The following is a 57,671-nucleotide window of genomic DNA, read 5'->3' as shown; positions in this document are numbered from 1 at the left end:
GGTCATAGCCTTCCTGCACACCAACAACTTCAAAATAGTCCAACTCATCTTTGACAGGGATCGTCTTGCCCTCCGGAGTAACAAGCTCTACCGTGCTGTAATCACCGTGCTCAAAGTCCGACCGGAAAGTCTGGCGGAGAACATTGCCGCTCGGCGAAATGTTATAATAAATGACCGAGCCCGCTTCGATCTCTCCTCTTGTGTCCGTTATAATCTCGTTGCGGTAAAGAACGTTCCCATTTTTATCCACGATAATATGGTTTTCATCCGCCGGTTCAAAATCGCTGTGCCACATCGCGCAGGTTCCATCTTCGCCAATCGTCGCGTTCAGCTCTTTTTCAGCCGTAAAGCTCCAATAAATATTGCCCTCGCTGTCCATGATATAGTAGATACATTGCTGCATGCTGGGAAGCGTTTGATAATAATTGCTGTCCTCTTCCTCCATGCTATAGTCTGTGATCCCTTTTCCGGAAAGGAACCCGTCTATCACATTCCGTTCGTCTTTTTGCAGGGCTTCCCGTTTTGCGTCGAGTACAGACAGTCGGGCACAGACCGGTTCCGTTCTCCGCAGCATTTCGAAGACGGCCTCTACCTCCTCCGGGTCATCCGGATCGGCATTCATCTGCAGGTCAAAGTCCTCCGACGCGGTCGGGAGAAGCGCCTCATTCAAGGCATCGTAACGTTCTTCCACTGCATTTTCGGCCAATGAATAGGGCATTGCCGCCTCGTTCACCATTTCCGCCAGACTGCCATAGGTACGCATGAGGACGTAATTCCCATTGACCGAGCATGGCATAAGCGCATATTTTGTCACCTGCGGTGAATCGTCGGCCGTCCAGTTCAGCATGATATCCGTGAGCGCAAGCACCGTGATCTCGCCCACCTCACGAAGCGACTGCCCGAGTTCGGAATTGCTGAGCAGATATTGCACTCCTTTGCCCGCGATATATCCGTATTTTTGCTCCGTAAGCGCCGTTAGTTCATGTTTGATACCCGGATCAAATTCATTGACAGCCTGATACAGGGATTCCGTCGTGCCGACAAGACTTTCCAATATTTCCGCATAAGGATCGTAGCTTTCCTCCGACCGTCCCGTGCGGAGCAGGATATAATCGCTGATATAGGAGTCTATCCCTTTTGCCTCGTCTTCATAAGCCTCATTATACAGCGCTGTGATCTCCGCCTTTTGCTGTCCGGAAAGATAATCGGGCAAGCCTTCGCCTGTATATCCTGAATCGGTGTTGACAGCAGTTTCTTCAGAGGTCTTCCCGTTTCCCTCCTCATAAGGCCGCGTTCCTTCTTCAGTCGGCTCTCCCACCGCAGCGCAGGCGTTCAAACTGAATAATGCTGCTATGACCGCCATAAAAATACATAGGATCCTCTTTTTCATTTCAATTCTTCCTCCATGATTATGATTGTTTTCCCAAACTACTTTTACAGTTGGTTTAACTTTTCATAAATAAGACAAGCGAAAAGCCAAAAAAGTTTTATCCATCCGAAAAAATTTTAAATATAAATAAAAACAGCAGATATCTATCCGCTGTTTTGTCGTACTGCTTGCATACTTCATCCTGAAAACGGGAATGTTCATCCTGACTCAACCAAATATAGTGAACGCCGAACGGTCAGAAAGCTCCATCCATTCGACCGATGGATTGGCTGCTATGAAAGCTTGATTGTCTGCATCGCCCATCGTAAAGCTTTGCTCCGCACTGCCCTTTACGAGCGTCCCATCCTGTATGGTGATCCGATATATACGCATCTCTCCCGTTCCCCGCGAAAGCTCCTGGGTAAATAACCCATTTCCGTCCCCCGCAATGCAAAGCCCTAATGCGGTGATTTCTCCACTGACTGGCTTCAGCGCGTAGCTTTCGCCCTCCTTTTCGCAGGTATATACATGGAACTTGTTATAAAGGAACGGCCCTTCCGCCACTTCCGTACTCACGAGCAATTCCTGGATTCCATCTCCATTCATATCGCATATGAAGTAATAGCTGCTTCCGCTCTCCGGGCCGTCCAGTACATCCGTATAAAATTCTTTCACAGCAGCACTATCCGCAGTTGGATCCATTGCGCCGTTATTGCCGGCATTCCCATCTACCGCGCCACTTTCAGGCTGTTCTCCTGCCGCAGGTGTACCGCCCTCGCCCTCCTGGCCCGTCCCTGCAAAAATTTCTTCAATCCTGACGATCCGGTATGTACCGTCTTCCCCTTGCTCCAGTACAGCCTTTTTGTAAGATGTGCTGATTCCATTCTCATAGCTGTTATGTTCGTAGGTATAGTAAATATGAATCTTCCCGTCCGTATATTCCGTTTTCGTGACGCCGGCCTCCGCCGTATAGCTGAGTGTTGCCGGGAAAAATATGACCGCGTCCCCACTGATACGGATCATTTCTGCATGCTCCATACCTTCTTCAAATCGGTAATCGGTAAACACAGAAAACAGGCGGTTGATATCCTCTGCGGAATACTGTGACTCCCATTGTTCATTTGCGCCGTAATTCTTTATAATTCCGCTCTCCAGGTCGGAACCCTGACACAGCGTGTTCAGGATAAACGTGTAATCGGTCAGCCCGAATCCCTGCTCCGGTATTTCCTCCGGCCCATAGGCAAGGACAAATTCGAGTTCTTCCCGGGTGAGCTGCCCTGCGAGCAGTTCCGGATAATCCGCTTCTGCGAGCTCCTTCACGGCAGGCGTTGCGGTTGCTTCCGGTGTTTGCGCTGGCGCCGCTTCTTCCTGCTGTACAGTGATTTCCGGTTCAACCGGTTTTTGCAATGCGTTTGAGATCCCGTAAACCGCGCCGCCCGCAATACATATGCAGGCAATGACCGCAACGGTTTTTCCGGCCACTGTATGCAGGAACCCGCTTTTGGCCACGGTTTTTGCAGCCGTTTTCACTCCATTTTCAGCAGCATACCGTACGCCGGAAGAGGGCGCACCTTTTTGCAGCGCCGAATCCTGGAACACCGCTTCCGCAATATTCTTGCCTGCTTCCGTAAATGCACTGCTTTCAGACAGTCCAGCTTCCTGTGCCCGCAAAAGGTAGAGCAGCAGTGGCAGCGGCGCCATTCCATATAGCTTGTAACCTTTCTTTTTCAATTCTTCCGCTTTTACTTTTAAGTTTTTCCTGCCGTAATTCAGGCGGGATTTTACTGTATTTTCCGAACACCCCAGTGTAGAAGCAATCTCCCGGATAGATGCTCCCTCAATATAAAAGAGCAAAATACACATCCGTTGCTCTTCGGAGAGTGAATCGATCAGTTCGCGTACAAGCTCTCTAAGCTCCTGTTTCGTATAAGCAGGCTCCGGTTGGTTTTCGATCTCCTCATCTTCGATTCGATATTCAAATCCTTCCATATCCTCATCCACAGCAACATCCGAAAACAATACCGGCTCGTTCTTTATCAGCTTGTTTTTGGCCGTATTGGCGACGATCCTGCCAAGCCACCCCGCAAACGCATCCGGCTCTTTGAGCTGATCCAGCTTGGAAAACGCCCTGATGTACGCGTCCTGAAGCACGTCTTTTGCCACTTCTTCATTTTTCATATATTGAAGCGCCAGATAATATTTACTCCGGTAGGTCGCTTCATATAAAAAACGAAATCCTTCTTCTCTTCCCGCTTTTGCGAGCGCAACTGCTTTCTCATAGTTCATCTTCTTATCTCTTTAACCTCTTTCTGACAAAATGATATATTTTTTGCTTCTCTTCCTTATCTTCCCGGAAATCCTTCATGTCCCGCCTGATCAAACAGACAATCCATCGAATAAAACTGTTTTTTTTCAGTCTGCTCACCTCTCTTCTATAACTGAGACAAACTTCATGCAAAAAAAGTTTTATTCGTGAGAAATTTCTTCTGTCTTTTTCTTTCACTTATATGAACGGCCTAATATTTGAATCCCAATAATGCTTTCCGTTTCCAAATTTTGCCGCTGCCACAAAAGCATTTTTCATCCAGCTCTCGCGGCGGACTGTTTCGCCACAGGCCGTTTCGCGACTGCAGTTCGCTCTCTTCTTTCATGCCCAGGCCTGCACTCCCTCCCAGCCTAGTAATCCGGAAGGCATCATAATAGCGGCGACATTTTTTTATTATATCAGTCTGTATATTCTTTTCAACAGATAAATCCTGCGGCAAGTGTATCCCAGCCCTCGCTGCCTATCCCTTGATCTTTGCTCGTGGTATCTTTGCCTGGCCTTGCGCTTTGATCGTAAGATGTCATTGTAGAGGCAGAAGCTTGCAACCCTTCTCCTACCGCAGGATTTACTGCCGCATTTTTTGAATAATCATGCAATACAGTATCTTCCGCCCCATGATAAATTAATCGCTTCACCAATGAATGTGAAGTCAAAAGTTTTTATATTACTGAAGTCCGTTCGTCTCTCTTATCCTTGTTTTATAAGCAGATATCTGTCTCTTTCGACTTCTTGAAGACGATCCGGGAGCATATATTGCACGATCTTTTGCACTTCACTTGATCCTGACATCTATGTCAGATAGGCAAGGATTGTTCTGCAAAAAGATATTGTTTCTGATCGACACTGAAAATACAAAAGAGTCGATACCGAAAGAACTCGCACTTCAATGGCAGGGCCGGAGAACTACTCATATTTGTAGTTGGGATTTGATACGAACGAAGAGCTGCAGCAAATAGCAATATTAATATTTAAAAAGTATGTTGTATCTGATGATACAGTACGCTCCTATCCGTTGCTCTCTAATCGATCAGACAAAATAGTAATTGGTATCCCATGCGGGAATACACGGAAAATGCCTAAGATAAACCCGGTAATCCGGCTGCATCCCAATTACCAGCAGCGGGAGACGAAACAAATCTTCGGTCCGGTGGTAGGCGGATACAAGCAGCTTTGGTCTTTGTTCCTTTATAATGTGCTTCGTGCCTTTCAGCGCTGATTCCTCTTCCCCCTCTACGTCGTATTTGATATAGGTGACACGCTTGCCGGCAAGTAGGTTATCCAGACAGCTTGCCGGAACCATCCTCTCCTGTTCGGAGGCCGCAGAATTACGTCCGCCACGCTGGGCAAACGGTATCATTCCGTCTTTTTCACAGGCTGCCACGTTCCAGCAGGTAACATGTTCCATGCTTTCCACGGCACTTTTGAGTTTCACAAAATTACGTTCATCCGGTTCAATCGCAAAAATTTCCCCATATCCATCCGTTGTTTCAACAAAATCGCGTATGGTGTCTCCCGTATAGGCCCCGACGTCAACATAGCATTCGTTATTTCCAAGTTTCAGGATATTTTCACATACTTCCGCAGGCCTGCTTTCGCAATGGTACAGGTATTCCGGCTTTCCGCTCAGCTTATATTCAACCATATCCCGGAAGGTTTCACGGGAAAGATCGTCCGCCAGCAAACCATACGCCTGGCGAAGCTCCGTCTCGTACAGCCTCAAATAATCCGTATCAAATATACCTTCTCCATAGACGGGGACATCCGGTATGTAGAGTTCCTGTTCCCGTGCAATTTGTTTAACCCGGCCCAATACCTCCGGAAGCTGCGTTCCAAAAGCTACGAGCACGATCATTTCCCCAAAATGTTCCTTCGCCTGCGTGTAATTTGTTACCCGGAAGCCGCGGAACATCTGCCCCCGGCAAAACTCATCGCTTGCAAAAACACCTGCCGCTGCAATACCGTGCCGCGCAAGTTCGTCTAAAATTTTATCTGCTCCGTTTCCCATTCCATAGAGTACGACCGGTTTGCGCGCCTGCCGCAGCCGCTGCCACAGGGAAACATTTTCATTGAACTCCATAACTACCTTCTGTTAAATTAATATGTCTATTTTACCATATTCCCCGGTTTTGTGGTATAATGGAAAAACTTGGGCAAAAAGGAGCTAATAATGATAACGGTCACAAATTTAAGCTTAAATTTTAGCGGAACAAACCTGTTTTCAGGCGTGAACCTCAAGTTTACTCCCGGAAACTGTTATGGGATCATTGGGGCGAACGGCGCAGGCAAGTCTACTTTCCTGCGCATCCTGTCCGGCGACCTTGACTCCACGACGGGCGATGTGCATATCCAGGAAGGCGCGCGTATGTCCGTTCTAAAGCAGGATCATTTCGCATATAATGATTTTACGGTAGTCGATACCATCGTCATGGGGAATCCGCGCCTTGCAGAAATCACAAAAGAAAAAGATGAACTTTATGCCAAGCCTGATTTTTCCGAGGAAGACGGTATCCGTGCGGGCGAGCTCGAGGCAGAATTCGCAGAGCTTGACGGATGGGAAGCGGAATCGAACGCTTCCAAGCTGGTTCAGGGCCTCGGCCTTTCCGAAGATATTCTCTACCAAACAATATCTTCCCTGCCTGATAATGAGAAAATCAAGGTGCTGCTCGCGCAGGCTTTATTCGGGAAACCGGATATCATCCTGCTTGACGAACCGACTAACCATCTGGATGTGGCGAGCGTGCACTGGCTCGAAGATTTCCTGCTCGATTACGAAGGGACGCTCATCATCGTATCGCATGACCGCCATTTTCTCAATACGGTATGTACGCATATGGTGGATATTGACTATGGAAAAATCAAGCTGTATGTGGGCAACTACGAGTTCTGGTATGAATCCAGCCAGCTCATCCAGAAAATGTTGCGTGAGCAAAATAAAAAAAGCGAAGAAAAGGCTAAGGAACTGCAAAGCTTTATCCAGCGTTTCTCCGCCAATAAGTCAAAATCACGGCAGGCGACCTCGCGCAAAAAACTGCTTGAAAAGCTGGAGTTTGAGGAAATGCCCGCTTCTTCCCGCCGCTATCCGTTCGTAGGCTTTACGCCTGACCGTGAGATCGGCAAGGAAGTCCTGGCTGTGGAAAACCTTTCTAAAACGGTTGACGGAGAAAAGGTCTTAAATAATATTTCTTTTCGTATGAACCGTGGGGATAAGATCGCATTCCTTGGTGACACGGAGATTGCCGCAACTACGCTTTTCCAGATTCTGATGGGTGAACTGGAACCCGACGAAGGTTCCTTCAAATGGGGCGGTACTACGTCACAGTCCTATTTTCCCAAAGATAATTCTGCATTTTTCGATGGGTGCGACCTTACGATCCTCGACTGGCTGCGCCAGTATTCCAAAGACACTACCGAGACTTACCTGCGCGGGTTCTGCGGCCGCATGCTCTTTTCGGGCGAAGACGTTTTCAAGAAGGTAGACGTGCTTTCGGGCGGCGAACGTGTACGCTGCATGCTTTCGCGCATGATGATGTTCGGCTCGAATATCCTTGTACTGGACCAGCCGACCAACCATCTCGATCTCGAGTCCATTACTGCGGTTAATAACGGGCTTATGGATTTTAAAGGCGCGGTGCTGTTTGCCTCACACGACCATGAGTTCATCAATACCATTGCCAACCGCATCATCCGCTTTACTTCGGACGGCCTGATCGATCGGCTCGGAACCTACGATGAATTCATTGAGGAATATGGCGGCGGGGATATCTACTGAAAAACGGAGCTTTACAGGCTCCGTTTTTTGTTGCCGCATATTGCTAATTTGTCTGTTCAAATTGGCTGTTATAAAGGGTCGCATAAAAACCATCCTTTTCCATCAGCTTTTTATGGGTCCCCTGTTCTACGATGTGCCCTTCGTTCATCACAAGGATGCAGTCCGCCTCGCGTATGGTTGACAGGCGATGCGCCACCACAAAGCTGGTGCGTCCTTTCATCAACTTATTGAACGCGCTCTGAATCATCATCTCTGTGCGCGTATCAATACTACTGGTCGCCTCGTCCAGAATCAGCATCGGCGGGCGGGTCAGCATAACGCGCGCAATGCACAAGAGCTGCTTTTGCCCCTGTGAAATACCTCCGTCTTCGGAAATAACCGTATCATAGCCATCTGGCAGCCTGCGGATAAAGCTATGCGCATGCGCCGACTTCGCAGCAGCGACGATCTCTTCCTCCGTGGCGTCCGGCTTTCCATAGGCTATATTGTCACGAATACTGCCCGCAAACAGCCATGTTTCCTGTAGTACCATGCCATAAAGCGCACGCATCGAGTTACGCGTCATCAGACGGATATCCGTTCCGTCGATACGGATTACGCCTTTATCGGCATCGTAAAAACGCATCAGCAAGTTGATAATCGTAGTTTTTCCGCTTCCTGTCGGCCCGACAATGGCAATGCGCTGTCCCGACTGCGCGTATACGCTGAGGCCTTCGATCAACTTCTGGTCGGGTACATAGGAGAACGACACATTTTCAATCTCCACATTCCCCTTGCTCCCCTGCATCACCGCAGCATCCGGTGCATCCGGCGTTTCAGACGGCTCATCAAGCACTTCAAATACCCGCCGTGCGGACGCAAGCGCTGTTTGCAGTTCTGTTACTACGCCGGAAATTTCATTGAACGGCTTGGTATATTGGTTCGCATAAATCAAGAAACTTGAAAGCTGCCCCACCGTAATCCCCCCGCTGATTGCGGAAAGCGCGCCGACAATGCCCACCGTTGCGTAGACAATTGCGTTTACAAACCGGGTACAGGGATTTGTCAGCGAGGAAGCAAACTGCGACTTCACGCCGCTTGTGTATAACCTGCCGTTGATCTCTTCGAATTTCTGCCGCGCTTCTTGCTCGTAACCAAATGCCTTTACCACCTTTTGGTTTCCTACCATTTCCTCAACATAGCCGCTAAGTTCGCCGCGTACAGCTGCCTGTTCGCGGAATAAATGAAAAGATTTTTTCGCAATAAAAGCCGCTACACCAAGGGACAACGGCGTAATCAAAACGACTACCAACGTGATATTTACATTAATCGAGAGCATAAAGAGCAGCGTTCCCGCTATGGTGACTATGCCTGTAAAAAGCTGTGCAAAGCCCTGCAGCAGGCCGTCTGATATCTGGTCAATATCATTCACAACGCGGCTGATAAGATCGCCGTGCGCATGGGAATCGACATATTTTAAAGGAACTGTTTTTAGCTTTTCAAACAGGTTCACGCGCAAGTCACGAACGGCATAATAAGTCACATGGTTGGTACACCGTGTCATAAGCCACTGGAACAACGCAGACAGGCCGATAGCAGTCCCGATTTTTGCAAGAATTGACAAGACCCCCGGAAAATCTACATTCCCCGGTCCCACAATCAAATCTACTGCGCTACCGATCAGTATTGGCGCCCACAGTGACATAGCGACGCTTATAACCGCAGAAACGAGTGCAAATACCAGATAGCCGCGATACGGTTTCAGAAAACCGATGAGGCGTTTTATTACACTTTTATTCATACCGCGCCTCGCTTTCCGAAAGCTGGGAAAGGCATATCTCACGATAGACCTCGTTCGTTTCAAAGAGCGCTTCATGCGTACCGACCCCTACGACCCGGCCGTCATCAAACACAATAATTTTGTCTGAATGTTTAAGCGTTGTTGCCCTCTGCGAAACCATGATGACTGTAATTTCCCTGCTGTATTCCCTGAGCGCCTTTCGCAGCGCAGCGTCGGTCGCAAAATCAAGCGCGGAGGCACTGTCATCCAGTATCAGTATCTCTGGGCGGCCTACCAGCGCACGCGCTATGGTAAGGCGCTGCCGCTGTCCGCCGGAAAGATTTTTCCCTCCCTGCAAAATAGGCATATCCAGTTTTTCCGGGGATTTTTCTATAAATTCATAGGCCTGCGCGGTTTGGAGCGCTGCCCATATCTCATCATCCGTCGCCGAAGCATCCCGCCAGCGCATATTCTCCCGCACGGTTCCCGAAAAAAGCACTGCCTGCTGCGGCACCATGCCAATCTGTCCCCGAAGCTCTGTAAAAGGATATTCACGTATATCTTCACCGTCTATGAAGATACGGCCCCTATTGACATCATAAAAACGCGGGATCAGGTTTACAAAAGTCGATTTTCCCGAACCAGTGCCTCCAATTACGCCGATCGTCTGTCCACGCATGATTTTAACGGAAATATTTTCGAGGTCCATTTCTCCTCCTTCATAGGAAAACGACACATTCTCAAACTCTATTTTGGGAATATCATCTGTTTTTTCCCTGGCTTTCGAAATATTTCCCCCATCCGAGACACTTGCCTGCATTTCAAGAACTTCGTTCACACGCGCAGCGGATGCGGATGCTTTTGTAAAAATAACGACCAGATTGGCAACTACGATCAGCGCAAGCAATATCTGCGTCATATATTGCACGAGCGCAACGATTTGTCCCTGTTCAAGGGCTCCCGTATTGACCGCGCCGCCGCCAAACCAAATAATCGCAATAATCGCTATATTGACGATCAGGTAAGTAAATGGATTTAGTAGCGCGGAAATTTTTCCCACACGCACAGACGCCTTTTTTAATTCATCCGTTCCTTCTTTAAAGCGTTCCTGTTCCTTTTCCTGCTTTGAAAACGCGCGAATCACCCGTACCCCTGCGAGGTTTTCCCGTGTGACCAGCGAGATGCGGTCGAGCAGCTTTTGAATTGCCCTGTAAAATGGTACGGACCGCGACATAATCAGGTACAGCACTGCGGCGATCCCAACGGCAGCGATAATAAAAATAAGTGACATTTGGAAATCGATCAGCATCGCCATTACAGTAGCGCCAATTACAAGGAAAGGCGCGCGGATTACGAGGCGGATCAGCATGGCTACCGCCACCTGGAGCTGGTTCACATCGTTGGTAATACGTGTAATCAGCGACGGCGTACCAACCTTATCAATTTCCGCATGTGAAAGAGCTGCAATGTGGGAAAACATCTGGTTGCGAAGGTCTGTACCAAATCCCTGCGAAGCTTTGGCGGCAAAATATTGGCAAACGAGCGCACAGCCCAGGCCAATCGCGGCAATCAATATCATCAATCCGCCCATCCGCAGGATATAATCCGAATCAGAGTTCTTAATTCCCACGTCTATAATATTTGCCATGATAAGCGGTGCGATCAGCTCGAGGACTGCTTCCGTAAGCTTGAAAATCGGCCCCAGTATCACTTCTTTTTTATAGTTCCTTAAATATTTGGTAAGTTTCCGCATAGATATTTCCCTACTTTATTTCGAACACTATTATATTAGCACAAAACATATGTATTGTAACATTTTTCTTGTTCCTCCTTTTTACCATATTATAAATATCTGCCACAGCCTCCGCAGTTTTCATCGTAAAAAACAAAGATTGATATTTATTTAACAAATAGTACAATGAAATTGTGATAAGAAAGAATTTAATGGTTATGAATAATATGACAATAAATTTATAAAATATGGAAAGGAAGTAATGAATTATGGCAAGATTTACACTCCCACGCGACCTTTATTTTGGTCCCGATGCAATGAACGAGCTTTCCTGCCTCAAGGGATATAAAAAAGCGATCATTGTGACGGGCGGAAGCTCAATGCAGAAATTTGGTTTCCTTGATAAACTGCAAAACATCCTGCACGAAGCAGGCCTTGAAACAAAGCTCTTCGAAGGTGTTGAACCCGATCCGTCGGTGGAAACCGTTTATCGCGGCGCGCAGGCGATGCGTGAATTTGAACCGGATGTAATCGTTGCTATCGGCGGCGGTTCTCCGATCGATGCGGCAAAGGCTATGTGGGTGTTCTATGAATATCCGGAAAAGACTTTCGACGATATCAAAGATCCGTTCACAATGCCCAAGCTTCGCCAGAAAGCGATCTTCGTAGCAATTCCGTCTACCTCAGGTACGGCGACGGAAGTAACGGCATTTTCCGTTATCACGGACTATAAGACGCTGATCAAATACCCTCTGGCAGATTTTGAAATTACGCCGGATATTGCCATCCTCGACAACAGCATTCCGCTTACTATGCCAAAATCCCTGACGGCCGATACCGGCATGGATGCGCTTACACATGCGATTGAGGCATATGTTGCCACGTTGCATAGCCCCATTTCAGACGCCTTGGCGCTGAAAGCAATTCAGATGATCTATGAAAACATTATTTCCTCTATAGAAGGAAATGAGGATGCCCGTGGCGAGATGCATATTGCGCAATGCATGGCAGGTATGGCGTTTTCTAACGCACTGCTTGGCATCTGCCATTCCCTCGCGCATAAGACGGGTGCACAATTCGAGATCCCACATGGCCGCTGCAATGCAATCCTGCTCCCCTTCGTAATCGAATACAACGCAAAGATGGTTCCGGAACGGTTTGCAGATATCGCAAGAGCACTCGGCTTGCCGGGAGCAACGGACCGCCAGCTTATCAATTCCCTCGTGGATGCGATCAAGGCCCTGAATGCAAAATTGGGAATCAAGCAGTCGTATCAGGAAAACGGCGTAAGCGAAGAAGCCTTCCAGAAGGTTGCAGACTTTATCGCCGAGAACGCGGCGGCCGACCCATGCACAGGCAGCAACCCGCGCGAAACGGATGTTGCCGCAATGCGCAAGGTGCTTGACTGCGCTTATTATGGAAAAGATGTAGAGTTCTAAAGAAGATAAAGGGAATCGTTTCTTAACTTTTTGAAAAAACCTGCCTGATCGATCGGGCAGGTTTTTTATTTTTAGTCTGCGCAGCAACACTTCACATCAGGATCGGGTGCTTCTTCAAAGCTGTCAAACGCCTGCTTTTCGCGGTTTCCCAAACAAATTCCTTGGCGGCCATCTTTTCCAGTACTGGCTCAATCAAAGCGGAAAGACGCTCGGGTACAACAAGTGCACGAATATTCACATTCAATCGTGCTTCCTTATATTTTTCGTTTATACCGCCCGTGTAGATGATCGTTCCTTTGGTTGTGGTAAGGGCCTCTTTGCAATACTCTTTGCCGGAGGAGCATAGGATCTTCAGATGAGCAATTTCGATTCCCTCCTCCATGAAACTTTTTTGCAACGCTTCCATCAACGCTTCACAAAACGAATTAAAATCTGCCGGACCGTTGCAGAAGGCAAGCTCGGTTACCTGGTTGTACCAGCCCATACGCTGCTCGCCTGCCACGGCGTAATCCCAGTCAATATCGGGCTCTCTGACAGAGGATGTCTGTCCATTCAGAAATTTCCGCCTTTCTGTTTATTTCTGATATCAGTATAGTGGATATGGTCCAGTCTCATTTTATAACTTTCTATTAATCATTACACTATCCGCAACACATCAAAAAAGCGCTCCTGCAAAAGAAGCGCTCTTGAACCGTTCTCTTTACCTGGGTGGAATTTGCGGCGGATCCTGCCCTCCGCTATATGGCGGCTGTGTATAATTATTATTTTGTGTAAAATTTGCATACGGATCGCCGTAGGTTCGCTGCATTTGCTGTGAATCCTTTCCATCGCTTACACCTTTTGCATTCAGGTAAACTTCAAACATATACGGTGTTGTAAAGGTCTGCAGGAAAATTCCCAGAATCGTGCTGAGCAAAATATACAGGGGCATTACTGCGGTCAGCGCTGTGCTTGCATACGCGATATCCGAAGGTGTCGCCCCCGGAGATAACGCCGCTGAAATATACGGCATATAGAATGGCAAAATCACAACAAGCTCGATCCCTACGGTAATCAGTCCGATAATAAGCGTATGCCCGAAATTCTTCCAAAAATTCCCGCGGAAAATATAACGGAAAGACTTGAATACCGCCTGGAAACCGCTTGGAACTTCCATACCTGGAATAAAATTGACAAAGCTCAGGCAAAATGAATAAAACAGGATCAACGCAACCATCACAATGAGAGCTGGTACCATAGCTTCCATGAACATGAGGGAATCCATCGAACTGCCGTAAAAACTTCCCGCAGATGATATCACGGAACCGATAACCGCGATCGATGAGACAAAAGCGATGATCAGAACCGCCGCAAACGAAATGACAACCGTTGCAAGCAAGGTCGTCATATAACGTCCATAATTGGCTTTTGCCGCCGCCCATGCAGTAGACATCTTTGCAGGCGTTCCCGTAAGGTGCCATGTACGCAGAACGGATGTGATATATCCCATATAAAGCGGCGAAATAAAGACCATATAGAGCAGAAGGCACAATTCCAGTCCAACCATAACGCCGCCTAGCGATTCCATTCCCATCATTTCAGACGGCAGAACCGCCGTGGAAACAATCGACAGTACCATCGCCGGCGCCATATAGATCAGGATTCCCACGAGCAACGGGACAAAGTTGTTTTTTGTTGTGTTCCAAGCAGAACGGAACACTTCTCCTAAAGATTTGTTCATGCTTTCCCCCATTTCTGTCAGCCAAGCAGCGACGCAAGGTACATGCGCATAATATCGCCTTTTGAGACTGGCTTCGTATTCTTTTTCCTTGCAGCATCCTCCGCGGAAATATCCGCAAAGCGCGCAAGCTCTTCTTCACTGAGTTTTGGGACTTCCGGCAAAAGTTCACGGATCATTTGCTTGAATCCTTCCACACCGTCCACCTCAAGAAGCCCGCACATCCGGTCTATCTTTTCTTTTTTCACCTCGTAAGAAAAGGCAACATATTCACCAAGCGTAAGCGCGCAGGCACGCCCATGCGGAATATCTTTATGCACGGTAAGCGGATAGCCGATCGTATGCACTGCAGAGGTTCCCGCCATGCTGATCACAATACCGCCCAAAGTAGAAGTATAAAGCATCAGCTCCAGTTCGTCATCCGTAAAAGCATGCTTGCCAAACGCGCCTTTATATAGCGCAAAATTAGCAAACGCGCGTTCCGCAAACATATCCGTCGCCCATGAATCAAGGATCAGATACCCTTCTACGCTGTGTGCCAGCGCATCAAGCGCCGTATCTGCCGTGACCTGTGAAGGAAGGGTTTTCAGATATTTTGCATCGAGCAGGGCCGCTGCCGGAAATAACTCTGGTTTGGAAATGGATTTTTTGGTATCTCCCACTTCAAGCACGGATACCGCCGTGACCTCGCTTCCCGTGCCGCACGTTGTCGGTACCGCGATAACCGGCAGCGGTTTGTTTTCATAAACTTTATCAAACAGGCCCATTGCCGGGATATCGTTTGTGGCGAGTACCGCAACTCCTTTGGCCGCGTCCATTGCGCTTCCTCCGCCAACGGCGACGATAAAATCAAATCCGGGCGCATATCCGAGAAGAGCGGCAACATCCTCTGGCGTCGGATTAGGCGGAACATTTCCGCATACATGATACGAAATATCCCGCGCTTCAAGCGCCGCGATAACATCTTCGAGAGCACCGTTCCTTCCGGCCGAACCCGATTTCACAATTGCCGCGCGCTTTCCAAACGATGCAAACAGAGCTTCATTTTTCCTGACACATTCTTGTCCCATAATAACTTTAGTGGGAACCTGTAACTGAAATTCCATTGTAATTGCCTCCCTGCCGGGTCCTCATTTGAATATAACGCCCTTTTTCAGGATAATATTCGCATATCCTTCATACTCACCCGTTGCGACGATTGCATAACACTCTTTCGCGCGGTCATAAAAATCAAAACGGTCCATCTTTTCAAACCCATGTTTAAATCCTCCGGCAAAATCATTTTCGCGGATAATCTTTTCATATTTGTTCCACACTGCCGGTTCATTTCCTATAGGCGCATCCATCAGTACGCATGGTTTCTGTACAAAGGAATCAAGGGGCATAAACTGTAAGACCGCGTCCATCAGCTCCGTAATTTTATGTCCGTCCGCTCGAATTACCCTCTGGCCCATGGCATCTGCCGGGAAATTCGCGTCTCCGAAACAAATTTCATCTCCATGTCCCATATTCATCAGCGCATACATAAGCTCCGGGGAAATAAGGTCCGGTATATTTTTCAGCATAATAGCAACTCTCCTTTTCTATCTTTTTATTTTCAACCGCGCTTTACAAGCTGCCGGCAAAATCTCAATCGGGAACCGCCAAGGGGTTCTTATCCCCTGATCTATCGTTTACGGGCAGGAACAACATATGTTCCCGCAGGCCCGTCTGCATGGCGTTTTTCGACTGCACGGCCTGCCATGCTGCAAAACCGCTGCAGCTTCGAAAAATGTCCGGCCGCATAGTGGCGGTACTTTTCAGGCACTCCGGCTTTATTCTCCTGCAAACAGGTCCGTGGAAAGGTAACGCTCCCCCGTATCTGGAAGAATGACCACAATCTTTTTACCCGCATTTTCAGGCCGTTCCGCCTGCCTCATGGCGGCCGCAAGCGCCGCACCCGAGGACACGCCGCACAAAACGCCCTCCTTCTTTGCCAGCATCCGCGCAGCTTTATAAGCATCATCCGCGCTGACCTGCATCACTTCATCGATTAATTCACGTTTCAGTATTTTAGGCACAAAACCCGCGCCAATCCCCTGTATTTTATGGGGCGCGGCTTTTCCCCCCGAAAGTACGGGGCTTTCCGCAGGTTCCACTGCCACTATTTTAACATCCGAAAGCTTTTCTTTGAACATTTCCGCGCATCCTGTAATGGTTCCGCCGGTTCCCACACCTGCTACAAAAACATCCACATCATCCACCAGATCGCGCAGGATTTCTGGAGCTGTCGTCTCGCGGTGCGCGCGTGCATTTGCGGGATTCTCGAATTGCCCCACCATATATCCATTCTCTTTTTCACAGATTTCCTTTGCCTTTTTAATGGCTCCGCGCATTCCCTCCGCCGCAGGAGTAAGCACAAGCTCCGCGCCAAGTGCTGCAAGCAGATTCCTACGTTCCATGCTCATGGATTCAGGCATCGTGATAATCAGCCGCAGGCCCATGCATGTACAAATATAAGCGAGCGCTACGCCTGTATTACCGCTTGTGGATTCCACAATCACAGTGTCTTCCTGAATCAGGCCTTTGTCAATTCCGTCCTTGATCATATAATAGGCCGCACGGTCCTTCACGCTCCCCTGGGGATTAAAAGATTCCAACTTAGCCCAGATGGCCGGGTTGATGTGATTGAGCTGCAAAAGCGGCGTATTTCCGATTAGGTCTGTTAGTTGTTTTGCCAGTTTCATGATTGGTTACTCCTCATTTTGAATTGCTTGGAGATCATATGGCGTCTCCTGGTAAACGTAATAGTTCAGCCAATTATTAAACAATAAATTCGCATGTCCGCGCCACCGCACAAGCGGCGGCTTCTTCGGATCGTTGTCTGTAAAATAGTGGGCAGGCATGGGAACGTCTATCCCTTTCGCAAGGTCACGTACATACTCTGTCTTAAGCGTATTCGCATCATATTCCGGATGCCCGGTTACAAAAATCTGGCGTCCGCGTTTTGCAGAAACGAGATAGAGCCCATCCTCGCCAAATTCACATAAAACGCTAAGCTCCGGCCGCTTTTTCACATCAGACATCCTGACATAACTGTGCCGGGAATGCGGGGCCCAAAATACATCGTCAAAGCCGCGCATAAGCGGGCTGTTGTGATCCGTTCGTTTGTGCAGGTAAATCCCCGAGAGCTTTTGCTCCAACGCATGCTTTTGAATTCCATAATGGTAGTAAAGCCCAGCCTGTGCGGCCCAGCAAATATGCATCGTTGAATAAACGTTTTTCCTGCTCCAATCCATGATTCCCTTAAGCTCATCCCAGTAGGTAACCTGTTCAAACGGAATCTGCTCCACCGGCGCCCCTGTTATGATCAGGCCGTCAAACTTCTGGTCTTTGATATCGTCAAACGTTTGGTAAAAAGCATTCAGGTGTTCGATTGGGGTGTTCTTGGAAACATGCGTCGCCGGATGCAACAGGACAATTTCAATCTGCAGGGGCGAATTCGCCAGCAGCCGCATCAATTGTGTTTCTGTTTGTTCTTTTGTGGGCATAATGTTCAGGATTGCAATCCTAAGCGGACGGATGTCCTGTGTTTCCGCACGTTCGAAGGGCATTGTGAATATGCCCTCCTGCGCCAATACTTTTGCCGCGGGCAGCTTGCTATTGATATTAATAGGCATATCCGCATTCCTCCTTCTCTTCATTCTGGAAAAGTCTTTTGACATCTATTATACAACAACATATAATATAAATACACTTTTTTATAAAAATGCAATCTATTTTACCGGCCGAAGAAGGCCCGGCGTTTCAATTATGGAGGGAAACATGCTCAAGGACCTGAATGAATTAGCCGCACACGAGCTCGCCCGCGAGGTTATCCAAATCAATGCGCACAATATTACCGGGGAAACGATCAGCGGATTTGGAATGAAACAAAAAGTCGCTGCTTTTATCAAGCTTACGCGCAGCGCGATGTTTCCTAATATTTATGACAGCATGGTTGTCAAGGAAGCAGACCTGGAGAAAATTGTTGAAAAAAGGCTCCAGGAAGCTGCCGTGCTCCTTGACTGTATTGTAGCCGAAGTGATGGTAAACCAGTGCCATCTGCAAAAACGCGAACGCGTAGACTGTGATAAATGCAGGGAAAATGCCCGGAAAATTACCCTTCATTTTATGAAACAGTTGCCGGACATCGCACGCCTTTTGAATACGGATATCGAAGCTGCATATTGCGGCGATCCAGCGGCGATTTCCAACGAGGAAATCCTGCTCTCCTATCCTGGTTTTGAGGCGGTAAGCATTTTCCGGCTTGCGCACGCGCTGTATGAACGCCATATTCCACTCCTTCCCCGAATTATGACGGAGCAGGCTCACAGCGCCACGGGGATCGATATCCATCCCGGCGCGCGTATTGGCGAATACTTTTTCATCGACCACGGGACGGGTGTGGTCATCGGCGAAACGTGCACCATTGGCAGGCATGTGAAAATCTATCAGGGAGTGACGCTTGGTGCAAAGAGTTTCGAACTTGACGAACATGGCCATCCTGTGAAGGGGGTAAAACGCCATCCTGACATTGAAGATAATGTGATTATCTATTCCGGGGCAACGATCCTCGGCGGAGATACGGTGATCGGCGAAGGTTCGATCATCGGCGGTAATGTGTGGCTTACTCACTCCATTGAGCCGCATACTACGGTTTATAATTCTACACCTTCCCCAATCATCGCAAAATAAATTTCGAATCAAAAACGGGTCTCGCCAAAAAGCGGGACCCATTTTTTATCAGCCGCACCGGCTTTGGGGTTTCTCTTTTTCTTTCTTATATTTGTTCACTATATCGAGAAAAAAACGATGTATCCGGACGTCTTGTTTTAATTCTGGATGAAATGCCGTCACAAGGATATTTTCTTGTCTTGCCGCAACGATGTTCCCATCAACGTATGCAAGAACCTGAACATTTTCTCCGGCACATTCGATGTACGGCCCGCGGATAAACACCGTTGGCACTTCCCCGAGCCCAGTGAACAAAGCCGTTGTTTCAAAACTTCCAAGCTGCCGGCCATAGGCATTGCGCCTGACCGTAATATCCATACAGGGAAAGCATGTAATTCCTCCCTGCACATGCTTTGCAAGCAGAATCAATCCTGCGCATGTCCCAAATACGGGCAACCCCCCTGCGATCTTTCCCTGCAAAAGCTCAAACAGTCCAAGACCATGCAGCAATTTCGTCATAACCGTACTCTCACCGCCGGGAATCACAAATCCGTCCATTGGCTGCCCTTTAATATCCGCAGGTTTGCGTATTTCAAAACAATCGGCTCCAAGCGTTTGCAGCATTGCCTCATGCTCAGCGAATGCGCCCTGAAGCGCTAAAACTCCAATTCTCATTTTCCGCGCTCCGCCATCAGTAATTCGATTTCCTGCTCATTGATGCCAACCATTGCTTCCCCAAGATCCTCCGAAAGCTTGGCCAGCAGTTCCGCGTCGTTATAATTGGTCACAGCCTGTACGATTGCAGCGGCGCGTTTTGCCGGATTGCCGGATTTAAAAATTCCTGACCCGACAAATACGCCTTCCGCACCAAGTTGCATCATCAACGCGGCATCTGCGGGAGTCGCGATGCCGCCTGCCGCAAAATTAACTACCGGCAGCCGTCTGTTATTATGTACATATTGCAGCAGTTCAAAGGGTACTTGCATTTGTTTTGCAGCTTCATAAAGTTCATCTTCGGCGAGCCCCGCAATCCTGCGTATTTCGCTTGCCATCATCCGCATGTGCCGCACAGCCTGTACCACATCGCCCGTGCCGGGTTCTCCTTTTGTGCGGATCATAGAAGCGCCTTCGGCAATACGCCGCAGCGCTTCTCCGAGGTCTTTTGCACCGCATACAAAAGGAACCTCAAATTTTGTTTTATCAATGTGGTAAACGTCATCAGCCGGGGAAAGCACTTCGCTCTCATCGATATAATCGATCTCGATGGCCTGGAGAATCTGCGCTTCTGCGAAATGGCCGATCCGTACCTTTGCCATCACGGGAATGCTTACTGTTTCCTGAATTCCCCGTATCATCTTTGGATCGCTCATGCGTGATACGCCGCCCGCGGCGCGAATATCCGCCGGAATACGCTCAAGCGCCATAACTGCACACGCACCCGCATTCTCTGCAATTTTCGCCTGCTCCGGAGTAGTCACATCCATAATCACTCCTCCTTTAAGCATTTGAGCTAAATTTTTATTCAGTTCATATCTGCTCTGTGCCATTTTCATATCATCCTTTCGTTGACAGTAATTTGAATTACAGGTATGATTATAAACAAAACTGATATTGTTTCAACAGCCAGTTTTGTACTTTTTAAATATGCCAGTTTGGATATGGAGGAGAATCGTGCTGACACCGATTTTGGATTCCGCGAATCCGATACCCGTTTATGAACAGTTATACCGTTATCTGCGTACAGAGATTGAATCGCGCCGGCTTTCGGAAGGATTTCACCTTCCTTCCAAGCGTAAATTTGCAGCGCACTTAAAAATCAGTCAAGGAACGGTGGAAGCCGCCTATTCCCAGCTTTTGGCAGAGGGCTATATCTATTCCATAGAAAAGCGCGGATATTATGTCAATCCAGTGGACGAAAGCCCGCCGGCCCCCTATGAAAAGAATATCCTGCCGCCTGCTGCTCCCCCGCAGGAAGACACCTGCCGGTTCATTCTATCGACATCGCGTGTTGATACGGAGCATTTTCCCTTCCCAACATGGGCGAAGCTGATGCGTGAAATCTTGAGTTCCGAAAGCGATAACCTCCTTCGTTCCGTCGATCCGCAGGGCGACTTTGCCCTGCGTGCCGGTATCGCACGCTACCTTGGCGGTTTCCGCGGTATTGAGGCTGCACCCGAACAAATTATACTTGGGGCAGGTTCGGAATATTTGCTTAGCCTTATTTCCCAGCTTCTGCCCCGTGAGAACCTGTACGCCCTCGAGGATCCGGGCTATCGGAAAACAGAATATATTCTGCGGGCAAACGGAATTGCCACCATTCCCATTCCCCTTGATGAGGCGGGTATGAGCGTAGAGGTCTTGGAAGCATCCGGAGCAAATGTCGCGCATGTTACGCCTTCGCATCACTTTCCCCTGGGAATTATAACTCCCGTCGGCCGGCGGCAAAAATTGCTTTCATGGGCGGCGCGCGGGAACCGCTACATCATCGAGGATGACTATGACAGTGAATTTCGTTTTTCAGGAAAACCGATTCCCGCCCTGCAAAGCCTTGACACCCATGAGAGGGTGATTTACCTCAATACATTTGCCAAAACGCTTGCTCCCTCCCTGCGAATCAGTTATATGGTCCTTCCGTCCCATTTGCTGAAGAAATACCGCGAAACCCTTCGCTTCTATTCGTGTACGATCCCGAGCTTTGAGCAGCGTACCCTCGCCCTGTTTCTTGCACGCGGATATTTTGAACGCCATCTCCACCGGATGCGTAAGATTTATAAAGCACGGCGCGATGCTTTTACAGAAGGATTCCAAAAATATAGGGAATACCTCAATTTTTCAGGTCTCGATTCCGGACCGCATCTTTTGCTGACGGTAAAAAACGGAATGTCTGAAAAAGAACTCGTTTGTTCTGCAGAAGAACAAAGCGTACGCCTTTTTCCATTATCCGCATATTATGTGAATGAAGCGGCTCCTATTCCCGCTGTAGTCGCCGGCTATTCCGGTTATCATTCGGAAGAATTATACGAAGCAGCAAATTTGCTTTGCGCGGCATGGTTTCATACTTGACATGGGAATCCTCCTCTGGTAAACTGTACAATGTTGTACCAATTAGTACGATATTGTACTATTTTTCGAGGTGAATTATGCAAAACCAGCCAAGTGAAAATCAATTTTTCCGCTACGTGCTTCCCTCTATGCTCGCCATGCTGTTGAGCGGTTTTTATGCGATCATCGACGGTTTCTTTGTGGGGCATACCATTGGCGACACCGGGCTTGCGTCCATCAATATCGCGTGGCCCATCGCCTCGTTCCTGCTGGCTGCCGGAACAGGAATCGGCGCGGGCGGTTCTGTGGTCATGACAACGCGTCTTGGTGAGGGAAAGCTGAAAAAATCACGAAAAGCGCTTGGCAATACGCTATTTGTCCTGATCGCATTCAGCGCTGTTATGACGATCCTGCTCTTGCTTTTTTACAGACCGCTCCTACAATTTTTGGGTGCAGAAGGCAACCTTCTTACAGCCGCCGCCGAGTATACGCAGATCATTGCCCTTGGAAGCGCCTGCCAAATCCTTGGGACAGGCCTCGTTCCCCTGCTGCGCAATAAAGGGAAAACGATCTCTGCCATGATCGCTATGGTATGCGGTCTGATTACCAATATTATTCTGGACGCCCTATTTATGATGGTGTTTCGGTGGGGTATGTTTGGCGCGGCGTTCGCAACCGTAACCGCACAAGCCCTCGTTGCGGTTTTGAGCCTGATCCTGTTATTCCGGAAAAGGAAAGAACGCCCTGAAAAACGCGACCTGCTCCCGCACGGCCAAACAGTTGCGCGTCTTTTGAAGATCGGTCTCTCTCCTTTTGGAATGACATTTGCGCCTTCTATTATCATTATACTGGCCAATTGGCAATGCCTCGCTTATGGTGGAAGCACAGTCGTTGCGGCTTATGCCGTCCTGATGTATTTTGTAACATCTGCGCAGCTGCTCCTGCAGGGTATTGGCGAGGGCATCCAGCCCCTCCTGAGTTACTTCAATGGCGCCGGAAAGCCCAACAGCGTGCACCGCTTGCTCAAAAAATCGTTTGCACTCGTGCTCGCTTTGGGAGGAATCCTGTGTGCCGGTGCAATTATTTTCCGTGATGCAATTCCCGCAATTTTCGGTGCATCCGGCGAAACTTCCTTCCTTGTGGCCTCCGCGCTTCTGATTTCTGCATTTTCATTCCCTATGACAGGAGTCACAAGGCTTGCATCCTCGTTTTTTTATGCAGTGCAAAAAACAGGGTATTCAACGCTCGTGATTTACATCGATCCGCTCGCGCTTACACCTTTTTTCCTGTACTTGCTCCCCGTATTTTGGGGAGTAACGGGCATATGGCTCTCTATCCCTGTCGCGCAGGGCGCTTTGGTATGCATTACCGGTATCCTGTTTATCATTTATTTTCGCAAGCATGGCGCCTCTGCCCACTGTTGCCAAAATACCGGAGGAACAAATAGATGAAAAAGAAGATCGACGATGTCAGAAAAGATATTGATGCTTATTATGAAAGCTGGTTCCGTATTAACCAAGCGTATTCCGTATGGGCCCAGCAGCACGGCACGACAGATTCCCTGGTGTTCATGCTATATGAAATTTTCGTCTCGGCGGATGACTGTACGCAGCATGAGCTATGCCGAAAGCTTTTCCTGCCCAAGCAGACGGTCTCTTTCCTTCTTTCCAAGCTGGAGAAACAAGGTTATGTGAGGCGCAGCGAAAACCCGAAGGATCGGCGCAACAAACTGGTGTCCTTCACAACGGAAGGCCGAAATTATGCGCAGACGCTTCTTGCAGAACTTGAGCAGGCCGAAACCCGCGCTTTTCTCGGCATGACCGCAAAAGAGCGCCGTGCCGTTGCCGATGGCCTGCGTTCCTTTGCCAACGCTCTCTCCCAATGTTTTCTGGAAGATGTAAAAGAGCTGTAAGGAAACCCTTACGGCTCTTTTCTATCTGAAAAAACAGAGGAAAGAAGATTTATATTATAACCTTATCTTATTCCCTGTTTGTGACCGGAATGTGACAGATATCTATTGTTTTTCTGAATCCTCCGGCCCTGTCTTCATTTTTGAGACAAGCGCCCATTCCACTCGCCGGTCCTCGAGCTTTTCAACGCGGATATGTAATCCGTACGCTTCCACAACAGGATGGCTGCCATCCTCGGGTATCGTACTTAATCGGCTGTATACAAGACCGCCCAAGGTATCGAAATCTTCGTCCTCCGGCAGTTCCACACCAAGTACCTCCGCGACACGGTCAATTTCTGTTGCACCTGAAATACGCCACAATCCAGTCTTTATTTCCGTGATATCCTGCTCGTCCTGCGGGTCGAATTCATCGTAAATATTTCCGACGATCTCCTCCAAAAGGTCTTCCATTGTCACGATGCCGCTCATCCCGCCGTATTCATCGACTACAACGGCAATATGGATCTTCTGCCGCTGCATCTCGCGAAACAGCACATCCGTATGGACAGATTCAGGCACGCAGTAAGCCGGATAGATCATTTCTTCCAGTGGCTTTGGATGCTCGCTTTTTTCGTTGAGCAGATAGGCGCGCGTAGAAAGAATACCGACAATATCGTCGATATCTTCATCGTAAACCGGGAAGCGGGACAATCCACTCTCGCGGATCACCTTTAATATTTCTTCCGGCGGATCGTTTTTCCAGATCGCCGTTACATTGGTACGGTGCATCATAACATCCTTGGCCGTAGTGTTGTTGAACTCGAAGATATTTTCAATCATCTCCTTTTCCGAAGCCTCAATGGCACCCTTTTCCTCCCCGATATCCACCATCAGGCGAATTTCTTCTTCGGTGACGGCTTCTTCCTCTTCATCAGGATTCATACGCAAAAGGCGCAGGATTCCGTTTGTGGAAGCGGAGAGCAGCCATACAATCGGTTTCATAACAATGGAAAGGGCCGTAATGATTCCTGCAGAAGCCCGCGCCACCTTATCCGGCTTTTGCATTGCGATGCGCTTTGGAACCAGTTCACCGAATACCAGTGTGAAATACGAAAGGACTAAGGTAATCAGGATGACCGCAATGGTGTTGAGCGTATCTGGCGGGATCGTAACCCCCTGCACATTAATCATCCAATCTGTGAGCTTGCTGGCGAAGTTGTCCGCCGCAAACGCGCTTCCCAGAAAGCCTGCCAGCGTAATGCCGATCTGTATCGTGGACAGAAAGCCCGCGGGCACCTCCACCATCTTCAGCATTTGTTTTGCCTTCTTATCCCCTTCCGCCGCCATGCGGCGGACTTTATTCGCGTTAAGCGAAATTACCGCGATTTCAGTCGAAGCGAAAAAGGCATTGATCGCAATCAAAACCACCTGCAAAAGAAGCTGCCATATGAAAGGGTCGTCCAAAAAAATATCCTCCTCTTATCAATTTATATTACCGATATTATAACACATGCATTATCATTCTGTATAAACACTTTCTAAATAAAAGAACCGAAGCACAGGCCCCGGTTCCAAAACAATTCGCTCAATATAGGTCATCGTCCTCTGTGTGCACGACTTCCTCCCGCCGGATATCCGCCCCGAGCCTGCGCATCTTATCTTCAATATGGTCATACCCACGGTCGATATACTTTACATTCTGGATCTCTGTAGTCCCGTCGGCCATCAGGCCGGCTACGATCAGGGCCGCGCCCGCCCGCAGGTCGGAAGCGCTGACCGGTGCGCCGGTAAGGCGTTCTACGCCCTCCACGACCGCTACGCGGTCTTCCGTCGTGATCTGCGCACCCATACGGCGAATTTCTTTGATATGTTTAAAACGCGACTCAAAAATCGTTTCTGTAATCATGCTGGTACCTTTGGCAGTGGAAAGGAGTACCGTTGCCGGCTGCTGTAAGTCTGTTGGAAATCCCGGATAGGGCATCGTGTTGATCTTGACCGCCCGCGGCCGTTTATCACAGGTAACACGAATAAAATCCGCTCCTTCCTGAATCGTGACGCCCATTTCTTCCAATTTAGCCGTAAGCGCCTCCATATGCGTAGGGATCACATTTTTTATCGTCACATCGCCGCGTGTAGCCGCTGCTGCGATCATGAAAGTACCCGTTTCAATCTGATCGGGAATGATGGAATAATTACAGCCATGCAGCTTCTCCACACCCGTAATACGGATCACATCCGTACCCGCTCCCTTGATCTTCGCGCCCATGCACACCAGGAAATTGGCCACATCCACAACGTGCGGCTCTTTTGCTGCATTGATAATAGAAGTCTGCCCTTGCGCGCACACCGCCGCAAGCATCACATTGATCGTAGCGCCTACGGAGACCTTATCCATATAGATATCGCAGCCGCGAAGTCCATCCGGGGCGTTCGCAACCACCCTGCCATATTCCGTTTTTACATTAGCTCCCAGTGCCTGCATTCCCTTAATATGCAGGTCAATCGGACGTTCGCCAATCGTGCAGCCACCCGGCAGATTGATTTCAGCATCATTAAAACGCGAAAGCAATGCACCCAAAAGATAATAGGATGCGCGCATTTTCTTGACAAGGTTCATCGTCACCTTGCTGGTATTGATATTGGTGGTATCCACCGTCATGGTTCCGTTTTCAAATTCCACTTCCGCGCCGATCTCCGCTAAAATACGTTTAATGATCAACACATCCGCAATATTGGGCAGATTCTCAATCACGCAAATTCCATGCGCAAGAATCGTGGCAGGCAGAATTGCTACCGCCGCATTTTTAGCACCTGTTACTTCAATCGTGCCTTTCAGCGGTATCCCGCCATTGATCACAATTTTTTCTGTCATAAAATTGGATCCTTCCTTTATTTCACAATTTTTCTATTGCTGTTTTTGTTTTCCATTTTACCATTCAATACCGCTTTTTTCAAGCAGACATTGCGGCCCAGATGCAACGGCCGCTTGTATTCGCTGTACATAGCTCTTTTCTGCTGATAAAAAAAACGCAACGGAAAAAATTCCGGTTGCGCCTCCTATTTTTATTAAAACATTTTCTTTTTCCACAGGAACCAGACCGCAACACCTGTACTTCCAAGCGCAATCACAGTAACCCATAGAAACCCGAGCGGATTGCTTGCAAAAGGAATCCCGCCTACATTCATACCCCATAAGCTCGCAAACACGGTTGGAATGGCGAGTATGATCGTCAATGACGTAAGAATTTTCATGACGATATTCAAGTTGTTCGATATTACGCTTGCAAACGCATCCATTGTTCCTGAAAGGATGTCTCGATAAATCGTCCCCATTTCGATGGCCTGTTTATTTTCAATAATGACATCCTCAAGCAAATCCAGATCATCCGGATACCGCTGGATTACCTTTGATTTCAACATTTTTTCAAGCACGATTTCATTTGACTTGAGTGAAGTTGAAAAATATACCAAAGATTTTTCCAGCCTCAGCATTTGGATGAGTTCGCTGTTTTTCATTGATTTATGCAATGCGTTTTCCACTTGGGTAGACGCTTTATCGATCTGTTTCAGGTATTGCAGGTATTTTCCTGCATTTTTATACAGAATTTGAAGGAGAAACCGCGTTTTTTTGCAGGTATCGAATCCCCCCCTCACATTTTTGTTCCAGAAATCTTCGAGAATCGATGTTTCCTCCAAACATACTGTGACGATATTATCCGCCGTAATGATGATACCCATCGGGAGCGTCGTGTACATAAATGAATTACGCTCCGCACTGACAATTGGAATATCCACCAGAACCAGCGTTTGGTCGTCCTCCGCGTCGATACGCACCGTTTCCTCTTCGTCCAGCGCCGCGCGGATAAATTCATCCTCGATATGCAATGTGTCCCGCACCTTGACGATCTCCTCTTCCGTAGGGTCCAGAAGATGAATCCATGCGCCCGGCTCTATTTTGTCGATCTCTTTAAAATTATTGTTTTCTGCAGAACTGAAAATCCTGATCAAATGTTTCACCTACTTTCAAAAGCAGGCAGCGGCTAATGGCGCAGAAATACCGTACGCATCCCGCTGTCTGTGTATTTTAAATTCGTTCGTTTGGGGTCTGCGTCCACGTATTTCTCACCTCCTGTGACTTGGTAACATATGTCGTCGTTTATCATTATATCCTTTGTCTATAGCTTGTGCAAGCCTCATTTTACCAGCTTCACACGAATTTTTCCTATGAATTTTCTTTTGTGTATAGTATAATATATTGAATCGAAAATTTTACGGACCGGTATGGCAGAATGGCGGAAAAAATTTCCTGTGGCGATATTGTCGTCATGCAAAAAAAACACCCTTGCGGGAGTGATAGATGGCAGGTTTTGCGGACCGGCGCCGACATTAAGCTAAAATGCCTTGGATGCGGGCACATCGTGATGCTCGATTACGCGGCATTTATAAAACGAATGAAAAAGGTTTTAATAGATGAACAATAAAAAGCAGGAACACTACGGGCCGCGCCGTGTGGGTCAGCGGAGCGCCGCACCCGCAGATTCCCCCAAAAAATATGGACGCAGGTTAAACAACCCTTACGAAGAACCGCAAGAATATCAATCGGATTCCGACGCACTTTCTTCTGGTACGGGCCGGCATATTTTTCATGCGCATTCGCAGGCCCCCCATGGCGGGGATTTGCAGGAGCCTTTGAGCGCCCATTTTGAGCAGGAAAAGTTTTCCGACGAACCCTATTATGATTATGAGGACGATTCGGAACCGGAGCCATATTATATGGAGCCGGAAGAATTCTTTGAGGAACCGCCGGAGGAAACTTTTAATCCCAATAAGGCGCGCAGAAACCCTTATCAGGAACTCGAACCATTGGATGATGATCTCGTCACTTATGATGAATTCGGGCGCAAGCGCAAAAAAAAACGTATCCACGAAGAAAAACTCATGACGAAATCCCGCGCGATTTGGGGCTGGGTGATTTCCATTATCGCGGCGGTAGCAATCGCCTTTGTTGTACGCACCTTCTTTTTTGAGATTATCGTAGTGGACGGCGAATCCATGCTCCCTACCCTCCAGTCGGATGAAAAATTGGCAGTAGAAAAGGTAAGCCGTTATTTTGGGTTGCCCGAGCATGGAGATATCATTATTGTTCATTATCCCAATATGAGCGGAACCTATGTGAAGCGTGTCATCGCTCTACCCGGGGAAACCGTGGAAGTGAAAGACAGCACTGTTTATGTCAACGGCGAGGCTCTTTCTGAACCGTACATCAATAACGCCGAGCCTTATATGGATATGGCTGCTGTAACGGTGCCGGAAGATACTGTTTTTGTCATGGGAGATAACCGGGCGCATTCCCTCGACAGCCGTACAAGTGACATCGGCCCGATTGCGCGCTCCGAAATTGTAGGCCATGCTATGTCTGTCATCTGGCCGCTTGACAACATCCATTCCGTACAATAGTTCCCGGAGGATATATGAAAGCAGTTATTTTTGATTTTAACGGCACCATGTTTTTCGATACCGATAAGCACGATGCTTCCTGGAAACGCTTTTTAGAGAATTTATGTAAGCGCAGGATCACGCAAGAAGAGCTTGACCGCTATAATGTCCACGGCCGCACAAACAAAGTTATTCTGGAACATTTTACGGGAACTCTCCTGTCGGATGCGCATGCTCACGAGCTATCCGAACAAAAGGAAGCTATGTACCGTGAACTGTGTTTGCAGGACCGGGCTCGGTTCCATCTTGCAAATGGCGTGAGTGCCTATCTTGATTTTCTGAAAGAAAAAGGAATTCCCCGCACAATCGCCACAGCGTCCGGGAAATCAAACCTCGATTTCTATATCAGCGAGTTTCATCTTGCCCGTTGGTTCGATACGAACCGGATTATTTATAACGATGGTACGGTACGCGGCAAGCCTGATCCCGATCTTTACCTGCGTGCAGCGAATACGCTTGGCGCCGACGTGAAAGACTGCCTGGTCATTGAGGATTCCCCGCTCGGTACACTCGCCGCGAAACGTGCCGGAATCGGTACTATCTTCGCCATCTCACCAGGCAATCACGCTTCCGCCTTTACTGCTACCGCGCAGAAAGTCATCGCTGATTTTACCGATCCCGCACTTTATGCGTGGCTCGATGCCTGAAAAAATCAAAGGCCGTCTCAAAAATTGAGACAGCCTTTGATTGATTTATCACCGTTCATCCTAGTCCAGCACAGCCTTGATCCTGCGCACACCTGCGCTGCTGCTCTGTTCCTTTTTGATTTTAAAGTGTCCAAGCTCTGCTGTGTTTTTTGCATGGGGCCCGCCACATATTTCCTTGGAATATCCCGGAATCGTATACACTTTTACAAGGTCTCCGTACTTTGAATCAAATACGCCCATTGCGCCCTGTTCCTTTGCTTCCGCAACGGACATTTCCTCTTCGAGTACGTCAAGCCCCGCATCAATGGCTTCATTGACATATGCTTCGATCTGGTCGAGTTCTTCCCTCTCCACCTTGCGCGGGAAATTAAAATCAAACCGCAGACGCTCCGCCGTGATGTTGGAGCCCTTCTGGACGATATCCTCGCTCAATAGCTTACGCAGGGCCGCATTCAGAAGATGCGTCGCGGTATGCAGGCGCGCCGTTTGCTCGCTCGTATCCGCAAGGCCTCCCTTAAAACGCTGCTCCGCACCCGCATGCGATAGCTCCTGATGATGCTGGAACGCTTTGTCAAATCCGTCCTTATCCACCTTGAACCCACGTTCTGCCGCAAGCTCAAGCGTAAATTCGATCGGGAAGCCAAACGTATCGTATAAGCGGAAAGCGCTTTTGCCGTCGATCATATCTCCATCGAGCCGCTCCACCGTTTTCTCAAACTCCTTCATTCCCTGTGTGATCGTCTTTTGGAAGCGTTCTTCTTCTTTTGCAATCTCAGAAAGTATTTTCGTTTCATTAATTTTCAATTCTTCGTATGCATGCGCATATTTATCGATGACAACCTGAGCGATCTTTGGCAGGCTGCCCTCCGCGATCCCCAGCTTTCCGGAAAAGCGGATCGCCCGTCGCAGGAGCCTGCGCAATACATAGCCCTGATCCACATTGGAAGGGGTAATACCCCGTTCGTCGCCAATCATGAAAGTAGCACAGCGCATATGATCCGCTACAATACGGAATGCCTTCCGTGTATCTTCGTCCGCTCCCTCGTAGTTTTTCCCGGAAAGTTCTTCAATTTTTGAAATAATAGGGGCGAATACATCTGTTTCATAGACAGACCCCTTACCTTGCAGGATTGCAATGGTGCGGTCAAGCCCCATGCCTGTATCCACGTTTTTCTGCTCAAGCGGCACATAGGTTCCATCCGCCTGTTTATTATATTCCATGAATACATCATTCCATATTTCAAGATACTTTCCGCAGTCGCACGCCGGACTGCAATCCGGCCCGCAGGCAGGTTTCCCAGTATCGATAAACATTTCCGTATCCGGTCCGCAGGGGCCTGTAATGCCAGCCGGTCCCCACCAGTTATTTTCTTTGGGAAGGAAGAAAATATGGTCGTCCGCTACGCCGAGGGAACGCCACGTATCATATGCCACCATATCGCGCGGAGCGTCTTCGTCTCCGGCGAAACAGCTGAAATACAATTTGTCCTTATCAATGCCCAGGTATTTTTCATCTGTCAGGAATTCAAAACTCCAGGTTATCGCTTCTTTTTTGAAATAATCCCCAAGGGACCAGTTGCCCAGCATTTCAAAAAATGTGCAATGGCTCTCGTCGCCCACTTCGTCGATATCCCCGGTGCGCACGCACTTTTGCACATCCGTAAGCCGTGTGCCCGCCGGATGCGTCTCTCCCAGCAGATACGGGACAAGCGGATGCATTCCTGCTGTCGTGAAGAGCACCGTCGGATCGTTTTCCGGGATCAACGACGCACTCCTTATGACCGCATGCCCTTTGCTCTTGAAAAAATCCAGATACATTTGCCTTAATTCGTCACTTGTCAAGCACTTCATCCATAAAACTCCTCTGTCGTCTTTTCTATTTGCACAGCACCAAAATGGCGTTCGCAATGATATCCGCCGTTTTCAGCAGCGAATCGATTTCAATATATTCATCAGCTTGGTGTTCCGTTCCTTGCTGTCCAGGGAACAAAGCCCCAAATGCAACGGAATTTGGAAAGGCCCGCGCGTAGGTCGCGCCGCCCATCGTCATGCAGTATGCCTTCTCGCCCGTCACTTCCTCATATGCTTGTTTCAGGCCTGCAACAAGCGGAGAATCCTCCGGTACAAAATGCGGAGGACGCGAGAATACTTCCTCAATCGAGAGTTCTTTCATCCTACTGCGGATGGCTGAGAGAACCTTTTCTTTATCCGTATGAATCGGGTAACGGATGTCGATCCCCGCTTCCACGCCTTCCTCCGTCGTCCTGAAATACCCGAGGTTCAAGGAAAGCGCGCCCGATTCATCCCGGGCGGCAATTCCAAGATGCGTGCCGTCCGTTTGCATACCAATGTATTCCGCAAGTTCATAGATTGCATCGGAAACCGCATTTTTTCTCAGCGGAAGCGTATTCAAGAATAAAATCATAAACGACAGCGCATTCTTTCCTTCCTCCGGCTTCGAACCGTGGGCGGAAACGCCATGAGCGGTAAGGACAAGGCCGCCTTCTTCCTCGCGGTCCGTAATTTTCACTGGAGAATCCTCATTGAACAGCTCGATCATTTGCCGAACCGCCTTGATATTCCCCGTAATCTTGCAAGTGCATACCGCGGGCACCACGTTCACGCGTTCGCCCGCCTGCAACGACTCTACCGTAAGGCCTTCCCCCTCGGCGGAATAAGTTTTTTTGACCGCCCGAAGCTGCAACAGTCCTTTTTCGGCGTTGATAATGGGGAATTCCGCATCCGGTGAAATTGCCATGGCTGGAATCTCGCCGCCATTCTTTTTATAAAAATCCATATCTGACCAGCCGCTTTCTTCATCGCATCCGAAAATAATGCGTACGCGCTTGTTGAGGCTGATGCAGTTCTCCTTGACTGCCGAAAGCGCGAACAGCGCGGCAATCGCCGGCCCTTTGTCGTCAATTGCACCACGTCCATAAATACGCCCGTCTTTCACCGTCCCCGCGAATGGAGGCACGGTCCATCCATCCCCGGCAGGTACTACGTCAAGATGTGTTACAATGCCAAAGATTTCATCGCCATCGCCATATTCCACATATCCTAAATGAGAATAAAAATTCACACTGTCAAAGTCGAGTTTTTCCGCAATATTAAGCGTCTTAATGAGTGCGTCAAACACACCTTTCCCATACGGCATATTCCCCTGCGGTGCACTTTTGACACTTTCAATGGAAAGTATTTTGCACAAGGCTTCTATCATTTCATCCTTACGCGGGGCAAGCGAAAACTCAAGCATCGTTTTCCTCTCCTTCATCCATTCTGGTAGCATTTAAAGAAACTTTATTTATTATAACAGATTTCCCGACGGATATACACCGTTTTTTTCTTTTTAACTAAGGTGTCGGGTGACAAGGAATCGCGGTTGCCTGTGGCGAATTAGATTAATATTGAGCAATTGATTATTTTCAGTGAGGTGAACAGCTATTTCCATCCATGACGGACACCGCGAACGGCTCCGGAGCCGTTTTTTAAAATATGGGCTTGATTCTTTTGAAGAACACGAAGCGCTTGAGCTTTTACTTTTTTTCGCTCTTCCCCGCAGAGATACCAATGCGCTGGCACACGAACTTCTGGATCGTTTCGGCAGCCTTCGCAACGTATTCGATGCAGATACGGCAGATTTGGCCCGCATTAAGGGAATCGGTGAAAACGCGGCGGTCCTCATAAAGCTCCAGTCTGAGCTGGCGCGGAAATACTGGCTTGCCGACCTTGCAGAGCAAACCACGCTTTCTTCCATTCAATCTGCGATTGACTATGTAAGCCTTCTATTCCGGGGAAAAACCAGGGAAGAGTTTTATGTCGTGTGCCTTGATCCGCATTTTCGTATCCGGCATACCGACCGTCTTTCGCACGGTACCGCTACTGAGGCCCCTGTTTACGTACGGCATATTATGGAAACCGTTATTCGCACCGGATCGGAAAAAATCCTGCTTGCGCATAACCATCCCGGCGGCAGCGCATATCCGAGCGATAAGGATATCTCAATCACACAACAGATTGCGTCCGCGATGGATGCGGTCTCCGTCTCCCTGCTGGATCATATTATCATTGGAGAAAAAGATGCTTTCAGCTTTTCTGAAAAATTGCTTACCCTGAACAATTATCCCAAAGATGCCGCGCGCACGGCGCAGTATTCCGGCCGGGTTATGCAGGATTTACCCCAGCGCTTACCGCCGGACCGCATCGGCGAATAAGACGCTTGCGCTTGCAATATATGAGGTTTTTAGGTATAATTCTTTTGTATCAGAGAATTTTAATGTGCGATCTTTGCGCAACCGGAGGGTAAAAATGGCAATTGAATATTTTCATATAAAAGAACGGGATTTTGATTTGGTTGAACAACTTATCCAGATCGAAAATTCTTCTTACGACGGCGGAGCGCTCGATGTCTTTGACCTCATCGCAATGCTGCGTCATGCACGGGTTTATGTTGCTGTGGAATATGATGAAATTCTGGGAGCGGTCTACTTTATGCGTAATTTTGACAATCCCGATAAAGTATTCCTGCACAGCATCAACATTATTGACCCGCAGGCTTATCCCAATCTCGGCACCTCCCTCTTAAACATTGCTTTTGCGGATATGCGCGCTTTTGGTATACGGCTTGTGGAAGTCAATGTTGATCCGTCCAACTACCGGGCGCTTAAAATCTACCGCGAACAGCTTGGTTTTGTCGCAAGCGACAGTATGCAGAGCGAAATTTTGGGCGGAGAAGAAATCCTGATGCTGCAAAAAGAATTATAATAAATTCCGGTAAGCCGCCACTGTGCGGCTTTTTTGATGAGGTGATCCTGTGAATGCATTGCATGGAGGAAAAAACATGTGGATCGTATTTGCACTTCTTTCCGCGGTTTTTGCTGCCGCAACTGCAATCCTGGCAAAAATTGGCATCCAGGATATGAACTCCAACCTTGCAACTGCAATTCGTACCGTTGTCGTTCTCATCATGGCTTGGGGCATCGTTTTTGTGACAGGAACGCAGTGCCAAATCCCAAGCATCACTGCAAAATCATGGGTTTTCCTGATTTTATCGGGTATTGCAACCGGCCTCTCCTGGTTATTTTATTTTAAAGCGCTTCAGCTCGGCGATGCTTCAAAAGTTGTTCCTATTGACAAGTTCAGCGTTGTTATCAGTATGGTTCTTGCTTTTGTCATTTTGAAAGAGGCCGTGACCGCAAAAACGGTGATCGGCGGAATACTGATCACGCTCGGCACCCTTGTGATGGTCCTCTGATGATAACAGCTCTGACCGCTCCGGCGGTTTTTTTATTTTCCTCTTGACAAATTCCTGTTCGCTCCATTATAGTTAATTACATAAGTAACTAACCAATTAAGGAGTTTGTAATGAAGATCGATTTTGAAAGCGGAATTCCCATCTATCTTCAAATCGCAGACCAAATCGAGGACGCGGTCCTTTCGGGTATTTTCCCGGAGGATACACAGGTGCCGTCTACGACGGAACTCTCCACGCTCTATAAGATCAATCCGGCGACCGTGCTGAAGGGCGTCACCTTGCTTGCGGGCAATGGCGTGCTATATAAACGCCGAGGCGTGGGCATGTTTGTATGCGCAGGCGCAAAGGAAAAAATACAGGCGCGGCGGAAGCAGTCTTTTTTCGAAAACTATGTCGCAAGCCTCCTCTCAGAGGCGGAAAAGCTTGGTATCAGTCCCGATGAGGTCATCAGCATGATAAAAGAAGGAGCAGAAAATGATTGAAGTAAGAAATGTCACAAAAAAATTCCGGAATGTCACAGCGCTGCAGGGCTTAAATGTCAGCTTTGGCGAAAACCGTATCTATGGTCTTCTCGGACGCAACGGAGCGGGAAAATCTACCCTGCTGAACCTGATGACGAACCGCCTTGTTCCAACAGAGGGCTTTCTGTATATGGACGGATTTCCTCTCACAGAGAACGATAAGGCCCTCGGCAAAATCGCCTGCATGGGTGAGGATACCCTATATGAGCCGTCTGTACGGCTGCGGCGCATCTTTGAATGGACCGCCATATTTTACCCCGGCTTCGACAGCGCCTATGCGTCCGCTCTGGCTGAAAAATTCGGCCTCGACGTGAGAAAAAAAATCGGACAGCTTTCCACAGGCTACCGCTCTATTTTCAAGCTTATTCTTACACTGGCCTCCGGAGCGGAATATTTGCTGTTCGACGAGCCGGTTCTCGGCCTCGATGCAAATCACCGCCAGCTTTTCTATGCGGAATTGCTGGCCCGTTATTCCAAGCGGCCGTGCACAGTCATCCTTTCCACGCATCTGATCGAAGAGATCGCAAATCTGATCGAGCATGTCGTCATCATCAAAAACGGCCGCATTTTGCTCGACCGACCGTCCGAAGAGATCCAAAGCATGGGCTTTACCGTATCTGGACGGAAAGAGGCCGTGGAGGAGTGGTGCGCCGGTAAAAATATTCTTGGTTCACAGGAGATTGGCGGGCTGATGCTGGCGCATATTCTTGGCGAACACAGCGGCGTACCCGCTTCCCTCACTGTCACGCCGCTCGATCTGCAGCAGCTTTTTATCCATCTGACGAACTCCTGAAGAAAGAGAGGAACCCTTTTATGAAAATCAAACAAATGTTTTTATGGCAGCTTCTTTCGAGCCGAGTGGCTTTTATTATCTTTTTCTGCATTATTACAGCCTTAACAACAATCCTTACCATTGTTGCTGCGTTCGTCCAGGATGGCGGCACCTTCAATATGAGCGCAGCCTCTATCGGCGTGTTTTTTCTGTTCGTCGCCGGCTGTGCCTCCTTTGCGGAAAACCTTCATATCGCTTTTGGGAACGGCGTATCCCGCAGGACGCACTTTCTCAGCTTCCTGCTCTTTGCCGCTTTTGCCAGCGCTTTGACTGCTGTACTCGGCGTATTGATCGACATGATTCCCGGGCTGTCTCCGTCAACATATACTCCCTTTTTATCGGAAGCGCCCGGCATACAGATGCTTTTTTTCTTCACGCTGAACCTTGGCATGATGGCGCTCGGCTATTTCTTTGCGGGCGCATATTACCGAATGAATAAGGCTGCAAAGATCGCCGTCTCGATCATTATTCCCGTAACCGCGATTCTATGCATCGTTTTTATCATGAACGCAGCCACACCCGCCGGGCCTGCTTTTCAGCCTATCCCGCAGTTTATTCAGTGGATGCTGCACAGCCTGACGAACGCGGCGCTTTTCTGGCTCCTGTTCGCGCTTCTCTTCCTCGTTTTCGGTTGGCTCGTCACCCGCCGTGCCGGAATCAGGCATCAGCAGGCCGCAGGCTGAACGCCAATTTTTCCATACAAAAACGGGCATACCCAAAAGGCAACCACCGATAAGGAAAGTTTGAAAATAAACTAACTTAACGACTGGCAGACAGATTGCAACAAAAAGCGGATAAGCGATCAAAGGCTTCTTACCCGCTTTTTCTATGCCGCGTGGAATAATAGAACGGCATTTTTACACTTCCGAGGGATATTATATTGTCTGCCCCTCTTCTGCACTTTGAAAGCCGCATAAATCAAGGCTTTTTGCTCGTCTAAATATCCATGCTGACAGTGAAAATAAAGACCATGTTTGAGGGCGCAAGCAGTCTATCCGGTTGCGCCCTCTTAACTACCTAGCAGCAAAGGCGGGAAAAGCTGTCAAGGACGCAAAGCGCGAAGTTTATCCTTGACAGCTTTTTCTGGCTTTGCTACTTATCATCTGTCAAAGCGGAACTTGGGTAGTGCTTCCATTAAGGACGATTTCATACTCATAAGCGCAAAATCCCGTATAGGTGCAAAGGCTTTTTTTGACCGTAGGTTATGAGAAATGGCAATCAACATAGATACCTCCAAACAAAATAATAGAGCCGATAACCGCATTTTTGATCTGCGCGTTATCGGCTGTGCGTCTGGCTCTTTGATAACTGTGGTATTCATATGTGGCAAAGGGGTTCCACAAGCAGGGCAAGGTTCCCCCTCACGCCCGTAAACCTGTAAATATGGCGTATTGCGGTACTCCTTTCCCTTTGTTTCAAAATATTCTTCTGGGGTCGTGCTATTTTTCTGAATGAAAAAGGTAAGACACTCTGGAATGATTGCGGCAAGACATTTCCATTCTCCCCGGTCAAGCTATTTGCCGGTCGTCCCGGATAAATCCTTGCGGCAAATAAAATCTCATCGGAATAAATATTCCCAATTCCGGCAATCGTATTTTGTTCCATAAGGCACTCTTTTATTACTTTCTTTCGTCCTCCTAATTTAGTGGACAGATATTCCGCAGTAAAATCAGAGTCAAACGGCTCTTTGCCTAATTTTTCAATTCCGCTGTATGTATTGGTTTCATCTTTATCCAGCAACCAAAAACGCCCAAATCGGCGCGTATCGGAAAACCGAAGTTCTTTGCCGTTATTCAGACTGAAAACAATGTGTCTATGCTTTTCTTCCGGGTATTCTGCCGGTGCTAACAACAAGCAGCCGGTCATTCGCAAGTGAATAATAATTCTATCACCGCTTTTGAGCATAATAACAAGAAGTTTTCCCCGGCGTACTACGCTGTCAAAAGTCTGCCTCGCAAGGCGACGGCAAAATAGATCGGCAATAAGGTGCGCAACCACTTCCAGGCGATTGACAGTAATTTGCTCAGTCGCAAGCCCTTGTATCTACGGCTCAATTACTCGCCTTATGGATTCTACTTCCGGCAGTTCCGGCATGATTGCCACCACCTTTCCCCGCTGATTTTTTTATCTGCTCGTGATAAAAATAGTTGACAACAACAGGCGGCGCGTCAAATGGCCGCTTCATGCTGTCGTCATTCGTCACATAATCAAGACCGATCTCTGCGGCGTAGGCTTGTAATTCGGTGTCCAGTAATTCCCAATAGCTGCGGTTGCCTTGTTGGTAAATCTCTCGATAAAGGGATAGCAGTTTTGGGTGTTTTTCTCGTATATATTCCATGATTACCGCTTTGTAGCCGCCACGCAGATTTAGATTTTCCAGCCAAATCAAATTGCACTGTTTCTTTGCCCGGTCAACAATCGCTTTTACATCGGTAATACCGGGGAATATAGGGGAAACAAAGCAAGTGGTACGGATTCCGGCTTTGTGAAATAGTTCCATTGCTGCAAGCCGCCGTTTGACGCTGACGGCGTTATCTATATCATTTTTGAAGTCCTCGTCTAATGTGTTGATAGACCACGAAACGCGGGAGTCCGGGAAAGTCTTTATCAACTCTAAATCTCGCAAAATTAGGTCGCTTTTTGTTGCGATACTGATTTTTGCACCGCTGCCTTGAAGCTGTTCCAGCAAAGCGCGCGTGCGCCTGTATTGTTCCTCCTGCGGGAGATAGGGGTCTGTCACAGAGCCGATAAAAAGCTCCTTGCCGGCATATTTTTTCGGATTCTTAATTTCCGGCCATAGCTTTACATCCAAAAAAGTTCCCCAGGGCTCCGCATGACCTGTAAAACGCTTCATAAAGGACGCATAGCAATAGCGGCACCCATGCGTGCAGCCCACATAAGGATTGACGGAGTATTCACATACAGGCAGATTTGATTTTGTAATAATGCTTTTTACTTCAATTTCTTTTATCATCATTTCCATTTTCCAAAATGTATTTGTTTATCTATATCGGGTTGATGTTGTTCTAATTGCGGTTCCTCCGGGTTTGCGTAGCCAATGCCAATAAATACGGGTATCATATAGGTCGGCGGCACTTTTAGCTTTTTCTTAACAATGTCGTGTTCTTTATTAAGCGGTATACGCATGGAGCAGGACAGCCCCTCCGCTGTTGCCGCCAAAAAGATATTTTCTATTACACACCAAATTGTAGCAAGGGGATTTAATTTTGAAACATATTCGCCGTTCAATTCTTTTGCTCTGAATAAAGGGATAATGACATACGGCGCTTCTTTCAGCATGGTATATTGTTTAGGCATAGCGTAGCCATACATTTTTTGCCCCAGTGTAATCGGGTAAGGTCTGGGCATATTCAGATACTTGTCGGCATTGAATTTATCCGCAATCGCTTTGGCTTCAGAAAAAGCATATTCCTTTTCTTCATCAGTTCGTAAAATGATAAACTTCCAATTACGGTTGTGATCCCATGTAGGGGCTTTGTTTCCTGCTTCCAAAATCCTTTTTATAGTATCAAAATCGACTTCTGTATCTAAAAATTCCCGCGTTGTTTTCCTTTTGTTAATCGCTTCGTAAAGTTCCATTCCTCAATCCTCCGTTTCCTGATTTACCAACATGGTAAGGTTTTTTGTGAATGTCCTCGAAAGGTCAATCAGTAGTTTTTGTTCTTCCATTGTAAACATGGACATGGCGGTATCTTCCGCCCATGTAATGTGCCGCACAACTTTTTCGCAGTATGCCCGCCCTGCGTCTGTCATTTGAACAATTTTATTTCTCTTGTTTTCCACCACTTCAGTAACAGTAACATAATCATCGGACAAAAGATTTTTGATGATTAAATTTACCGTTTGTTTAGATTGAAATGTCCTCTTGCAAATTTCGGTCTGCGTCATTCCGTCCTTCGCATAAAAGAGTGCGTTTACTACCAGCAGCGTTTTCATCAGCATACCATGACGTTTTGCGTATTCATCATACAGGGCAAACTGTTCATCTCTGAATTTGCAATATAGGTATGCGTTTTTCTTATCTTCCTTAGTCATATCTCCCTGCCTTTGGTCTATTCCTTTACGGTCAATTTATTGACTTTATAAGTATAGCGCACTTTTCTATGGATTTCAAGATTATCCAAGCGGTGATAAATGAATAAACTGCTGGGCGGTATGCGAGTATGAAGCGGAGCAAAAAGAACTGACGGAAAAGGTCAAGGCAGGCCGGGAAATGGTAAGCACCTACGAACAGGACAAAGCGGATTTTGACAGTTTTGCGGCGGTCATTCGCAAGTATGTGGGGATTACCGAACTCACGCCCACGATTATCAATGAGTCTGTGAAGAAGATTATCGTTCATGCGCCGGACAAGTCCAGCGGCCACCGGCGGCAGAAAATCCAGATTATCTGGAACTTCGTTGGTGAACTGAAGCAGGACGAGGACAAGCAAACCATTGAACGGTAGAGAAAAAGCAGGACAGCATAGCAATTTGCCATGCTGTCCTGCAAGATACCATTACTTCCTTATGGATGGCCGCCTAAAGCGCATGCCCGTTTTTTTATTTTTCTTTTATGCAATATAGTGCCGCACCCTGAAATGTGCGCCTGCGTCTTTTGCGATCCCGCGGCAGATTTCGATATCCTCCGGGCTGATTACGTCCACTACCGAGAGGGTTGTCCTGATTCCATATTTGACGCAATCGCGTGCAAAGTCAAGCATATAACGAAATCCATCTTCCCCGTAACGGCTGTGTACTACGCGTTCGTATTTCTTCGCGTCCGCTTCATTGAGGCTGATGGAGACTTCATCAACCAGCCCCACGAGCTCCTTTGCAATATCACGACCATGATAAACACTTGCATGTCCATTCGTATTGATACGTGTGTGTCCGCCATAACTTTTTACATAGGCAGCGATTTCCTTTAACTCGTCAATTTTAATAGTCGGTTCTCCATAGCCGCAAAAAACAACATCCGTCTTGTCTTTTTCCAGCAGGTCGATAATCTCCTGTGCCGCAGGCTCTTTTTTCATCCAGAGTTCGTATCCTGCAACGCCTTTTTCCGTCCTGCGCACACAAAACTCGCAGTCGTTGGTACACCTGTTTGTCAGGTTTATATAATTTTTGTCCCCTATTTTGTAAATATACGTATCCAAGCTATTTTTCCATTTCCGCACGCCGGAACGTGCAATTTGTTTTTCCTCTTTTTACGATAAACCTTATACAAGCCCGAAAAACCGTTTTGCATTTTCTTCCGTAATGCGAACGATTTCTTCAAGCGGTATTTCCCTGACCTCCGCGAGTTTTTCCGCCACATAGCTTACATAGGCGGGCTCGTTCCGTTTTCCGCGAAACGGCACGGGCGTCATGTAGGGACAATCCGTCTCGATCAAAAGGCGTTCAAGCGGAACGGCTTTCGCGGCCGTGACCGTTTTCCGCGCATTTTTAAACGTGACCGCGCCTCCAAACGCAATATAGAAGCCCATTTTCACAAGCTCCTCCGCCGTTTCAGCGCTCCCTGAAAAACAATGGAGCTCTCCGCGTACATTCGGATAACGCCGCAGGATCTCCATTGTATCCGCAGTTGCCTCCCGACTGTGCACCACAATTGGCATATCGACATCCAGCGCAAGCATTATCTGCCGTTCGAATACCTCTTTTTGCTTTTCGCGCGGTGAAAAATCGTAATGATAATCAAGGCCAATTTCGCCCACCGCAACTACTTTGGGCTCCTGGAGCAGGCCACGCAATGTTTCTTCCGTCCGCTCATCCCATTCGCTTGCGCTGTGGGGATGGATTCCCACTGCCGCATGCACAATATGGTGTTCGCGTGCAAGCGCTGCCGCATAAATGCTGTTTTCAAGGTCCGACGAGGCCTCTACGACATTTCCGACATGGTTTTCAGTAAGCCTTAAGAGGATCTCCTCCCTGTCGCCGTCAAAGCGTTCATCCAGCAGGTGAACGTGCGTATCAAAAAGCATCCCCTTATCCAACGGTCATTCCATCCTTTGCATCCGCAGTCACCAGAGATACATTGGGGTTATCTCCAACGGCAAGGATCATGCCTTCCGAAAGTGTACCACGCAGTTTTGCAGGTTTGAGATTTGCGACAATCACCACCGTTTTCCCGATCATCTCCTCTGCCGTGAAGCTTTCGCGGATTCCCGAAACAATGGTCCGGGTCTCTTCCCCGCACTTCACCGTCAACTTCAAAAGCTTATCCGAGCCTTCAAGATTTTCACACGCTGTTACAAGCGCAGTCTTCAACTGTACCTTCTTGAATTCATCGATTGTAATCTGCTGTATTTCTTCCTTTTTCTCCGGTTCCTTCTCCGCTTGTGCCGCAGCCATCAGCTTGTCAAGCTCTGCAAGCTCCTTTTCAATATCGATACGCGGAAAAATCGCTTCCCCCTTTTCAACGTGGATGCCTGCGGGAAGCTGCCCATATGCACGAATGCTTGCCCAGCTGATAAGTTCCTGCCTGTCATCCAGTCCGAGCTGTTTTCTCATTCGGACTGCAGTTTCCGGCATAACGCTTTCGATAAGCACGCTTACAATGCGCAGCCCTTCCGCCAGATGATACATCACGCTTCCAAGGCGTTCCTTTTTCGCTTCATCCTTCGCCAGTGCCCACGGCATCGTAATATCGATATACTTATTCAGCATACCGATATACTGCCATATCTCCGTCAATGCTTCGGACACCTTCCACTCGCTCATCATGGCGTCTACGCGTCCGGACAATTTTTCGGCAAAATCAATCAACTCCTGATCTTCGGGCGCTACTTCGCCCGCCCGCTGCACTTCCCCGCCGAAATACTTTCCGATCATAGCTACCGTCCGTGAAAGCAGGTTGCCAAGATCGTTGGCAAGGTCGGCGTTGATGCGTGAAAGCAACAGTTCATTCGAGAACATAAGATCACTGCCAAGCGGTGCTTCCCTCATCAGGAAATAACGGATTGCATCTACTCCATAGCGCCCTACAAGTACCACAGGATCTACCACGTTGCCGCGGCTCTTGCTCATTTTTCCGCCCTGCAAAGTAAGCCATCCGTGCCCGTAGACCCGCTTCGGAAGGGGCAGGCCAAGCGCCATCAGGATTGTCGGCCATGTAATCGTGTGGAAGCGCACGATTTCTTTACCAACCAGATGCAAGTCCGCCGGCCAATATTTCTGAAATTTACTGTCATCCTCCGAAAGATAGCCCAGTGCGGAAATATAGTTTGACAGTGCGTCGATCCACACATACATTACGTGCTCCGTATCAAAAGGCACTGGGATTCCCCATTTAAAGGAAGAGCGGGATACGCACAGGTCCTCCAGACCAGGGAGCAGAAAATTGTTGAGCATTTCATTTTTGCGCGACTCCGGCTGGATAAATTCTGGATGATCCTCAATGTATTGAATCAGTTTATCCGCGTACCTGGACGCACGGAAAAAATAGCTTTCCTCCTTGACCTTATGCACTTCACGCCCGCAATCCGGGCACTTTCCATCTGCAAGCTGGCGGTCTGTCCAGAAGGCCTCGCATGGCGTACAATACCAGCTTTCATATTCGCTTTTATAAATATCGCCCTGGTCATAAAGCTTTTGAAAAATCTTTTGTACACATTCCTCATGCCGTTTATCGGTCGTACGGATAAAATCGTCGTTGGTGATATTCATCAATTTCCACAGATCCTTGATTTGTGCCACCACGCCATCCACATATTCCTTAGGCGACATTCCTTTTTCCGTTGCAATCTTTTCAATTTTCTGGCCGTGTTCATCCGTCCCCGTGAGGAACATGACATCATAGCCAGTCTGGCGCTTAAAACGCGCAATGCTGTCTGCCGCCGTCGTACAATATGCATGTCCAATGTGCAGCTTGTCGCTGGGATAATAAATCGGTGTGGTGATATAAAATTTTTCGCTCATTTCCATGGCTCCTTTTCTTTCTCGCATAGGCTTTATTATATAATTTTCCGCATTTCTTTTCAATAGCGCCCCAGTCAAAACAAAGAGCACAGCCTAAAAGACTGTGCCCTGAATTTCTCTCTAGCCAGGTTATCCTTTGATGATAACTCCTTCCTGGTAGACCGGAACGACGTCAAACATATCTTCGCGCGTGCAGTATTCCAGGTCATCATACAATTTAAGCTGCTTCAAATACTCAAACTGTGTGCTGCCCTCCAGTGCTCCCAGGATATCGTGGTTTGCATCGTGATACAATTTCAGGGCGACTCTTCCCATGTCGTCAAGCTCGAGCGTTTCGTCGAGCTTCAGCATTCGGTCCAGTATGCAGCCCATCGCAATGATATCGTCCATAGAAAACTTTCTCTTTGTACCTGCGCATACCAAAACAATATCCGTCCCCAGAGACAGCGCTTTTTTTGCAACTGCCTGCGCATTGATAAAGGTGCCGATCAAAACATCGTCTGCCGCCGCCAATTCTTTCACTGCAACGGAACCGTTGGATGTGGAATACAGGACAACCATATCCTGCACAACATTTTGCGTATACTCAAGCGGAGAATTCCCGAGGTCGAAACCGCCTACCTTTTGCGCTGCAATCTCCCCACACAAAAGAACGTTGCCTTCCGAGATTTTCTTAATTGCAGCCGCTTCGTTTGCTTCACTCGTGGGAACAACCCTGTCACATCCGTTTGAAATTGCCGTGATAATTGTTGCGGACGCACGAAGCGCATCCACCATCACGGCCGTCCTGTCTTGTAATTCATTGATTGGCAGGTCCCGAAAAACCGCCGAACACACTACTTTCATAATTACCCCTTGCCTACGTTGTCTGATGCTTTATTCTACTATATTTTTTGTCAAAATACAAGTACAGGTCTTACGAAAATGCTTTTCTTATGCGATTCTCGTGAAGCCTGCCTTCAAAGCGCCCGCTTATTTGCGGTTCCCGTTTACAAGCGCAATCCCGTAAACCCTGTTTTTGGGCAGACTATATTCCCGTGCTACGTCCGCTGCCGCGAATTTCTTTGTCATTCCCTGTTTGAGCCGTTTATTTACTTCCCGTGCGATCCGCTCATCCGTCAAATCCTCCGCGCAGCCTTTTTCCGGAGAGATTATCAAGACAAATTCCCCTTTAACAGCATCCCTTCTTTCGAATTCATCTTTTGCCTGGCCGGCGGTCATACGCAGGCTTTCTTCATGCAGCTTCGTCAGCTCCCTGCATACGCACACGGGCGTATCCGCGCCGCATACATCGCATACCTCCGCCAGCGTCTTCAGAATACGGTTCGGACTTTCGTAGATAACACAGGGAATGCCTTTTTCCCGTATCTCTTCCAGTTCCCGCCGCCGCGCAGCCTGTTTGGGACTCAAAAACCCCCAGAACAGGAAGCGGGAACAATCCATCCCTGAAAGCGTCACCGCTGCCACCGCAGCGCACGCGCCCGGAAGGCTTTCTACGTCAATGCCTTTTGCAATACACCGCCGGACCAGCTCATATCCCGGATCGGAAATCATAGGGGTTCCGGCATCCGAAACAAGCGCTACCGTTTTTCCCGCCTGCAAGGCGTCTATAATTTCTCCAAAACGCGTTTCTTTGCTGTATTCATGAAAGCTCAACAGCTTATTTTGAATTTCGTAATGATTCAGCAGTTTTATGGTTCTCCTTGTATCCTCCGCCGCAATCATATCCGCTTCTTTCAAAGCTTCAAGCGCACGCAGCGTAATATCTCCAAGATTCCCGATCGGTGTCGCTACAATCATCAATTTTCCGCAGTTCATTCTAAAATCCCATCCCTGTGGTATATTTTTCGGACTTCTTCCGTTTCGCTTCTGTCATCATGATATATAATAAGCGGCGGGTGTACCGTTACCCCTTCATTTCCGTCTTTTACGGCGGAAATAAGCACCTGTGCTGCCGGTTTGCGGACAAAGCTGTGAATAAACCGGACTTCCTTGGGCTCAAGCCTGTTTTCACGCAGCACTGTAAACAGTTCTGCGCTGCGCGTTGCCCGGTGAATCAAGAAAAAACGTCCGCCTGAGCGCAGCAATGCCCGCGCCGAAGCACAGAGTTCGGAAAATGTGACGGCAATTTCAAACCTTGCGAGCCTGTGCGATTTATCTCTGCTGCCCACTCCTGCGCATTCCTTGTCATATGGCGGATTGGAAACCACCGCGTCAAATTCACCGGAAAGCAATTTACGGGCATCTTTAATGTCTCCGTGGATAATCTCGATCTGCTGGGAAAGTCCATTCATCTCAATGCTGCGCCGCGCGAGGCAGCAAAGATTTTCCTGCAGTTCGAGCGCCTGCACAAAAATATCTTCCCTGCGTCCGTAAAGCAGCAGCGGAAGAATTCCTGTCCCCGTTCCGAGATCAGCGACACGCGCATTTTTTTTCAGGCGTACAAAATCCGCAAGCAGGACTGCATCTGTTCCAAAACAAAATAAATCCGTATCTTGCAGAATAGAAAGCCCTTTTAATTGAAGATCGTCTATTCGTTCCATATTTGTATTATACCATATCTTCCTGTCCTCCCAAGGAAAGCAGAAAAAAGAGACCCGCAAAAGTGCAGGTCTCTTTTATTTCGTGTTGTTCTACTTTCGCTTACGCCTCGGAAATTGCTTCCACAGGGCACGTAGCAGCACAAGCTCCGCAGTCGATGCACTCATCGGCATTGATCTGATACTGATCGCCCCCATCGGAAATCGCGTTTACCGGGCAATCTGCCGCGCAAGCTCCGCAAGAGATGCAAGCGTCCGAAATTTTGTATGCCATGTCCTTTCACCTCCATACTTAATACAACTCTATTCTACCTATCCACCCATAAAAAAGCAATAGTTTTATTTACCTTCCGGCGATTTTCTTTCTTCATCCGCCGAAGCCTCTTTGCCCTCTTTCTTTTTTTCTTTCTTTGGCCCTGCATCCTTTGCCCGAATCTCGGAATAATCATAGACGGCGTATTCAAAGGTTCCGTCTTCAAGGGGCATTTTCACCTTCACTTTGCCAGTGAGCGTATTGGTATCCGCCACTTCGCCCAGGCCGTCCGGAGTTTTCACCGCATGGCCGACGCGTGGCAGCCTGCGGCACATATCATGGTAATGCTCCTGCTCATAGTTCAGGCAGCACATCAGCCTGCCGCATAGGCCGCTGATTTTCGTCGGCGAAAGCGATAGGCTCTGTTCTTTTGCCATCTTGATCGAAACCGGCTGGAAATCCCCGAGAAACGCGCTGCAACAGCACGGCCGTCCGCACGGCCCGAGGCCGCCGATCTTTTTCGCTTCATCGCGCACGCCAATTTGCCGGAGTTCGATCCGTGTTTTAAACACAGATGCCAAATCCTTGACAAGTTCGCGGAAGTCGACCCTGCCTTCCGCCGTGAAATAAAAGATCACTTTGTTGCCGTCAAACGTATATTCCACATCGATCAGCTTCATGTCCATCTTATGTTTTTTAATTCGCTCATTACAGGTTTTAAAGGCTTCTTTTTCCTTTTGCCTGTTTGCTTCGATTTTTTTTAAGTCTTTTTCATCCGCTTTACGCAAAACTTTTTTCAGCGGTTTTGTGATTTGCTTTTCTTCCACCTCGCGCGGTGCCAGAACAACCTCTCCAAATTCCACCCCACGGGCAGTTTCGACAATCACTTTATCATTCAATTCTATTTCCAGTTTGCCCGGATCGAAATAATATATCTTCCCAACCTCGGCAAACCGTACGCCGATAATAAAACTCATAAAATAACCTCCAATATATGAAAAAGCATACTCTCGAGGGCAAGTTTCACATTAAGCCCTGCGCACTGCGCACGCTTTACCATGCAATCAAATAATGCCTGCTGCGTGTTGACCAGCACATAATCCCGCAGTTTTGCATGACGTGCAATTTCCGGGAGTTTATCTTCGCTCACCAACACCTCTCCCGTATGTTTATAAAGCAATACGTCCCCAATGTACTGGAGTGCCGCCCCAATGCACAGGTCAACCGCGCCTTCGTGCTTCAGGAAAAGCTCTAATGTTGCGCTTGTCGCCATATTTCTTGCTGTAAACAGACGATTTAAGGCGAGGATCATATCGTCCCTGATGTCAAAGAATCCTTTCTCAAGATACGATACCGCCAGATGGTAATCTCCCTTTGCGGCAACAGAAAGCACACGCGCGCGAAGCGTAGGCAGATTTTTCTCTTCATGCAGCAGCTTTTCCGTTTCTTCACGGGAAAATGATGTCTTTAAAATTATACACCGCGAAAGAATGGTAGGCAATATATTTTTCATGTTTTGCGCGCCCAGCATAAACACCGTGTGACCCGGCGGTTCCTCAATTACCTTTAAAAGCGCATTTTGCGCCTGGGGCGTCATTGCATCCGCACGGGCGATCACAACAGCCTGATAGCCTCCTTCATACGGCTTTTTGGCAACTGCCGCAGGAATTTCGCGCACATCGCCAATACTGATCGTACTTTTCGCCGGTTCGATCACAAACAGATCCGCATGATTTTTGTGCAGATATTTTAAGCATCCCGGACACGTTTTGCATCCCGTTCTGTCCTGGCAGAATACACGCAGTAAAAATTCATCAATCTGCTCCTGCGTTGCCTCAGGCGATGAACCCGCTATGAGGTAAGCACCCGCAATATTTCCTGTTGCAAGCGCGTTTTCTAGTATCTCATTCATTGCAAAATCCATTTTCCCTGAGAATTTCTTCCATTTTGGCACGTACAATATCCTGCGTTATGTATTTATCGCCGGAAGCATCGATACGAACAATACGGTCCGGGTATAGCTTTGAAAGCTCTACAAATCCGTTGTACAGCATAATATAAAATGCTTCCTCCTGTGTTTCGAGCCTGTCATGTATGCGCTTTTTACTCATCCGCTCAAATGCAAGATGCGGCGGAAAATCAAGAAAAAAGGTTTTGTCCGGCATCATATTGCCCATAGCAAAGCGATTGATATCCATCACCGGTTCAATTCCAAGGCCGCGGCCTACTCCTTGGTAAGCAAGCGACGAATCGATAAAGCGGTCGCACAGGACAATCCGCCCTTCGCGTACGGCAGGAGCGATCACTTCCTCTACATGCTGCGCACGCGCGGCAGCATACAGGAGCGCTTCCGTCCGGTCTCCCATTTCCTTATTCTCAATATCAAGCACAAGATCCCTGATTTTTTCAGAAATATTGCAGCCTCCCGGCTCACGCGTGAGCACCGGATTAATACCGCATTCCTCCATCAGGTATTCCGATAAAAAACGCATTTGGGTGCTTTTTCCACAGCCATCTACACCTTCAAATGTTATAAACAATCCACTCAAAACTTTGTATATCCTTTCTTAAAAACAAGCAATTTCGATTTCATTGCGGTAGATGCCAAAAAGTCCATATCCGCGATTTTTCAGCAAGGTCAGATAATCGACCATATCTTCCGCGATTTTTTGCCCGGGCAGAATCACGGGTACGCCAGGCGGATAGGCCCCTGCGGGCACGGCGGCAATGCACCCAATACTTTCTTCCAGTGCCACGCTGCGCCGTTCCGCAAAAAATGCTTTGCGCATGGGAACCGATATTTGCGGCAGGTATACCTGCTTCAAGTCCTCCGCTGTCATCATCCTGCGTATTTTGTAGTTCGATCCCTTGATTTCACCAAGCGCCGCCTTGAGTGCCTCAAAATCCTCCGCTGTGTCAGCGGCAGTACAAATCAATACAATGTTTGCAATATCCGCAGTTTCTACCGCAATTCCTTTTTCCTGCAAAAAGCGCGCTGCCCCAAAGCCGCTGACTCCCCGGTCCGTCACATCGATCACGAGCCGGAGGATATCCCTGTCAAAAGCTCCTGTCTCTTTGGGAATATCCTGAAAAATGCAGCGGTAGCCGCCCAACGCCTCTATACGGCGCATATTCTCTTCTACAAGCTGAATCACCGTATGGAGTTTTTGTTTCCCTTCCCTGCGCATAAATCCAAGCGTATAATCCGAAGACGCCAGCAAAAGATAGGACGGGCTCGTCGTTTGCAGCATGTTGAGCCGCGATTGGATGACTTCTGGCTGTAGGCCTGCTTCCACTCCCGCGCTCAGTACTGCGCACTGGTTCATCGCCCCAAGCGTTTTATGCAGGCTGCACGTCCAGATATCGCAGCCCGCATGCGCGGGCGTTACCGGAAGCAGGCCGGAAAAATCGAACGCCGCAGCGTGCGCCGCATCACAAATTACCTTCATTCCGGCTTCATGCGCTACCGCGCAGATACCGTTTAAATCCGCGCACAGTCCATAATAGTTTGGGTAAGTCAGGTAAACGGCCTTTGCCTTTTTATGAAGCGCCACGGCGGAAGCAATATCCTGTACGCTTACCACGCAGGGCACATCCGTTTCCCGCGCGGAAGGATAAACAAACACCGGTTTTACATCCGCCATAATAAAGGCATTCACTGCGGAAAGATGGATATCCCGCGCGACGATCACTGTGTCTCCCGGCTCCAGGACCGAAAGCACGGATGCCTGCACGCCGCATGAGCCCCCATTTACCATAAAATAGCTTTCACGCGCATCGATATACTCTGCATGCAGCTTTTGTGATTTTTTAATTGCTTCCTGCGGATGATAGAGGTTGTCTGCCCCGGAAAGCTCTGTGATATCAAGCCGATGCACCTCTTCCGGCAGGAACCCCGCTTTTCCTTTGTGGCCGGGCATACAAAAACGCAACCGCGCCTCTCCGGAAACGCGGCCCAGCATATCCACGATCGGTGTTTCCATCGCGCCGGCCTCCTCTTACCGCTGTTCCAGCTTTTGCTTCAGTTCCTCTGTTGGGCTGAACAAAATTGCAATATCCCCGCAGTCAACGACATAGCTGTCCGCTTTTTTGCGGAAGGTATATTTATATTTTTTTCGTCCGGCAATTTCATGCTCCATTGCGGGATATTCTCCCATTTTTTTAATGTTGCGCAGGGGAATTGTAGAAAGTTCTTTTTCCCGGGCGCCAATCCTGCGTCCAAAAAGAATCTTCCCATCGCCAATCACATAAACATAATCTGTCATATACCGTTTGACCGCCACAAAACCCGCAAGCACCACAATCACAAAGGCAAAAAGTTGCAGCCAAGGTAAACTGAGCAGGAAACCAATGAAAGAAAGAACAAACATGGTTCCCAAGATTGCCGCAACAATACCAAGCGTAATCAATATCCCTGCAAATGCGCCTATTTTTTTATGAGCCATCTCTTCGCGGTACATGGAAAACCCCCTTCAATTCCTATCGTACATCATATCAAAAAACCACTTTCTCCGCAAGCCGGGCCAGCCTGGCCTTCCCCTGGCTTATGCGCCCAGTTTCCTGATGACTTCCACCGGAAGACGCGCTTCTATATACACGCCATCCGGCCTGTAATCAAGAAAAACGTCCTTTCCACTGCGGTTAACCAGCGCAAGCAGGTCTCCCCTGTCGTATCCGAGCGTCCCGCGATACGTCATAAATTGGGGCGCAAGCTTTTCCGCAACGAGTGTGAGCAGCGTTTCAAGCCCTTCCCCTGTTTTTGCAGAAATATAGACGGTATCTTTTCCCGCTTCGGGCTGTTCCTCCAGCCGGTCCGTTTTATTCATCACCAAAATCTTCGGCGTTTCATCGGTGTGCAGGGAGGAAAGCAATTCGCGCACTACTTCCATCTGCCTTCCCGCGGTCGGGCTGCTTGCATCCGTGACAAGGAGAAGCAGATCCGCCCGCGCCGCCTCCTCCAGTGTGGAACGGAACGCACTCACGAGATCATGCGGAAGCTTTTCGATAAAACCGACCGTATCAGTAAACACAATCTCTCCAATATCCGGCAGTTCCACACGCCGCGTAACAGGATCAAGCGTTGCAAACAGCTTATCTTCCGCACGCACCTCCGCATCCGTGAGAGCGTTCAGCAAACTTGATTTCCCGGCATTTGTATAGCCCACAAGCGCGACTTCCTTTACGTCGTTTTCCCGGCGCGCAGTACGGCGAAGCTCTCTTTGCTCCGCAACTTTTCCCAGTTCCTGCTGCAGCTCGAAAATCCGCCGCCGAATCCGGCGGCGGTCAATCTCTATTTTCTTTTCGCCCGGCCCCCGCGTTCCAATGCCTCCGCCCAGGCGCGACAGGGATACACCCTCGCCTGCGAGCCGGGGAAGCGTATACTGCAATTGCGCAAGTTCTACCTGCAGCCGTCCTTCGCGTGTGCGCGCATGCGCGGCAAAAATATCCAGAATCAGCATCGTGCGGTCTACAATCTTAACGCCTAAAGTCTCCTCAAGATTGCGTGTTTCCAACGGGGAAAGCTCATCGTTTGTAATCACAATATCTGCATCCAGGGCAGACATCTGTAAGGAAAGCTCCTGTGCTTTTCCTTTGCCGACATAATAGGCCCGGTCCCGGTCACGATTCTGTGTGAGGCTGCCCACAACCTGCGCTCCCGCCGTCTCCGCGAGCCGCGCAAGCTCTTCCATACTTTCCTGCGGAGCATTCAGGCCAACCAGCACTGCGCGTTCCGGGGCGTCCTCTGTTTCATGCAGCCGCACAAGCTGCTGGATTCGTTCCGTTACTGCGGCAATCTCATGCATCAGTGCCTGCTGCGGAATACGCCCCGGCCGGAAAGGGCCCGTAATCCTGGCCTGATCGAGTTTCTCTCCAATAAAGCCCACGCACATAGCGGTCGCTTTGCCTTCTTTTACAGCGATTGCCGCCATCGCGTCAAAACGGCTGGAAAGCAGCGAACCAACATCTACGCTGGAAAGCATCGGGCTCCCGCCCGGATGCGTATGCAGGGCGCGTATGCCGGATACGCCCGCAGACCCGCGCCGCACGCGCATATAGGGCAGCTTTACGCTTTTATCCGTACCTACAGAAACATCGAGCACCCTTCCGCTCCTCGAAAGGAATATGGAAATTTCTTTTCCCGTAACTTCCGTGAGGCGCGCCATTTCGCCAACCAAAGCTTCCGAAATAAATTCCTGCGGAGACAGCTTAAATTCATATAGTCCTTTTAATTCTTCTATGGTCCGGGATTTCAGCCCTGCCATATTTCCATGTATCTCATTCATATAATTGATTATACCAGAAACTAGGATCCTTTTGCGCCTTCTTAACACATTTTTGACAAACATTTCCACACATATGCCGTAAAGCATAAAAAAACGGCACAGCCCATGCCGTACCGTTTTGTTTTTCATTTTGTCACAGGATAGAGGGAATTTCCACGTCCAGATACGCCGCCATAGAATCCGCAATCAACTGATGGTCTTCTTCATGGGAAAGCGCAGACACCATCACAAATCCATGCGTTTCTCCATTCTTTCCAAAAATCGGCATACAGCCGCCGCATAACGCATAATTTCCATGATCTCCGCTGTTTTTACACCACGCTTCTTCTTGCCGGATTCCATAATGTATTTCGAGGAATGTTCGCATTGAACTAATCCTTGTAATGGAGCTCGTATTGAATTTTCGTGTCATCCATAACTCATTTTCAAGCGAACATTCATCCATCATATGCGAAAACAAAACCGCTCCCTCCGCAAAAATCCGCACCGTAACCCCATGGTGATATTTCTCTCTTGCCATCTCTATCACTTTAAGGCCAAGACCAAGCGCGTCATCCCGTGTAAACTGTTCAAAGCGCAGCAATTCTTCCTGTTTTTTTACAATATCAATCCATTCTCTTTTGGCAGCAAGCATTTCGAAATCCCCCTAACTATTTTATGAGCACTATTTTTATTGCGCCATACACGGCGTTTCTTCAATTATGCGAATATTATATCAACTGTCGCCGCATGTTTCCATTCTTTTCATAAAATAATGCCGGTGGCAGCAGATATTCGGAAAATTCTACACCAAACACTCAAAACAGTGCAGTTTTCTCAGGCTGTGCGAAGCTCTTTTTTCCCTTGGCTTGCACAACATGAACTGCCGGCATTGCCGCAGATTCAGCGGCAATAATGGGCTCAAATTGTTCCGTACGCGCATGATTGGTAAAATGCCCGCGGCGGCAAAAATCTGTCTGTAAGCGAAAACTCCCGCCTTCTTATCCCTGTGCTTCTTTTTCCCGGATCATGCGGAGTTCGTGTTCAATCCGCGGCAGCCCATGCTGGATAACATCCCACACATCGTAAAGCTGTACGCCTTCATAATCGTGCACAATCCTGTTTCTAAGCCCACGCAGTTGGTGCCAGGGGACGGTGCTGTATCGTTCCTTAAGGCTATTGTCCACAATTTTTACGAGTTCCCCAATCTGGCTTAAATTGAATACGCAAGCTGCGATCGCTTTATCATCCTGCATAAAATCCGCATAGGTATATCCCGCCACAAAAGAGCGCGTCTGCCGGGAATAGCGTTCGATTTTTTCAAGAATCTGCTCCGTTTTCCGTTTCATAGACTATTACCCCTGTCTGCTCCACTTCATGCGCAATCCTCGAACCCGCCTCGATTTGCGAAAGTTCAATTACATCTACGGGCACGTGAAACGCCTGTGCCATGGTTTCAAGCACCCCGAAGAAATCGAGGCCCCGGAGCGTTCCATCCGAGTCGATCACAAAATCAAGATCGCTTTCTTCCGTCGCATTATCCTTAGCATAAGAGCCGAAAAGCACAACACGCTTTACCGGCGTATCCTGCAGAATTTGTTTTAAGATGCTTTCAATCTGTTGGCGTGTATACATGTTATTCCACCGATTCAATGTCTGCTATTCCACCCGGAAGCACGAGCGCTTCCTGCATAATCTTTATGGCGGAGGCAAAACCGATCCCAAAACGCCGCGCGCCGCGTTTATACATTTTCAGCAGCGTTTCAAGGTCTCGTACGCCGCCCGCCACTTTAATTTTAATGCGTTCCCCCACTGTTTTTTTGATCAGCTCCACATGATGCAGAGTTGTCGGCGGCGCAGAAAAACCGGTTCCTGTTTTTACATAATCTGCACCGGATGCAATCACAATTTCACAGGCCTTTTCAATTTCGTCATCCGTGAGCAGCATCGCTTCGATGATTACCTTAAGCGAGCGGCCTTCCGTCGCTTTACGCACAGCCCGGAGGTCTTCCAGCACTTCTTCGTATTTTTGGGATTTCAGCCAGCCCACATTCATAACCATGTCATGCTCTGCCGGATCGAACGTATTAAAATATTCCGCCATTTCCACTTTGGTTTTCGTCGCTTCCTGCCCGGAGGGAAATGCGAGCGACGTTCCGAACGCCGTATTTGTTCCCTTTAACCCGCGGCTTAGTTCCGGATAATAGGCAGGCCATGCAAACGCACATCCAAATTCATACTGTTTGCACGCGTCGATCATGGCATATAAATCTTCATAACTTGTATCAAGCTTGAGCACGCTTGGATCCATCATATAGGCAATATCTTTTACTGTAAGCTGGTTTTTATCGATTTCTTTCATTCTTCTTTCCCTCATGGCAAAATGATAAGTCTTGTTCACAGCATAATGTAATTATGAATTTTTGTCAATTTCATAATATATATCCCTCTATTTTCGTATAAATTGAATTTTATCCCTCGCTATCCATTTATTTATATTTATTCTAATAACTACCTTTATAAATAATATTTTATATAAAGCATTTTTACTTGGCATAGCGGTATTATATTTGTAGACTAAATTTAAAACAATTACTTTTAAGAGAAACCCATGCCCCAAATTCCTTCTTACCGCAGGGTATACCAGACCATCAAAAGCAGGATTTCCAGCGGAATCTACCGGGCGGGCACGCTTTTACCAACCGAAAGCGAATTGGAACAAGAATTTGGCGTAAGCCGGACCACAATTCGCAGGGCAACGAGACTGCTTACTTCAGGCGGTTATCTAAAGCCCTGCCAGGGGCGCGGAACCAAAGTGCTCGATTGCTCTACTTCGCAGCGCCTGAACCGGATTATTTCGGTGACAGAATCTCTTCCCGCAAGAGATTTTACAATCGCAACAGAGGGATGTGCATTGAACGTGTACCCGCTCCGGAACAGGCGGCCGAAGCGCTTCACCTGCGTGCAGGCGGCCGAAGTGTTTCGCCTTCAGCGCGTGCAATATGCCGACTGCAATCCGATTGCTTTGATGGAAAATTATCTGCGCGTAAACCTCGTTCCAGATTTTGACCAGCACATAGGTGCGTTCACCAACCTATATTCTTTTCTCGAACAGGAATACCAATTGATTTTCACATCGTCCACAGATTATATTTCCGCTTCCTGCGCGGATTTTATCCTCTCACAGATACTGCATGCCCCGCTTGGTTCGCCGCTGCTTGCAGATCAGCGCACAACTTATACGGAGCAGGGCCCCGTGGAGTTCGGCAGGACGCATCTGGTTGCGGAGCAATATAAATATGTGGTCCATCTTGAAGGACGGGAATAACCTTTTCTAAAACAAAAAACCGGAGAAACAGAGGTTTCTCCGGTTTTTTGCTCCTCTATTGATGCAGCGCGCCTTTTCCTGCGCCCAAAAAGGCTTCCATCAGCGCCTCCGAAAGGGTGGGATGCGCGTGCACCGCTTCGCCTGCCGCGTCGGCCGTCGCTTCACACCGCATCGCCATAACCGCTTCGCCAATAAGGCTGGAAGCTCCTTCCCCGATTATGTGCACACCGAGGATTTCTCCCCAACGTTCGTCGGCGATTACCTTGACGAATCCTTTCCCAGCCCCCATGGCAAGTGCCTTTCCGTTCGCAGAATAAGGAAACTTTGAGACTTTAACCGGAATTCCTTTTTCCTTTGCCTCCTGCTCCGTTATTCCTGCACAAGCAATTTCAAGTTCCGCAAATACACAGGCTGGAATCACCATCTCCATTGCCGCAGGTTTCTGGTCCGCAAACATATGCTCCGCCGCCAAAATTCCCTGAGCAGAAGCGGCATGTGCCAACTGAAACCTGCCGTTCACATCCCCGATTGCGTAAACGGTGGGGATGCTGGTGCGCATCCATTCGTCTGTTTTTACATAGCCCTCCGGAGATAATTCCACACCTAAGCCTTCAAATGCGGCGCATTCTGGAACACGTCCGACAGCTTCCAATACCATTTCAGGCATAATTTCCTGTCCGTCTTCCAGAACAACCCGATATCCCTCTCCACTTTTTGTAATTGACTTACAGGTTGTCCCGGTGAGTACTTCGATTCCATTTTTCCGCATCTCTTTTAAAAGGCAATCCGCTACTTCCTCATCCATCGCGGGGAGAATACGCAAAAGCGCCTCAATAATCGTTACCCGCACACCAAACGCGTTCAGTATGCTTGCCATCT

General features: G+C 48.3%; 56 protein-coding genes and 2 pseudogenes (2 of these 58 cut by a window edge). 18 read left to right on the top strand and 40 right to left on the bottom strand.

The features are described 5' to 3' along the window. The 3 genes from H8S18_RS00590 to H8S18_RS00580 form a co-directional block, all read right to left on the bottom strand. Positions 1-1,390, bottom strand: partial view of a hypothetical protein gene (locus tag H8S18_RS00590; RefSeq protein WP_186856380.1) — the 5' portion only. It extends 710 nt beyond the left edge of the window; only the first 1,390 of its 2,100 coding nucleotides appear in the window; the start codon lies at positions 1,388-1,390; the stop codon falls past the left edge of the window. A gap of 207 nt (positions 1,391-1,597) precedes the next feature. Then, positions 1,598-3,655, bottom strand: coding sequence for an RNA polymerase sigma factor (locus H8S18_RS00585; RefSeq protein ID WP_186856379.1), 2,058 nt, complete (start codon positions 3,653-3,655; stop codon positions 1,598-1,600). Positions 3,656-4,722: 1,067 nt separating this feature from the next. Next, on the bottom strand, positions 4,723-5,772 hold the full coding sequence (locus tag H8S18_RS00580; protein WP_186856378.1) for an FkbM family methyltransferase: 1,050 nt from the start codon (positions 5,770-5,772) through the stop codon (positions 4,723-4,725). A gap of 90 nt (positions 5,773-5,862) precedes the next feature. On the opposite strand from H8S18_RS00580, the gene H8S18_RS00575 reads away from it, so the two are divergent. Further along, positions 5,863-7,464, top strand: a complete 1,602-nt coding sequence (locus tag H8S18_RS00575; protein ID WP_186856377.1) for an ABC-F family ATP-binding cassette domain-containing protein — start codon at positions 5,863-5,865, stop codon at positions 7,462-7,464. A 43-nt stretch (positions 7,465-7,507) separates the two neighbouring features. Here the strand turns inward: H8S18_RS00575 and H8S18_RS00570 are convergent, their stop codons facing one another. Then, the gene (locus tag H8S18_RS00570; RefSeq protein ID WP_186856376.1) at positions 7,508-9,244 is read right to left on the bottom strand and encodes an ABC transporter ATP-binding protein; all 1,737 of its coding nucleotides are present in this window, start codon (positions 9,242-9,244) and stop codon (positions 7,508-7,510) included. Beyond that, a complete protein-coding gene (locus H8S18_RS00565) occupies positions 9,237-10,976 on the bottom strand; it encodes an ABC transporter ATP-binding protein (RefSeq protein ID WP_186856375.1) in 1,740 nt (579 codons plus the stop codon). The genes H8S18_RS00570 and H8S18_RS00565 overlap by 8 nt, the downstream gene beginning before the upstream one ends. A 248-nt stretch (positions 10,977-11,224) precedes the next feature. Between H8S18_RS00565 and H8S18_RS00560 the strand changes: the two genes are divergently transcribed. After that, positions 11,225-12,394 (top strand): iron-containing alcohol dehydrogenase, encoded by a 1,170-nt coding sequence (locus H8S18_RS00560; protein ID WP_186856374.1) that lies wholly within the window; start codon positions 11,225-11,227, stop codon positions 12,392-12,394. A gap of 91 nt (positions 12,395-12,485) precedes the next feature. Here H8S18_RS00560 and H8S18_RS00555 read toward each other — a convergent pair whose 3' ends face one another. From H8S18_RS00555 to metA, 6 genes are all read right to left on the bottom strand, one after another. Beyond that, entirely contained in the window at positions 12,486-12,878 is a 393-nt protein-coding gene (locus H8S18_RS00555; protein ID WP_186856373.1) for a hypothetical protein, read from the bottom strand. 216 nt (positions 12,879-13,094) lie between these two features. Next, positions 13,095-14,114, bottom strand: a complete 1,020-nt coding sequence (locus tag H8S18_RS00550) for a hypothetical protein (RefSeq protein ID WP_186856372.1) — start codon at positions 14,112-14,114, stop codon at positions 13,095-13,097. Between the two features lie 17 nt (positions 14,115-14,131). After that, positions 14,132-15,217: an iron-containing alcohol dehydrogenase family protein gene (locus H8S18_RS00545; protein ID WP_186856371.1), complete on the bottom strand. Its 1,086-nt coding sequence runs from the start codon at positions 15,215-15,217 to the stop codon at positions 14,132-14,134. A gap of 24 nt (positions 15,218-15,241) precedes the next feature. Next, positions 15,242-15,676, bottom strand: coding sequence for an RbsD/FucU family protein (locus H8S18_RS00540; protein WP_186856370.1), 435 nt, complete (start codon positions 15,674-15,676; stop codon positions 15,242-15,244). Positions 15,677-15,925: 249 nt separating this feature from the next. Continuing rightward, positions 15,926-16,840: a cysteine synthase A gene (gene cysK, locus H8S18_RS00535; protein WP_407926950.1), complete on the bottom strand. Its 915-nt coding sequence runs from the start codon at positions 16,838-16,840 to the stop codon at positions 15,926-15,928. A gap of 3 nt (positions 16,841-16,843) precedes the next feature. Continuing rightward, complete coding sequence (gene metA / locus H8S18_RS00530) at positions 16,844-17,770, bottom strand: homoserine O-acetyltransferase MetA (RefSeq protein ID WP_186856368.1); 927 nt, start codon at positions 17,768-17,770, stop codon at positions 16,844-16,846. Between the two features lie 133 nt (positions 17,771-17,903). Between metA and H8S18_RS00525 the strand changes: the two genes are divergently transcribed. After that, on the top strand, positions 17,904-18,827 hold the full coding sequence (locus H8S18_RS00525) for a serine O-acetyltransferase (protein ID WP_243165019.1): 924 nt from the start codon (positions 17,904-17,906) through the stop codon (positions 18,825-18,827). Between the two features lie 63 nt (positions 18,828-18,890). Beyond that, complete coding sequence (locus tag H8S18_RS14995) at positions 18,891-18,968, top strand: hypothetical protein (RefSeq protein ID WP_407926949.1); 78 nt, start codon at positions 18,891-18,893, stop codon at positions 18,966-18,968. Here H8S18_RS14995 and pdxT read toward each other — a convergent pair. Further along, positions 18,936-19,481: pseudogene (pdxT, locus tag H8S18_RS00520) on the bottom strand (pyridoxal 5'-phosphate synthase glutaminase subunit PdxT); the annotation flags it as partial. The gene H8S18_RS14995 and the pseudogene pdxT overlap by 33 nt on opposite strands. Beyond that, complete coding sequence (gene pdxS / locus H8S18_RS00515) at positions 19,478-20,353, bottom strand: pyridoxal 5'-phosphate synthase lyase subunit PdxS (RefSeq protein WP_186856366.1); 876 nt, start codon at positions 20,351-20,353, stop codon at positions 19,478-19,480. The pseudogene pdxT and the gene pdxS, both read right to left, overlap by 4 nt. Before the next feature lie 124 nt (positions 20,354-20,477). Between pdxS and pdxR the strand changes: the two genes are divergently transcribed. The 3 genes from pdxR to H8S18_RS00500 all read left to right on the top strand — a co-directional run bounded on the left by pdxR (position 20,478) and on the right by H8S18_RS00500 (position 23,760). Then, entirely contained in the window at positions 20,478-21,869 is a 1,392-nt protein-coding gene (gene pdxR / locus H8S18_RS00510) for a MocR-like pyridoxine biosynthesis transcription factor PdxR (protein ID WP_186856365.1), read from the top strand. Between the two features lie 77 nt (positions 21,870-21,946). Then, complete coding sequence (locus tag H8S18_RS00505; RefSeq protein ID WP_186856364.1) at positions 21,947-23,299, top strand: MATE family efflux transporter; 1,353 nt, start codon at positions 21,947-21,949, stop codon at positions 23,297-23,299. Then, positions 23,296-23,760 (top strand): MarR family winged helix-turn-helix transcriptional regulator, encoded by a 465-nt coding sequence (locus H8S18_RS00500; RefSeq protein WP_186856363.1) that lies wholly within the window; start codon positions 23,296-23,298, stop codon positions 23,758-23,760. The genes H8S18_RS00505 and H8S18_RS00500 overlap by 4 nt, the downstream gene beginning before the upstream one ends. A gap of 102 nt (positions 23,761-23,862) precedes the next feature. Here the strand turns inward: H8S18_RS00500 and H8S18_RS00495 are convergent, their stop codons facing one another. The 3 genes from H8S18_RS00495 to H8S18_RS00485 form a co-directional block, all read right to left on the bottom strand. Beyond that, positions 23,863-25,203 carry a hemolysin family protein gene (locus H8S18_RS00495; RefSeq protein ID WP_207721607.1) on the bottom strand — a complete coding sequence of 447 codons (1,341 nt, stop codon included), beginning with the start codon at positions 25,201-25,203 and terminating at the stop codon, positions 23,863-23,865. A gap of 121 nt (positions 25,204-25,324) precedes the next feature. Further along, positions 25,325-26,611 (bottom strand): UDP-N-acetylglucosamine 1-carboxyvinyltransferase, encoded by a 1,287-nt coding sequence (locus tag H8S18_RS00490; RefSeq protein ID WP_186856362.1) that lies wholly within the window; start codon positions 26,609-26,611, stop codon positions 25,325-25,327. 194 nt (positions 26,612-26,805) lie between these two features. Next, positions 26,806-27,747 carry a magnesium transporter CorA family protein gene (locus tag H8S18_RS00485; RefSeq protein WP_186856361.1) on the bottom strand — a complete coding sequence of 314 codons (942 nt, stop codon included), beginning with the start codon at positions 27,745-27,747 and terminating at the stop codon, positions 26,806-26,808. 281 nt (positions 27,748-28,028) lie between these two features. Between H8S18_RS00485 and H8S18_RS00480 the strand changes: the two genes are divergently transcribed. Genes H8S18_RS00480 through H8S18_RS00470 form a run of 3 tightly spaced genes read left to right on the top strand, consistent with a single transcriptional unit; the run spans position 28,029 to position 29,882 of the window. Next, positions 28,029-28,220, top strand: a complete 192-nt coding sequence (locus H8S18_RS00480; RefSeq protein ID WP_186856360.1) for a DUF951 domain-containing protein — start codon at positions 28,029-28,031, stop codon at positions 28,218-28,220. Continuing rightward, entirely contained in the window at positions 28,210-29,196 is a 987-nt protein-coding gene (gene lepB / locus H8S18_RS14555) for a signal peptidase I (protein ID WP_243165018.1), read from the top strand. The genes H8S18_RS00480 and lepB overlap by 11 nt, the downstream gene beginning before the upstream one ends. A 14-nt stretch (positions 29,197-29,210) precedes the next feature. After that, a complete protein-coding gene (locus H8S18_RS00470; RefSeq protein WP_186856359.1) occupies positions 29,211-29,882 on the top strand; it encodes an HAD family hydrolase in 672 nt (223 codons plus the stop codon). Positions 29,883-29,942: 60 nt separating this feature from the next. On the opposite strand, the gene H8S18_RS00465 is transcribed toward H8S18_RS00470, so the two are convergent. Together H8S18_RS00465 and pepV are read right to left on the bottom strand one after the other, a co-directional pair. Then, on the bottom strand, positions 29,943-31,733 hold the full coding sequence (locus H8S18_RS00465; RefSeq protein ID WP_186856358.1) for an alanine--tRNA ligase: 1,791 nt from the start codon (positions 31,731-31,733) through the stop codon (positions 29,943-29,945). Positions 31,734-31,758: 25 nt separating this feature from the next. Continuing rightward, positions 31,759-33,138 (bottom strand): dipeptidase PepV, encoded by a 1,380-nt coding sequence (gene pepV / locus H8S18_RS00460; RefSeq protein ID WP_186856357.1) that lies wholly within the window; start codon positions 33,136-33,138, stop codon positions 31,759-31,761. 187 nt (positions 33,139-33,325) lie between these two features. On the opposite strand from pepV, the gene radC reads away from it, so the two are divergent. The 6 genes from radC to H8S18_RS00430 all read left to right on the top strand — a co-directional run bounded on the left by radC (position 33,326) and on the right by H8S18_RS00430 (position 37,172). Continuing rightward, the gene (gene radC, locus H8S18_RS00455) at positions 33,326-34,096 is read left to right on the top strand and encodes a RadC family protein (protein WP_330598660.1); all 771 of its coding nucleotides are present in this window, start codon (positions 33,326-33,328) and stop codon (positions 34,094-34,096) included. 94 nt (positions 34,097-34,190) lie between these two features. Beyond that, positions 34,191-34,646, top strand: a complete 456-nt coding sequence (locus H8S18_RS00450) for a GNAT family N-acetyltransferase (RefSeq protein ID WP_186856356.1) — start codon at positions 34,191-34,193, stop codon at positions 34,644-34,646. Positions 34,647-34,722: 76 nt separating this feature from the next. Further along, the gene (locus H8S18_RS00445) at positions 34,723-35,136 is read left to right on the top strand and encodes an EamA family transporter (protein WP_186856355.1); all 414 of its coding nucleotides are present in this window, start codon (positions 34,723-34,725) and stop codon (positions 35,134-35,136) included. 110 nt (positions 35,137-35,246) lie between these two features. Then, entirely contained in the window at positions 35,247-35,618 is a 372-nt protein-coding gene (locus tag H8S18_RS00440; RefSeq protein ID WP_186856354.1) for a GntR family transcriptional regulator, read from the top strand. Further along, positions 35,611-36,450 carry an ATP-binding cassette domain-containing protein gene (locus tag H8S18_RS00435; protein ID WP_186856353.1) on the top strand — a complete coding sequence of 280 codons (840 nt, stop codon included), beginning with the start codon at positions 35,611-35,613 and terminating at the stop codon, positions 36,448-36,450. Before H8S18_RS00440 ends, H8S18_RS00435 begins: the two co-directional genes overlap by 8 nt. 20 nt (positions 36,451-36,470) lie before the next feature. Further along, positions 36,471-37,172, top strand: a complete 702-nt coding sequence (locus H8S18_RS00430; protein ID WP_186856352.1) for a hypothetical protein — start codon at positions 36,471-36,473, stop codon at positions 37,170-37,172. Positions 37,173-37,806: 634 nt separating this feature from the next. Here the strand turns inward: H8S18_RS00430 and H8S18_RS14905 are convergent. Genes H8S18_RS14905 through H8S18_RS00410 form a run of 4 tightly spaced genes read right to left on the bottom strand, consistent with a single transcriptional unit; the run spans position 37,807 to position 40,545 of the window. Next, positions 37,807-38,487 (bottom strand): DNA-formamidopyrimidine glycosylase family protein, encoded by a 681-nt coding sequence (locus H8S18_RS14905; protein WP_186856351.1) that lies wholly within the window; start codon positions 38,485-38,487, stop codon positions 37,807-37,809. A gap of 52 nt (positions 38,488-38,539) precedes the next feature. Continuing rightward, positions 38,540-39,466: a radical SAM mobile pair protein B gene (locus H8S18_RS00420; protein ID WP_186856350.1), complete on the bottom strand. Its 927-nt coding sequence runs from the start codon at positions 39,464-39,466 to the stop codon at positions 38,540-38,542. Beyond that, the gene (locus H8S18_RS00415; RefSeq protein ID WP_186856349.1) at positions 39,463-40,089 is read right to left on the bottom strand and encodes a nitroreductase family protein; all 627 of its coding nucleotides are present in this window, start codon (positions 40,087-40,089) and stop codon (positions 39,463-39,465) included. Before H8S18_RS00415 ends, H8S18_RS00420 begins: the two co-directional genes overlap by 4 nt. A 3-nt stretch (positions 40,090-40,092) precedes the next feature. Beyond that, positions 40,093-40,545 carry a MarR family winged helix-turn-helix transcriptional regulator gene (locus H8S18_RS00410; protein WP_186856348.1) on the bottom strand — a complete coding sequence of 151 codons (453 nt, stop codon included), beginning with the start codon at positions 40,543-40,545 and terminating at the stop codon, positions 40,093-40,095. A gap of 124 nt (positions 40,546-40,669) precedes the next feature. Between H8S18_RS00410 and H8S18_RS00405 the strand changes: the two are divergent. Further along, a pseudogene (locus tag H8S18_RS00405) lies at positions 40,670-40,957 on the top strand (DUF4368 domain-containing protein); the annotation flags it as partial. Positions 40,958-41,062: 105 nt separating this feature from the next. On the opposite strand, the gene H8S18_RS00400 reads toward H8S18_RS00405, so the two are convergent. The 17 genes from H8S18_RS00400 to deoC form a co-directional block, all read right to left on the bottom strand. Next, positions 41,063-41,647: a TatD family nuclease-associated radical SAM protein gene (locus H8S18_RS00400; protein WP_186856347.1), complete on the bottom strand. Its 585-nt coding sequence runs from the start codon at positions 41,645-41,647 to the stop codon at positions 41,063-41,065. 63 nt (positions 41,648-41,710) lie between these two features. Continuing rightward, a complete protein-coding gene (locus tag H8S18_RS00395; protein ID WP_330598627.1) occupies positions 41,711-42,484 on the bottom strand; it encodes a TatD family hydrolase in 774 nt (257 codons plus the stop codon). Then, complete coding sequence (metG, locus tag H8S18_RS00390) at positions 42,477-44,408, bottom strand: methionine--tRNA ligase (protein ID WP_186856346.1); 1,932 nt, start codon at positions 44,406-44,408, stop codon at positions 42,477-42,479. Before metG ends, H8S18_RS00395 begins: the two co-directional genes overlap by 8 nt. Before the next feature lie 129 nt (positions 44,409-44,537). After that, on the bottom strand, positions 44,538-45,254 hold the full coding sequence (locus H8S18_RS00385) for a 2-phosphosulfolactate phosphatase (RefSeq protein WP_186856345.1): 717 nt from the start codon (positions 45,252-45,254) through the stop codon (positions 44,538-44,540). Between the two features lie 126 nt (positions 45,255-45,380). Further along, positions 45,381-46,226: a 16S rRNA (cytidine(1402)-2'-O)-methyltransferase gene (gene rsmI / locus H8S18_RS00380; protein WP_186856344.1), complete on the bottom strand. Its 846-nt coding sequence runs from the start codon at positions 46,224-46,226 to the stop codon at positions 45,381-45,383. Then, the gene (locus H8S18_RS00375) at positions 46,223-46,951 is read right to left on the bottom strand and encodes a tRNA1(Val) (adenine(37)-N6)-methyltransferase (RefSeq protein WP_186856343.1); all 729 of its coding nucleotides are present in this window, start codon (positions 46,949-46,951) and stop codon (positions 46,223-46,225) included. Before H8S18_RS00375 ends, rsmI begins: the two co-directional genes overlap by 4 nt. Before the next feature lie 100 nt (positions 46,952-47,051). Beyond that, positions 47,052-47,222 (bottom strand): DUF362 domain-containing protein, encoded by a 171-nt coding sequence (locus H8S18_RS00370; protein ID WP_066517968.1) that lies wholly within the window; start codon positions 47,220-47,222, stop codon positions 47,052-47,054. A gap of 65 nt (positions 47,223-47,287) precedes the next feature. Further along, positions 47,288-48,178, bottom strand: coding sequence for a PSP1 domain-containing protein (locus H8S18_RS00365; protein ID WP_186856342.1), 891 nt, complete (start codon positions 48,176-48,178; stop codon positions 47,288-47,290). Continuing rightward, positions 48,175-49,113 (bottom strand): DNA polymerase III subunit, encoded by a 939-nt coding sequence (locus tag H8S18_RS00360; protein WP_186856341.1) that lies wholly within the window; start codon positions 49,111-49,113, stop codon positions 48,175-48,177. The genes H8S18_RS00365 and H8S18_RS00360 overlap by 4 nt, the downstream gene beginning before the upstream one ends. Then, positions 49,106-49,750 carry a dTMP kinase gene (gene tmk, locus H8S18_RS00355; protein ID WP_207721606.1) on the bottom strand — a complete coding sequence of 215 codons (645 nt, stop codon included), beginning with the start codon at positions 49,748-49,750 and terminating at the stop codon, positions 49,106-49,108. The genes H8S18_RS00360 and tmk overlap by 8 nt, the downstream gene beginning before the upstream one ends. 18 nt (positions 49,751-49,768) lie before the next feature. Next, positions 49,769-51,184 carry an aminotransferase class I/II-fold pyridoxal phosphate-dependent enzyme gene (locus H8S18_RS00350; RefSeq protein WP_186856340.1) on the bottom strand — a complete coding sequence of 472 codons (1,416 nt, stop codon included), beginning with the start codon at positions 51,182-51,184 and terminating at the stop codon, positions 49,769-49,771. Between the two features lie 15 nt (positions 51,185-51,199). Further along, a complete protein-coding gene (locus H8S18_RS00345) occupies positions 51,200-51,661 on the bottom strand; it encodes a hypothetical protein (RefSeq protein WP_186856339.1) in 462 nt (153 codons plus the stop codon). Between the two features lie 84 nt (positions 51,662-51,745). Continuing rightward, complete coding sequence (gene hflX, locus H8S18_RS00340; RefSeq protein ID WP_186856338.1) at positions 51,746-53,464, bottom strand: GTPase HflX; 1,719 nt, start codon at positions 53,462-53,464, stop codon at positions 51,746-51,748. Positions 53,465-53,618: 154 nt separating this feature from the next. Further along, complete coding sequence (locus H8S18_RS00335; protein WP_186856337.1) at positions 53,619-54,119, bottom strand: heme-binding protein; 501 nt, start codon at positions 54,117-54,119, stop codon at positions 53,619-53,621. Between the two features lie 346 nt (positions 54,120-54,465). Next, entirely contained in the window at positions 54,466-54,813 is a 348-nt protein-coding gene (locus tag H8S18_RS00330; RefSeq protein WP_186856336.1) for a HepT-like ribonuclease domain-containing protein, read from the bottom strand. Next, positions 54,785-55,099: a nucleotidyltransferase family protein gene (locus H8S18_RS00325; protein WP_186856335.1), complete on the bottom strand. Its 315-nt coding sequence runs from the start codon at positions 55,097-55,099 to the stop codon at positions 54,785-54,787. The genes H8S18_RS00330 and H8S18_RS00325 overlap by 29 nt, the downstream gene beginning before the upstream one ends. Before the next feature lies 1 nt (position 55,100). Next, positions 55,101-55,826: a deoxyribose-phosphate aldolase gene (gene deoC, locus H8S18_RS00320; RefSeq protein ID WP_186856334.1), complete on the bottom strand. Its 726-nt coding sequence runs from the start codon at positions 55,824-55,826 to the stop codon at positions 55,101-55,103. Between the two features lie 249 nt (positions 55,827-56,075). On the opposite strand from deoC, the gene H8S18_RS00315 reads away from it, so the two are divergent. Continuing rightward, positions 56,076-56,792, top strand: a complete 717-nt coding sequence (locus H8S18_RS00315; RefSeq protein ID WP_186856333.1) for a GntR family transcriptional regulator — start codon at positions 56,076-56,078, stop codon at positions 56,790-56,792. Positions 56,793-56,847: 55 nt separating this feature from the next. On the opposite strand, the gene lpdA is transcribed toward H8S18_RS00315, so the two are convergent. After that, on the bottom strand, positions 56,848-57,671 hold the 3' portion of the coding sequence (lpdA, locus tag H8S18_RS00310) for a dihydrolipoyl dehydrogenase (RefSeq protein ID WP_186856332.1). Its footprint extends 844 nt past the window's final position; 824 of the gene's 1,668 nt are visible here — the last part of the coding sequence; its start codon lies off the right edge, out of view; the stop codon is at positions 56,848-56,850.

The organism is Christensenella tenuis (assembly GCF_014287795.1).
Lineage (GTDB): Bacteria > Bacillota > Clostridia > Christensenellales > Christensenellaceae > Christensenella > Christensenella tenuis.
The sequence above is the reverse complement of the archived record's forward strand: the minus strand, read 5'-3'. Positions and strand labels throughout refer to the sequence as shown.

What these genes read in the sequence shown, in the direction of transcription:
- H8S18_RS00585 (WP_186856379.1), bottom strand. Translation starts at nt 3,655, where the DNA reads ATGAACTATGAGAAAGCAGTTGCGCTCGCAAAAGCGGGAAGAGAAGAA.
- H8S18_RS00580 (WP_186856378.1), bottom strand. Translation starts at nt 5,772, where the DNA reads ATGGAGTTCAATGAAAATGTTTCCCTGTGGCAGCGGCTGCGGCAGGCG.
- H8S18_RS00575 (WP_186856377.1), top strand. Translation starts at nt 5,863, where the DNA reads ATGATAACGGTCACAAATTTAAGCTTAAATTTTAGCGGAACAAACCTG.
- H8S18_RS00570 (WP_186856376.1), bottom strand. Translation starts at nt 9,244, where the DNA reads ATGAATAAAAGTGTAATAAAACGCCTCATCGGTTTTCTGAAACCGTAT.
- H8S18_RS00565 (WP_186856375.1), bottom strand. Translation starts at nt 10,976, where the DNA reads ATGCGGAAACTTACCAAATATTTAAGGAACTATAAAAAAGAAGTGATA.
- H8S18_RS00560 (WP_186856374.1), top strand. Translation starts at nt 11,225, where the DNA reads ATGGCAAGATTTACACTCCCACGCGACCTTTATTTTGGTCCCGATGCA.
- H8S18_RS00555 (WP_186856373.1), bottom strand. Translation starts at nt 12,878, where the DNA reads ATGGGCTGGTACAACCAGGTAACCGAGCTTGCCTTCTGCAACGGTCCG.
- H8S18_RS00550 (WP_186856372.1), bottom strand. Translation starts at nt 14,114, where the DNA reads ATGAACAAATCTTTAGGAGAAGTGTTCCGTTCTGCTTGGAACACAACA.
- H8S18_RS00545 (WP_186856371.1), bottom strand. Translation starts at nt 15,217, where the DNA reads ATGGAATTTCAGTTACAGGTTCCCACTAAAGTTATTATGGGACAAGAA.
- H8S18_RS00540 (WP_186856370.1), bottom strand. Translation starts at nt 15,676, where the DNA reads ATGCTGAAAAATATACCGGACCTTATTTCCCCGGAGCTTATGTATGCG.
- metA (WP_186856368.1), bottom strand. Translation starts at nt 17,770, where the DNA reads ATGCCTATTAATATCAATAGCAAGCTGCCCGCGGCAAAAGTATTGGCG.
- H8S18_RS00525 (WP_243165019.1), top strand. Translation starts at nt 17,904, where the DNA reads ATGGAGGGAAACATGCTCAAGGACCTGAATGAATTAGCCGCACACGAG.
- pdxS (WP_186856366.1), bottom strand. Translation starts at nt 20,353, where the DNA reads ATGGCACAGAGCAGATATGAACTGAATAAAAATTTAGCTCAAATGCTT.
- H8S18_RS00505 (WP_186856364.1), top strand. Translation starts at nt 21,947, where the DNA reads ATGCAAAACCAGCCAAGTGAAAATCAATTTTTCCGCTACGTGCTTCCC.
- H8S18_RS00500 (WP_186856363.1), top strand. Translation starts at nt 23,296, where the DNA reads ATGAAAAAGAAGATCGACGATGTCAGAAAAGATATTGATGCTTATTAT.
- H8S18_RS00490 (WP_186856362.1), bottom strand. Translation starts at nt 26,611, where the DNA reads ATGACAGAAAAAATTGTGATCAATGGCGGGATACCGCTGAAAGGCACG.
- H8S18_RS00480 (WP_186856360.1), top strand. Translation starts at nt 28,029, where the DNA reads ATGGCGGAAAAAATTTCCTGTGGCGATATTGTCGTCATGCAAAAAAAA.
- lepB (WP_243165018.1), top strand. Translation starts at nt 28,210, where the DNA reads ATGAACAATAAAAAGCAGGAACACTACGGGCCGCGCCGTGTGGGTCAG.
- H8S18_RS00470 (WP_186856359.1), top strand. Translation starts at nt 29,211, where the DNA reads ATGAAAGCAGTTATTTTTGATTTTAACGGCACCATGTTTTTCGATACC.
- H8S18_RS00465 (WP_186856358.1), bottom strand. Translation starts at nt 31,733, where the DNA reads ATGAAGTGCTTGACAAGTGACGAATTAAGGCAAATGTATCTGGATTTT.
- pepV (WP_186856357.1), bottom strand. Translation starts at nt 33,138, where the DNA reads ATGCTTGAGTTTTCGCTTGCCCCGCGTAAGGATGAAATGATAGAAGCC.
- H8S18_RS00450 (WP_186856356.1), top strand. Translation starts at nt 34,191, where the DNA reads ATGGCAATTGAATATTTTCATATAAAAGAACGGGATTTTGATTTGGTT.
- H8S18_RS00445 (WP_186856355.1), top strand. Translation starts at nt 34,723, where the DNA reads ATGTGGATCGTATTTGCACTTCTTTCCGCGGTTTTTGCTGCCGCAACT.
- H8S18_RS00440 (WP_186856354.1), top strand. Translation starts at nt 35,247, where the DNA reads ATGAAGATCGATTTTGAAAGCGGAATTCCCATCTATCTTCAAATCGCA.
- H8S18_RS00435 (WP_186856353.1), top strand. Translation starts at nt 35,611, where the DNA reads ATGATTGAAGTAAGAAATGTCACAAAAAAATTCCGGAATGTCACAGCG.
- H8S18_RS00430 (WP_186856352.1), top strand. Translation starts at nt 36,471, where the DNA reads ATGAAAATCAAACAAATGTTTTTATGGCAGCTTCTTTCGAGCCGAGTG.
- H8S18_RS00420 (WP_186856350.1), bottom strand. Translation starts at nt 39,466, where the DNA reads ATGATGATAAAAGAAATTGAAGTAAAAAGCATTATTACAAAATCAAAT.
- H8S18_RS00415 (WP_186856349.1), bottom strand. Translation starts at nt 40,089, where the DNA reads ATGGAACTTTACGAAGCGATTAACAAAAGGAAAACAACGCGGGAATTT.
- H8S18_RS00410 (WP_186856348.1), bottom strand. Translation starts at nt 40,545, where the DNA reads ATGACTAAGGAAGATAAGAAAAACGCATACCTATATTGCAAATTCAGA.
- metG (WP_186856346.1), bottom strand. Translation starts at nt 44,408, where the DNA reads ATGAGCGAAAAATTTTATATCACCACACCGATTTATTATCCCAGCGAC.
- H8S18_RS00385 (WP_186856345.1), bottom strand. Translation starts at nt 45,254, where the DNA reads ATGAAAGTAGTGTGTTCGGCGGTTTTTCGGGACCTGCCAATCAATGAA.
- rsmI (WP_186856344.1), bottom strand. Translation starts at nt 46,226, where the DNA reads ATGAACTGCGGAAAATTGATGATTGTAGCGACACCGATCGGGAATCTT.
- H8S18_RS00375 (WP_186856343.1), bottom strand. Translation starts at nt 46,951, where the DNA reads ATGGAACGAATAGACGATCTTCAATTAAAAGGGCTTTCTATTCTGCAA.
- H8S18_RS00370 (WP_066517968.1), bottom strand. Translation starts at nt 47,222, where the DNA reads ATGGCATACAAAATTTCGGACGCTTGCATCTCTTGCGGAGCTTGCGCG.
- H8S18_RS00365 (WP_186856342.1), bottom strand. Translation starts at nt 48,178, where the DNA reads ATGAGTTTTATTATCGGCGTACGGTTTGCCGAGGTTGGGAAGATATAT.
- H8S18_RS00360 (WP_186856341.1), bottom strand. Translation starts at nt 49,113, where the DNA reads ATGAATGAGATACTAGAAAACGCGCTTGCAACAGGAAATATTGCGGGT.
- H8S18_RS00350 (WP_186856340.1), bottom strand. Translation starts at nt 51,184, where the DNA reads ATGGAAACACCGATCGTGGATATGCTGGGCCGCGTTTCCGGAGAGGCG.
- H8S18_RS00345 (WP_186856339.1), bottom strand. Translation starts at nt 51,661, where the DNA reads ATGTACCGCGAAGAGATGGCTCATAAAAAAATAGGCGCATTTGCAGGG.
- hflX (WP_186856338.1), bottom strand. Translation starts at nt 53,464, where the DNA reads ATGGCAGGGCTGAAATCCCGGACCATAGAAGAATTAAAAGGACTATAT.
- H8S18_RS00335 (WP_186856337.1), bottom strand. Translation starts at nt 54,119, where the DNA reads ATGCTTGCTGCCAAAAGAGAATGGATTGATATTGTAAAAAAACAGGAA.
- H8S18_RS00330 (WP_186856336.1), bottom strand. Translation starts at nt 54,813, where the DNA reads ATGAAACGGAAAACGGAGCAGATTCTTGAAAAAATCGAACGCTATTCC.
- H8S18_RS00325 (WP_186856335.1), bottom strand. Translation starts at nt 55,099, where the DNA reads ATGTATACACGCCAACAGATTGAAAGCATCTTAAAACAAATTCTGCAG.
- deoC (WP_186856334.1), bottom strand. Translation starts at nt 55,826, where the DNA reads ATGAAAGAAATCGATAAAAACCAGCTTACAGTAAAAGATATTGCCTAT.
- H8S18_RS00315 (WP_186856333.1), top strand. Translation starts at nt 56,076, where the DNA reads ATGCCCCAAATTCCTTCTTACCGCAGGGTATACCAGACCATCAAAAGC.